The organism is Marinovum sp. E3 (assembly GCF_055755275.1).
Map to the genome: position 1 here is coordinate 232501 of NZ_CM146908.1, position 53038 is coordinate 285538.

Consider the following 53038-nt stretch of genomic DNA (forward strand, 5'->3'; position numbering starts at 1 on the left):
CGGGAGTACTAGATGGCAGACACACTGCGGATGCTAACGTCCGTAGTGGAGAGGGAAACAACCCTGACCTACAGCTAAGGCCCCCAATTCATGGCTAAGTGGGAAAGCAGGTGGGACGACCAAAACAACCAGGAGGTTGGCTTAGAAGCAGCCATCCTTTAAAGATAGCGTAACAGCTCACTGGTCTAAACAAGTTGTCCTGCGGCGAAGATGTAACGGGGCTCAAGCCATGAGCCGAAGCTTAGGATGCCGTAAGGCATGGTAGCAGAGCGTAGTGTGACATAGGACCTCTCCTCTTTAGCGATCCTCGGATCGCCTTGGAGGAACGGGTTCTTTCTGTGAAGCCGGCGCGTGAGCGATCCGGTGGAGAGATCACTAGCGAGAATGATGACATGAGTAGCGACAAAGAGTGTGAGAGACACTCTCGCCGAAAGTCCAAGGGTTCCTGCTTAAAGCTAATCTGAGCAGGGTAAGCCGGCCCCTAAGGCGAGGCAGAAATGCGTAGCCGATGGGAACCACGTTAATATTCGTGGGCCAGGAGGATGTGACGGATCAAGAGGGTAGTTCATTCTTATCGGATTGAATGGGCTGCTTATTGGTCCCTGGAAATAGCCCTCCATCAGACCGTACCCTAAACCGACACAGGTGGACTGGTAGAGAATACCAAGGCGCTTGAGAGAACGATGTTGAAGGAACTCGGCAAAATACCTCCGTAAGTTCGCGAGAAGGAGGCCCGGTTCCTAGGCAACTAGGGGCTGGGGGCACAAACCAGGGGGTGGCGACTGTTTACTAAAAACACAGGGCTCTGCGAAGTCGCAAGACGACGTATAGGGTCTGACGCCTGCCCGGTGCCTGAAGGTTAAAAGGAGAGGTGAGAGCCTTGAATTGAAGCCCAGGTAAACGGCGGCCGTAACTATAACGGTCCTAAGGTAGCGAAATTCCTTGTCGGGTAAGTTCCGACCTGCACGAATGGCGTAACGACTTCCCCGCTGTCTCCAACATCGACTCAGCGAAATTGAATTGCCTGTCAAGATGCAGGCTTCCCGCGGTTAGACGGAAAGACCCCGTGCACCTTTACTACAGCTTCGCACTGGCATCAGGACTGCAATGTGCAGGATAGGTGGTGGGCTTTGAAGCGCGAACGCCAGTTTGCGTGGAGCCTCCCTTGAGATACCACCCTTTGCATTCTTGATGTCTAACCGCGGTCCGTTATCCGGATCCGGGACCCTGCGTGGCGGGTAGTTTGACTGGGGCGGTCGCCTCCTAAAGAGTAACGGAGGCGCGCGATGGTTGGCTCAGACCGGTCGGAAATCGGTCGTTGAGTGCAATGGCAGAAGCCAGCCTGACTGCAAGTCTGACAAGACGAGCAGAGACGAAAGTCGGTCATAGTGATCCGGTGGTCCCGAGTGGAAGGGCCATCGCTCAACGGATAAAAGGTACGCCGGGGATAACAGGCTGATACTGCCCAAGAGTCCATATCGACGGCAGTGTTTGGCACCTCGATGTCGGCTCATCTCATCCTGGGGCTGGAGCAGGTCCCAAGGGTACGGCTGTTCGCCGTTTAAAGAGGTACGTGAGCTGGGTTTAGAACGTCGTGAGACAGTTCGGTCCCTATCTGCCGTGGGTGTAGGATACTTGAGAGGAGTTGCCCCTAGTACGAGAGGACCGGGGTGAACGATCCACTGGTGGACCTGTTGTTGCGCCAGCAGCAGTGCAGGGTAGCTATGATCGGACAGGATAACCGCTGAAGGCATCTAAGCGGGAAGCCCCCCTCAAAACAAGGTATCCCTGAGGACCGTGGTAGACCACCACGTCGATAGGCCGGAGATGTAAGTGCAGTAATGCATTCAGTTGACCGGTACTAATGGTCCGATAGGCTTGATTTGATCCAGTAACAGACAGATTTGTCAAACTGGTCACGATCAAAGCAAACTACACACACATATATCAGTAACTTGACTTGGAATTTGCCTCTGTCTTACGGCCTTGAACGCATAACGCGCTCAAGTAGCCGAATAGGCGGTAGCGCAAAATACCGGGGCTTTCCCGGTTTGGTGATCACAGCACGAGCAAAACACCCGGTCCCATCCCGAACCCGGCCGTTAAGTGCCGTCGCGCCAATGGTACTGCGTCTCAAGACGTGGGAGAGTAGGTCATCGCCAAACCTGATAAGCCCCGATAATACGTATCTCTCAAAACGATGAAACACCCAGGCCTCAAACAGCCGTCAGGCGCGAGGCCGCACCGGCCTCAAGCAACCGCAAGGCAGCAGGCCAACAAAAGTGTCGCGGGGTGGAGCAGCCCGGTAGCTCGTCAGGCTCATAACCTGAAGGTCAGAGGTTCAAATCCTCTCCCCGCAACCAAATCTACACACAAAAATATACCGCCAAAACAGACCAGCCCTCTCAGGACTGTACTTCCTGGTATGGCCGGAGAGGCCTTTCGTCGGCGCAAACGTCTTTCAAGACGGAGAGCGCGTGACCATTCGGAAAAACTGTTCCAACCATAGCCCTGGCTTATTTGCGCAAATTCTGCGTTCGGTGTTTCTTCGGCGACAATAATCGCTCAACAGGAGACCCGAACATGACATCCCCCTTCCCCCTGATCCGCACCGGCCTGCTGGCGGCCTGCCTTGCCGGGCTGGCGCCCGTCGCCGCCCTGGCTGCCGAAGTTTCGGTGCGTCTCGGCCACGTCCTGCCCGAGAGCCACAGCTGGCATGTCGCGGCCACCGGTTTTGCCGAGGAGGTCGACCAGCGGACCGACGGCAGGGTTGCCATCGAGGTCTTCCCTTCGGGCCAGCTCGGCAGCGAAAAGGAAGTGATCGAAGGCATGCAGTTCGGCTCGGTCCAGGCCGGTCTGATCGGTTCGGGGTCGTTCCAGGGGATCGAGCCGCGGATGGGCATCATCGAAATGCCCTATGCCTGGGGCGCGCGCGATCAGGCCTTTGCGGCGCTTGACGGCGAACTGGGCGCCGAACTGGCCGGCATGCTCGACGCCAAGGGCATCAAGGTGCTCGGCTGGTGGGAAAACGGCTTCCGCAACATCACCAACAACGTCCGTCCGATCGAGACCCCCGAGGATCTCGCCGGCCTGAAAATCCGCGTCACCCCGGACAAGGTGCGCCTCGCCACCTTTGAAGGCCTGGGCGCCGAGCCTGCGCCGCTGTCCTTCGGCGAGCTGTATTCCGCGCTGCAACAGGGGTTGTTCGACGCCCAGGAAAACCCGCTGGCGATCATCTTTTCGGCCTCCTTCTTCGAGGTGCAGAAATATGTCTCGCTCTCCGAGCACATCTGGGGCGCGGCGACGCTGACCATGTCGAACGCCACCTGGAACAAGATCGCGCCCGAGGATCAGGAGATCGTCATGGAGGCGGCCACGTCCTGGGGCCTGCAACAGCGCGACATGGTCGCCGCCGCCAACGATGAACTGATCGCCCAGCTGAAAGACAAGGGCATGCAGTTCAACGAAGTCGACAAGGCTGCGTTCATCGACGCCGTGGCGCCGATCTGGGAAAGCCAGAAGGATGTCTATGGCGAAGAGCTGCTGAGCGTGCTCGACCAGTACCGGAAATGAGCCTGCGGCCCGAAATAACAGAAGTTGCATCGGTCGAGCCGGTGCAACTTTACGACTTTTCGCAGAAAGTGCTGTTTTCTCCGGCGGCGCGCGGCGAGGGCTTTCTCAAGCTGACCGTGACCACCGGCCGGAAGGGCGCGAAATCCACCGCCCACAGCCATCCCCGCGACGAGGTGACGCTGACGCTGAAAGGCGAGGCGATCCTGCGCGCCGGGGGCGAAACCTACCACATGACCGAAGGCACCGCGGTGCGCCTGCCGCCCGGGCTCGACCACACGGTCGAGGTGATCTCGGATGAATGGGTGGTTGTGGCCGCCTATTGCGACGAATGCACGCTCTGCCGCGGCCCCGAAGGATTTCTGAACCCATGACATTGAAAGACGGGTCGCTGCGCGCGGCCGGAACCATCGACCGCGCCGCGCGCTGGTCCGGCGCGGCACTGGTGGCGGGGTTCGCCGCGATGGTCGTCTATGTGGTGATCTCGCGCTACCTGTTTTCCTCGACACCGCGCTGGGCCGAAGAGCTGCCGCGGCTGGCACTGGTCTGGCTGACCTTTGTCGGCGCGATCTCGGGCTTCGTGCGTGGCTCGCATTTTCGCGCCGGGCTGCTCGACCTGATCGCCTTGCCACCGCTTCTGCGCCGCGGGCTGGCGATTCTGGCCTGGCTGGCCAGCGCTGTCTTTCTCGGGGTGTTCATCTGGACCGGCGCCCGGCTGACCGGAATAACCTGGAGCCATCAGACCACCGCGCTCTCACTGCCGGTCGGCCTGTTTTACCTGTCACTGCCGGTCTGCTGCGGGCTCGCGCTGCTGGGTCTGATCCTGAAAGGGGGGCGGGAATGAGCCTTGCGCTTGCACTTCTGCTGATTGTCTTTGCTGTTCTGGTGCTGCTGGATGCGCCGATCGCCGTGGCGCTTGGCCTGTCATCGATGTTCTACCTGCTGATTGCCGATGCCGCGCCGATGATCGTCGTGGCGCAGCGCGCGGTGGCGGGGATCAACAGTTTCACCCTGCTGGCGATCCCGCTGTTCTTGCTGGCCGGGCTGCTGATGGTCCACGGCGGGCTGGCGCCCAGGATCATCGCCTTTTGCGCGGCGCTGATCGGGCGGCGCACCGGCGGGCTGGCGATGGTGATGATCATCGCCTGCATGATGTTCGGCTCGCTTTCGGGCTCGGGCGTGGCCGATGTGGTCGCCATTGGCACGATGATGCTGCCGGCGATGCGCGATCAGGGCTATGCGCCGGGGTTCTCGGCGTCGGCGCTGGGCTGCGCCGGTTCGCTCGGCACGGTGATTCCGCCGTCGATCGTGCTGATCGTCTATGGCACTGCCACCAACAGCTCGATCGGCCAGCTCTTTGTCGCCGCCATCATCCCCGGCATCCTGCTTGGCCTCGGGCTGATGCTGGTGGCCTGGTGGATTTCGCGCCGCAATGGCTGGCAGGGCGGCGAGCCCTTTTCCTGGGGAGAGTTGGGCCGCGCCGCCAAGGGCTCGATCCTGGCCATGCTGGCGCCGATCATCATTGTCGGCGGCATCCGGCTGGGCATCTTCACCCCGACCGAGGCCGCCGGCATCGGCGTGGCCTATGCGCTGTTCATCGGCGTCTTTGTCTACCGTGCACTGACGCTGGCAACGCTGATGCGGCTGTTGCGGGAAACCACCGAGATGACCGGCGTGATCCTGCTGGTCATCGCCTCGGCCTCGGTTTTCGGCTGGATCCTCGCCGCCGAGCAGGTGCCGCAGATGGCCGTCGCCGGCATCACCCAGGCGACCGAAAGCGGCACTGTCGCGCTCTTGCTCATGATGCTGGTGTTGCTGGTTCTCGGCACTTTCATGGAAAGCATCGCGATCATCCTGATCCTGGCGCCGGTTTTCCTGCCGATCCTGGCGCATTACGGCATCGATCCGGTCTATTTCGGCATCCTGCTGACCATCAACCTCGCCATCGGCGCCAATACGCCCCCGCTCGGCATCGACCTGATGGCGGCCTGCCGTGTCGGGGAAATCCCGCTCAGCGCCTCGTTCCGATATCTTGTCCCGTTCCTCGGCGTGATGGTCGGCGTGCTGCTGCTGCTGGTGCTGTTTCCCGTTCTGATTACCGATCTCCCGGCGATCCTGTTCTGATCCCCGGCTCCTGAAAGAAAGAAGGTTCCCATGCCATTGCTCCCCGATACCCGCGTCGACCTTGATCGTTTCTGGTCGACCATCGAAGCCTCTGGCGCGATCGGCAAAGGCCGGCCCGGCGGGTTGTCGCGGCTGACGCTCAGCGACGACGACCGCAGCATGCGCGACCTGTTCCGCCGCTGGTGCGAAGAGGCGGGGCTGGCGGTCGAGGTGGATGAGGCGGGCAATATCTTTGGCCGCCGTGACGGCAGTGACAACGATCTGCCGCCGATCCTGATCGGCAGCCACCTTGACACCCAGATCAACGGCGGCCGCTTCGACGGTATTGCCGGCGTGCTGGCCGGGCTCGAGGTGATCCGCAGCCTGAACGACGCCGGCCATGTCACCAAACGACCGATTGTCGTGGTCGATTGGACCAACGAGGAAGGCGCGCGGTTTTCGCCGCCGATGGTGGCCTCGGGCTGTTTCATCGGCAAATACGACATCGACTGGGTGCATGACCTGGTGGGCGACGATGGCGCGCGCTTCGGCGATGAACTGGAGCGGATCGGGTACAAGGGCGACCGCACCTGCAAGGCCGGCGAGATCGACGCCTATTTCGAGCTGCATATCGAGCAGGGGCCGATCCTCGATGCCGAAAACCGCCAGGTCGGCGTCGTCACCGGCGGCTATCCGGTGCGCGGCATGCGGGCATCGTTCAGGGGCCAGACCTCGCACACCGGGCCGACGCCGATGGACCTGCGCAAGAATGCGCTGGCGGCGGGCGCCCGCTGGCTGACGGCGGTGGACGATATCGGCTGGGATTTCGCGGTGCATGACGGCAAGGCCACCGCCGCGCGGCTGACCGCTTGGCCGAACAAGCCGGGCATTCTGTCGGACACCGCCGAAGCGGTCTGCGACGTGCGCCACCCCGACCCGATCACCACCCGCGCGATGGCGGAAAAGATGCGCCGGGCGCTGTTTGAATCGGCCGCCCGCTGCGGCTGCGACGCGGTGATCGAAGACGAATGGGAATGGGGCGGCGACATCTTTGACGCCGAGATGATCGACGGCGTGCGCAACGAGGCGATCCGCATGGGCTTCAACTGGCGCGACATTCAGAGCCAGGCGGGTCATGACGCCTATTTCCTGGCCACCCATTGCCCGACGGCCATGATCTTTACCCCCTGCAAGAACGGCATCACCCACAACAACGAAGAGCATTGCGAGCCCGAGGATTTCCTCGCCGGGCTGAACATCCTGATGCATGCGGTCGTCAACCGGGCCGACCGATGAGCGTGATGATCGGACATGACGCGCTCGAGGCCGGGCTGGGATGGCCCGAGCTGATCGCGCAACTGCGGGACTGGTATCGCAGCGATGCGGTGACCGCGCCTGACCGGCAAGTGCTCTCCATCGCCCAGCCCGACGGCAGCGAGGCCTCTTTGCTGATCATGCCGGCCTGGGTGCCGGGGGCGCGCATCGGCGTCAAGGTTGTCAGCTTCTTTCCCGCCAATGCCGCCAAGGGCCGGCCGACGATCAACGCCGGCTATCTGCTGTTCGATGGCGAGACCGGCCAGATGAAGGCGGCGCTTGACGGCGATGCGCTGACCGCCCGGCGCACCGCCGCCGCCTCGGCGCTGGCCGCCGGCTATCTGGCGCGCCGGGATGCGGCGCATCTGCTGGTGGTCGGCACCGGCCAGCTCTCGCGCGCGGTGGCCGAGGCGCATTGCACCACCCGCAGCTATGACCGCGTGTCGATCTGGGGGCGCAGCCGCGACAAGGCGGCGGCGGTGGCGGCAGAGCTGGCCCAGGCTGGCCTGCCGGCCGAGGTGGCCGAGGATCTGGAGGCGACCTGCCGGGCGGCGGATGTGATCAGCACGGTCACCGCTTCGACCCGGCCGATCATCCGGGGCGACTGGCTGAAACCGGGCAGCCACCTCGACCTGATCGGCGCCTTCAAGGGCGACATGCGCGAAAGCGACGATCGGGCGATCGCGCAGGCGCAGGTCTTTGTCGATCTGCGCGCCGGGGCGATGCTGGCCGGCGATCTGTCACAACCGCTGGACGCGGGGCGGATCGAGCCCGGGCATATCCGCGCCGACCTTGCCGAGCTGTGCCAGCAGCGGCATCCCGGCCGCAGCGATGCGGCGGCGCGCACGGTGTTCAAATCCGCCGGCATGGCGCTTCAGGATCTGGCGGCGGCCGATCTGGCAGCCGGTCAGGCCATGTCGGGATAAAGCGCCAGAAGCTCCTGCACGATGGCCACGAACTTCTGCTCTGATGGGGAAAGCTTCTCCATCGGAGCATGCACCAGATAGACATCCGCGCCGATCGGCTCGTCCGAGATCTTGAGCGGCCAGAGGTCGCCGCGCCGCACATCCTCGTCCGAGGTCATCAGCGGCAGCAGGCCAATGCCCAGCCCGGCCACGATCATCCGGCGGATTTCCTCGATATTGGTGCTCAGCCCGTTGATCCTGTTGCCCAGTCGCATGCCCTCGCGCAGCACCGTCATCGGCTCCAGCCCCATGCCCTCAGTGGCGCAGGCGAACGAGATGAAGGGCTCGCGCTGAAGATCGCGAAGATTGACCGAGTCCTGGCCGAACAGCGGATGTTCGGCGCCGCAGAACACGCTGAATTCCTCGCGAAACAGCCGGATCGAGGGCAGGTTGACCAGCGGCCGGGCCAGAAGGCAAAAGCCCAGGGTCGCGCGGTTCTGCTGGATCGAGCGGACAATCGACTGGCTGTTCTTCACCTCGCTCTGGAACACCACCGACGGGTGACGCTGGTGATAGAGCCGCAGCATCTCGTCGAGCATCGGCGAGATCAGGTTTGACACGATCAGATAGCGAACCCGCCCGCGCTCTTCCTCTTCGGCGTCACGCCCCAGAAGGTTGATCCGCTCGGCGCTGTGAAAGATGTCGCGGCATTCCTGAAAGATCTTGTCGCCCCGCGTCGTCAGCTCGAAGTGGCGGCTGTCACGGAACACTAGCTGACATTCGAGCTGGGTTTCGAGCTTTTGCAGCGCATTGCTGACCGAAGGCTGGCTGAGTCCCAGGCGTTGGGCGGCCTTGGTGATGCTTTGTTCCTTGGCAATCACATAGAACATGCGGAGCAGGTTCCAGTTCAGGTCCGATTGCTGATCCATGCGGGGTCTTAACTTTCAGTTCTGTTCAGGGCCGGAGTGCCTGTTCTTGAGGCAACCGTAACATAAGGCGACTCTATTAATGCCATTCTTTCCGGCTATGAAGCCAGCCTGTAAGGAATGTGCAGGGTCGGCTAAGCTTGCCGAAGTTTTAATCAGAAAGCGAGAAGCATGAGCATTACCCGTCTTCACCCCGGCCCCCGCATGAGTCAGGTCGTGATCCACAACGACACCGTCTATCTGGCCGGCCAGGTCGGCACCGCCGGCGCCGATGTCGCGACCCAGACCCGCGATTGCCTGGCGGCCATCGATACCCTGCTGGACGAGGCCGGCAGCAACAAATCCATGCTGTTGCAGGTCATTATCTGGTTGGCCGACATGGGCGATTTCCAGGAAATGAACGCGGTTTACGACGCCTGGATCGATCCGGCCAACCCGGCGGCGCGCGCCTGTGGCGAGGCCAAGCTGGCGACGCCGGAGTACAAGGTGGAGTTCATCGTCACCGCCGCGCTCTGAGCGGTGCGAAAGGGGGGTTATGGTTGCCATAACCCCCGACTATTTGACCCTGACCGTGCCTGTGCGTCTTCTCTACGGGCAACCCCAAAGGTCAGGACAGGGCATGACGGCACAAGACGATCTCTCGGATGTGGAAACCGCGACACTCGGGCACTTTCTCGAGTCGGGTTTCATGGCCCCCGCGCTTCAGGCGCTGCTGCCCGAGCGCCGTATCTTCGGCCCGGCGCTGACGGTGCGGATGCCCGGTGACGATGGCTCGATCCTGGTCGAGGCGCTGTCGCGTGCCGAACCGGGGCAGGTGATCGTCATCGACCGCTGCGGCGACCTGCGCCATGCCTGCTGGGGCGCGGTCACCACTTGCGCCGCCAAGGCGCGCGGCGTGGTCGGCACGGTGATCGACGGCTTTGTCACCGACCGCTCGGCGATCCTCGCCGAGGATTTTCCGGTCTGGTGCCGTGGCCGTTCGCCGGTCACCACCAAACCGCGCCGTTTGGGCGGCGCCGTCAATGTCACCATCAACTGCGGCGGCGTCGCTGTGCGCCCCGGCGAGCTGGTGCTCGCCGACGAGAGCGGCGTTGTGGTCATCCCGCCCGGTGAGTCCGAGGCCCATATCCGCCGCGCCCGCCAGATGCAGGCCGAGGAACGCCTGCTCCTGGCGCGGCTGCGCGCCGGGGAAACCCTTGCCGATATCACCCGCGCCGCCTGATCCCGCCAGAGACCGGAAAACCGGCCGGCCTTCCCCCTCCCCATCAGCCAACCAACAGAGAGAGACATGACTGACATCTTCAAGACATCCCTGACCGGACTGGCGGCGCTGGCCGCCTGTACCGCCCTGACGCTTGGCACGCCGGCCAGCGCCGACAAGGCCAGCAACACGCTGAACGTCGCCTTTGCCGCCGAGCCCGAGCCGCTCGACACCTACAAGATCGCCGGCCGCCAGGGCCTGATCCTGGCGCGGCACATCTACGACGGCCTGCTCTACAAGAACCTCGACACCGGCGAGATCGTGCCCGCGCTGGCCGAATCCTGGGAATTCACCGGTCCGCTGACCATGGAATTCACCCTGCGTCAGGGCGTCAAGTTCCACAATGGCGCCGATTTCACCGCCGATGACGTGGTGACGACGCTGAACACCGTGATCACCCCGGAATACGGCACCCGCTATTCGATCTCGGTCGACTGGATCGAAAGCGTCGAGAAGCTGGCCGATTACAAGGTGCGCATCAACATGTCCAAGCCCTTTGCCGGCGCGGTCGAGATGCTGGCCGATGCGCTGCCGATCTATCCGCATGACTTCTTTGGCGAAAACGGATCAAGCGGCATGGCGGCCACGCCCATCGGCACCGGCCCCTACAAGCTGGTCAGCCAGGAGCCGGGCATTCGCTATCAGCTCGAGCGGTTCGAGGACCATTACGCAGGCAGCCCCAAGGCCGGCGCCACCATCGACGCGATCACCGTGCGCACCATCCCCGAGATGAACACCCAATATGCCGAGCTGATGTCGGGCGATCTTGACTGGATCTGGCGGATTCCACCGGATCAGGCGGCGCGGCTCGAGGGCCGGGTGCAGATCATCAGCGCGCCGATCATGCGCATCGGCTATGTCGGCTTTGCCCCCGAGGCGCTGGCCGGCGACAGCCCGATCGCCGACAAGAAGGTGCGACAGGCGCTGATCCACGCCACCAACCGCGGCGCGATTGTCGAGGCATTCGCCGGCGGCGCGTCGAAAGTGCTCAATACCCCCTGCAACCCGGCGCAATTCGGCTGCGAACAGGATGTCGCCGCCTATGACTTCGACCCGGAAAAGGCCAAGGCGTTGCTGGCCGAAGCGGGCTATGCGGACGGCTTCGAGATGGAGATGGTCTTTGCCGCCATGCCGCGCCCGACCGCCGAGGCCGTGGCCGCCGACCTGGCCAATGTCGGGGTGAAGCTGGAGCTGAACGAGCAGCAATATTCCTCCGGCATCGGCAAGTGGCGGGCCCGCGAGCTGCCGGCGTTCTTTTCGAACTGGGGCAGCTACGGCATCGGCGACACCGCCTTTATCCTGTCGAATTTCTTTGGCGGCGGCGCGGATGATCTTGTGCAGGACGCGCAGCTGGCCGAATGGCTGACCGAGGCCGATACCGCTTCGGATCGCGCGGTGCGGGCCGAGAATTATGCGATGGCGGTCAAGAAGATCGCGGAAGAGGCCTATTGGATGCCGATGTACAACTTCAACGTCAATTATGGCCTGTCCAACGATCTGAACTTCACCCCGCACCCGGATGAGTTCGCCCGTTGGTGGATGGCAAGCTGGAAATAGGCTGACCTCACTAACGACCTGTGCCGGGCGGAGCGCTTCCCGCCGCCCGGCACGCCATGAACGGAAAGACCCCATGCTCAGCTTCCTCTCCCGGCGTCTCTTTGTCGCCTTTTGCGTCTGCGTCACGGTTTCGGCGCTCAGTTTCGCGCTGATGTTCCTCTCGGGCGATCCGGCGATCGCCATCGCCGGCGCCGGTGGCCGCGCCGAGGATGCCGAGGCGATCCGCATCGCCTATGGCTTCGACCGGCCGCTGATCGTGCAATATCTCGACTGGATCGGCAGCGCGGTGACCGGCGATCTGGGGCAGAGCATCTATTTCAATCTGCCGGTGACCGAGATCATCGGCAACCGCGTCGGGGTGACGCTGACGCTGGGATTCATCTCGTTCCTGGTCGCACTGGCGGTGGCGGTGCCACTGGGCATCGCCGCGGCACTGCGCCCCAATGGCTGGATCGACCGCATTGCGCTGATCATCGCCGTGTCGGGGCAGGCGATCCCCAGCTTCTGGCTCGGGCTGATGGCGATCGTGGTCTTTGGCGTCCGGTACGGCATGGTGCCGATCTCGGGTGCCGAAAGCTGGCAGGGTTTCATCCTGCCGGTCATCGTGCTGAGCTATTACGCCGTGCCGGAACTGATGCGGATCACCCGCTCCGGGATGATCGACGTGCTGGCCACCGATTACGTGCGGGCGGCGCGGGCCAAGGGGCTGCCGATGCATCTGGTGATCTCGCGCCACGCGCTGCGCAATGCAGTGCTGCCGTTGGTGTCGCTGGCGGCGGTTCAGCTCGGGCAGCTTCTGTCCGGCTCGATCGTGATCGAAAGCGTCTTTGCACTCAATGGGCTGGGACGGCTCGCCTGGGAATCGCTGTTGCGCAGCGATCTGCCGGTGGTGCAGGCGATCATTCTGGTGCTGTCGCTGCTCTATGTCCTGCTGACCACCTGCGCCGACATTCTGAACGCGGTGCTCGATCCGCGGCTGAGGGGAGCGACCTGAGATGACCGAAGCAACCATGGAAACCACGCGCCCCTCGGCCTGGCGCAAGATGCTCGGCAACACCGGGGTGATGATCGGCGGCACGCTGCTGGCGGTGATTGTCGCGATTGCGGTGTTGGCCCCGGTTCTGGCGCCGCATGACCCGCTGGCGCAGGATCTGACCCGCCGCCTGCTGCCGCCGTTCTGGCATGACCGCGCGGTGCCCGAGCACATCCTCGGCACCGATCACCTGGGCCGCGATTACCTGTCGCGGATGATCCATGGCGCCCGGGTGTCGCTGGGTGTCGGGCTGGGCGTGATCCTTGTGTCGGGCGCCATCGGCATCACCCTGGGGTTGCTGGCCGGCTATTTCGGCGGCTGGATCGACATGGTGATTAGTTTTGCCATCACCACCCGGCTCTCTCTGCCCATCGTGCTGGTGGCGCTGGCGGCGGTGGCGCTGGGCGGGGCCTCGCTGACCACCCTGATCACGGTGCTGGGCCTGCTGCTCTGGGACCGCTTCGCCGTGGTGACGCGGGCGGCGGCGCAGGGCCTGCGGCATCAGGAGTTCATCATGGGCCTGCGCGCTATCGGCGCCTGCCGCGCGCGCATCCTGTTTCTCGAGATCCTGCCCAACATGCGGGCCACGATCCTGGTCGTGGTCTCGCTCGAGGTGGCCAATGTGATCCTGCTCGAAGCGGCGCTGTCCTTTCTCGGACTGGGGGTGCGGCCGCCAACGCCGTCCTGGGGACTGATGATCGCCGAGGGCCGCGACAATATCCTGTTCGACCCCTGGCTGATCGCGCTGCCGGGCTCGGCGCTCTGCCTGCTGGTGCTGGCGGTCAACCTGTTTGGTGACGGGCTGCGCGACATCACGGGGCCGGCACGGAAATGACTGACATGATGCTCGATATCCGCGACCTTCGGGTCTCCCTTCCGACCGAGCGGGGCCTGCTGAACGCCGTGCGCGGCGTCGATCTGCAAATCGCGCGGGGTCAGACGCTCTGTCTTGTCGGGGAATCCGGCTGCGGCAAATCGCTGACCGCCACGTCGATCATGGGGCTTCTGACGCGTCAGGCGCAGATCACCACCGACCGGTTCGAAATGGCCGGGCAGGATCTGACCCGCAAACCGGCCGCCGGGCTGGCCCGGATGCGCGGCCGCGACGTGGCGATGATCTTTCAGGATCCGACCAGCGCGCTGAACCCGACGCTGACCGTCGGGCGGCAGTTGACCGAAGGGGTGATGCGCAGCGAAAAGCTGAGCCGCAGGGCGGCCGAGGCCCGCGCCGTAGAGATGCTCGAGCGGGTGGGCATTTCCAATCCCGCGGCGCGGCTGGCGCAATATCCGCACGGCTTTTCCGGCGGCCAGCGCCAGCGCATCATGATCGCCTCGGCGCTGATGGGCCGCCCGAAACTGCTGATCGCGGATGAGCCGACCACCGCGCTCGACGTCACCATCCAGGCCCAGATCCTTCAGTTACTAGGCGAGTTGCAGGCCGATCTCGGGCTGTCGATCCTGCTGATCACCCATGATCTCGGGGTGGTGGCGGCCATCGCCGATGATGTGGCGGTGATGTATGCCGGGCGGATCGTCGAACGCGCCCCGGCCCGCGATCTCTTTGTCCGTCCGCGCCATCCCTACACCCGCGGTCTGCTGGCCGCGATCCCGGTGCCGGGGGTCACGCCGCGCGGCAGCGCCTTGCCGGCGATCCCGGGGCGGGTTCCCGGGCTGATCGGCACGCTGCGGGGCTGCGCCTTCCGCGACCGCTGCGCCCAGGCGGCGCCGGATTGCGCGGCCGATCCGGTGCCGCGCCACGGGATCGGTGCGGGCCGCTTTGTCGAATGTGTCAACCCCGAGGAGGCCAGCACATGACCGCCCCGATGATCCGCCTGCACAACATCCGCAAGGCCTATCGCCTGCGGCGCGGCATGTTCGCCCCGGTCGAAGAGCTGGTGGCGGTCAACGATCTGTCGCTTGAGGTGGCCGAAGGCGAGACCCTGGGGCTGGTCGGCGAATCCGGCTGCGGCAAGAGCACGGCGGTCAGCATCATGCTGGGCCTGCAATCGCCCGACAGCGGCGCGGTCGAGATCGCCGGGCAGAAGATCGGCGCCATGCCGGTGGCCGAACGCGTCCGTCTGATCCAGCCGGTGTTTCAGAATCCTAACGCCTCGCTTAACCCGGTCAAGCGCATCCAGAGCCTGATCGGCCAGCCGCTGCGACTGCACGGTGGCGGCAACGAAGCGGCCGAGGTGGCGCGGATGTTCGATCTCGTCGGCCTGCCGTCGCGGCTGGCCGATTCCTATCCCTCGGAATTGTCGGGTGGCCAGCGCCAGCGGGTGGCCATCGCCCGCGCGCTGATCCTGAATCCGCGAGTTCTGATCTGTGACGAGCCGACCTCGGCGCTGGATGTCTCGGTCCAGGCGCAGATCATCAACCTCTTGCTGTCGCTCAAGCAGGAGCTGGGCCTGACCATGGTCTTTGTCAGTCACAACCTCGCCGTGGTCGAGCATCTGGCCGACCGGGTGGCCGTCATGTACCTCGGGCAGAAGATCGAAGAGGCCGCCACCGACGCCCTGTTCGACCGGCCACGGCATCCCTATTCGCGGGCCTTGCTGGCGGCGACGTTGCTGCCCGATCCCGCGCTTGGCATGCCCGAGCAGAAGCTTGGCGCCGCGGCGGCGGACCCCTTTGCGGCGCAGCGGGGCTGCCTCTTCGCGCCGCGCTGTCCCGAGGTGCAGAGCAGCTGCGCCGGCACGCCACAGCACCTGCGGCAGCTGGCCGAAAGCGCGGTGCGCTGCGACCAGGCGGTCTGACGGCCGCTGGGGTCAGGCGGCATCCGCCGCGATGCGCTGGATTGCCCGGAAGCCTTCGAAGCGGGGATGGCCGTCGTGCAGCGTGGGGCCGGTGCCGGCGCGGGCATGGGCCACGCGGAACTGCGGGCTGCGGGTCCAGGCGGTGAAATGCGCCTCGGACTGCCAGAGCGTATGCGAGGCATAGAGAATCCTGCCCGCCTCTTCGGGGCCTTTCAGCATGTGGAATTCGACGAAACCCTCCATCTCATGCAGCCTGCTGTCGCGGCTCAGCCAGAGCTCTTCGAAATCGGCGGCGTTTTCCAGCGGCACGGTAAAGCGGTTCATGGCAAGGAACATCTGTGGTCTCCTGTTTAGGGTCAGGATTCATAACCAATAGATGACAATAGCTGCGAGGGCTATGGCAGAGAGGAATACCTTTGGACAGCGGTCATAGCGGGTCGCGACGCGCCTCCAGTCCTTGAGCCTTCCGAACATGATCTCGATGCGGTTGCGCCGCTTGTATCGGCGCTTGTCGTATTTGACCGGGGTCTTGCGTTGCTTTCGACCTGGGATGCAGGCGCGTATCCCTTTGTCTTTCAACGCTTCCCGGAACCAGTCGGCATCGTAGCCGCGATCCCCGAGCAGCCAATTGACTTTTGGAAGGCCGCTGAGCAATGCCCGCGCGCCGATGTAATCGCTGACCTGACCGGCGGTGACGAACAGGTCGAGCGGGCGCCCCTGACTGTCGCAGATGGCGTGCAGTTTGGTGTTCATGCCGCCCTTGGTGCGACCGATCAGGCGACCACGCCCCCTTTTTTCACGCCCAGGCTGGACGCCGTGCGATGTGCCTTCAGGTAGGTCGCATCGATCATCACTGTATTCTTCTCGCCGTGCAGGGCGGCCAGACCCGCCATCATCCGCGCGAAGATGCCTTTCTCGCTCCAACGCTTCCATCGGCTGTAGAGCGTCTTGTGCGGGCCGTAGGCGGCAGGAGCGTCACGCCAGCGCAAGCCATTACGATTGATAAAGATTATGCCGCTCAACACACGCTTGTCGTCAACGCGCGGCTTTCCGTGCGATTTCGGAAAGAAGGGCTTCAGACGCGCCATCTGCGCGTCGGTCAGCCAGAAAAGATCGCTCATGTCACAGCTCCGTTTTAAGAGCCGTGAATCACGCGGTGCGGCCGAAATCAATGCATCCTGAGCCTAAGTCATTCGGCGGCAAGCGTCGCGAGGTGCGGCAGGACAAAGGGCGTGCCCGGCGGGGGAATCTGCCCGACATTCAGGGCACAGCCATAGGCGCGGTTCAGGATGTCGCTGGTCATGACGTCGCCGGGCGTGCCCTGGGCATGACAGGCGCCGGCGGCCAGCAGGATCACCTTGTCGGCGCAGATGGCGGTCAGATTGAGGTCATGCATGACGGCAACCACGCCGCCGCCGGCGCTGGCAAAGTCGCGGGCGATGCGCATGACCTGAAGTTGATGGGCGATGTCGAGGGAGGACACCGGTTCATCGAGAAACAGCCAGCGCGGCACCCCGTCCGCCACCGGCTCCCAGACCTGGGCGAGCACGCGGGCGAGTTGCACCCGCTGCTGTTCGCCGCCCGAAAGCTCCTGGTAGCTCCGGTCGGCATAGGCGCCGAGATCGACCCGGCCCAGCGCCGCCCGAATGCGTTCTGATTGCGCGCCCGAGGTGCCGCGATGCAGACCGATCTGCACCACTTCGGCCACGGTGAAGGGAAAGGCCAGGGTGCTGGCCTGCGGCAACACCCCCCTGAGGGCGGCGAGCTCTCGCGGGGAGAGCCGGGCGATGTCCTGCCCGCCGAGAGCGATGCGCCCGGCAAACGGCAGATCGCCGGTGATCGCCCGCAGGCAGGTGGTCTTGCCCGAGCCGTTCGGGCCGACGATGCAGGTGATCTGGCCAGGGCGGGCGGTCAGGGTCAGCCCGTCGAGGATGGTTTTGCCTCCGAGGGAGACGCGGAGATTTTGCACGTCGAGCATGTCAGAGGTCCACCACGCCGCGTTGCCGCAGCAGGATCCAGAGGAAGACCGGCGCGCCGAGCACGGCAGTGACGATACCGATCGGCAATTCGGCCGGCGTGATGATCACTCGCGCGATCATGTCGGCGCCGACCAGCAGCGCCGCGCCCAGCAGCGCCGAGTTCAGCAGCAGCGCCCGGTGGTCCGGTCCGGTGGCCAGCCGCAGCAGATGCGGCACCACGATGCCGACAAAGCCGATCCCGCCAGAGATGGCGACGGCGGCGCCGCTGGCGGCGGCGACGCAGAGGATGGCGGCGTTCTTCATCCGCTGCACCGGAATGCCGATGTGATGCGCCGTGGCCTCGCCAAGCGCCAGGCCGTTCAACCCGCGCCCCAGGCAGAGCGCCCCGGCGATGGCGGTCAGGATGATCGGCGCAGCGGCTGTCAGCTTGGCCCAGTTGGCGCCGGCGAGCGAGCCCATGTTCCAGAAGGTGAGGTCGCGCAGCTGCTGGTCGTCGGCCTTGTAGATCAGCACGCCGGCCAGCGCCCCGGCCAGGGCGGTCAGGGCGATCCCGGCGAGCAACATGGTGGCGACCGAGGTGCGCCCGGCGCGGGTCGAGACGCGGTAGAGCAGGATCGTGGTGGCCCAGCTTGCGACAAAGGCGGCGCAGGGCACCAGATAGGCGCCGGTCAGCGCGCGCAGCGCTGCGGGCAGCAGGCCGCCCAGAACGATCGCCAGAATCGCGCCCAGCATGCCGCCGGCGGTGACGCCGACAATGCCGGGATCGGCCAGCGGATTGCGGAACAGCCCCTGCATGACGGCGCCGGAAGTGGCCAGCGCCGCTCCCACCAGAAGCCCCATCGCCAGCCGTGGCAGGCGAATGTCCAAGAGCACGACGGATTCGGTGCGGCTCAGCGCATCGCCGCGCAGGCCCTTGGCCAGCACATCGCCCAGCGAGAGGCCGGTCGCCCCCACGGTCAGGCTTGCCAGTGAGACCAGAACCACCAGCAGGGCCAGCAGCAGATGCAGTCGCCGCGCCCGGTCCAGTCGGCGGGGCGGGCGGGTGCCGGGCAGAACGTCGGACAGCGCCACCATTGTGTCAGCCTCCGTAGAGCAGGGTGTTGAGCTCGGTCACCGCCTCGGCCGTGCGCGGGCCGAAGCCGAGCAGTTTCAGCCCGTCGATCTTGATCAGAGTCCGGGTGTCGGCGGCAGGGGTGATCGCCAGCGCCGGCAGCGAGAACAGCACATCGGCGGTGGTGCCATGATCGCCGCCGCGTTCCATCATCAGGATCACGTCGGGCGCGGCCACCGCCGCGGCCTCGTCGGTAAGTTGCTTGTAGCCGTCAAACCCTTCGGCGGCATTCACGCCGCCGGCCAGTCGGATCACCGCATCGGCGCCGGTTTCGGCGCCGCCAACCGTCAGCTTGCCTCCTGCGGCGCTGAGCACGAAGAGCACCCTCTTGCGCGGGTCAGGATTTGCGTCGGCCCGGGCCTTGGCGGCCGCCAGCGCCGTGGTGACCTCCTGCGCCAGTGTCTCGGCCTTGCCGGGCACCCCGAGCGCGTCGCCTATGGTGTGGATCTTGGCGGCGATGGCGGCGCCATCGAATCCGCCGGTAACCTCGACAAAATCGATGTCGGCGGCGCGCAACACATCGAGGGTCTCGGGCGGGCCGGCGCCCTCGGCCGAGAGGATCAGCGACGGCCCGACCGACAGCACGGCTTCCGGCGACAGGGCGCGCATATAGCCCACGTCGGGCAGGGCGCGCGCCGCTTCGGGCCAGGTCGAGGTGCTGTCGCGTGCCAGCAACCGGTGGCCCTGGTCCAGCGCATAGACGATTTCGGTCATGTCGCCGCCGATCGCCAGCACCCCGGCCGGCGGCAGGGGCTCGGCGGCCGGCTGATCTGCGCTGGCCGACCCGGACGCGAAGACACCGGAGGCCGCCACCCAGAGCGCCATCACGGCGCCAAAGCTCTGCCGTTTCATTCTGCCGCCTCCGTGGCCCGCGTTTCCAGCCCGGCGACGATCTCGCGCCACTGCGGGCGGCTGTCATTGGTCTCTTTCGACACCGGGAACGCCTGAAAGATCACTGTGCCCTCGGCATCGAAGGCCTCGACCGACAGTGCCGTGCCGCGCCGGGTGGGTTTCTCGACCGCATAGACCTCGGCGATGTGATCGCGGCGCAGGTGCATGTCGAAGCCGGGATCGAGGATGTTCAGCCAGGGGCCGGTTTCCTGAAGCCGTTTGACCGGGCCACTGTGAATCTGGATGCATCCGCGATTTCCGACAAAGAACATGAAGTCGATGCCACTGTCGCGCAGTCCTGTGAACATCTCGTCCACCGCGCCGGGGGGCAGGGGCCGCACAAAGGGGTTGCCCGGCATGCGATAGGCGCCAAGCCGGTTCATCTTGAGCTTGGCGCAGAGCCGCAGGAACTGATGCGTGTCGGTCAGCCGGGCCCATTCCTCGAACAGGATCTCGCGTTTCTCGGGCCGGGTCTTCGGCGCTTCGGCCGGTTTGCGGGCGGCCACCTCCAGCGCGTCGGATTGCGCCTCCAGCGCCAGCGCGGCCTTGATCCTCTCCCAGGCCGCCAGATCGGATGCCGGGCGCAGATGGATCTTGTGCACCGCCTCGCCGGCCGCGTCGAACACCTGCAACGACCGCCGTGTCCCGCCCGCCGTCTGTTTCTCGACCGCAAAGGCGCTCACCCACCAGGCGGGAAAGATCCGCAGGTCGATCTCTTCGGCCAGCACCATCGCCGCATGTTCGCCAGACCGGTAGTTGCTGTAACAGCCCACCTTTTCATGCACGCAAGAGGCATTGCGCGTCAGCGCCATAACCTCGCCCAAGGCCTCGGCGGCGGGGATCAGCCGGTCGGGGTGGGCGGCGATCCTGGTGGCGCCGTGGCCGACCCGAGCGGCAACAAGCTGGGCCTCGGCAATGCCCAGCCTCTCGGCCAGATCCCGTTCTCGCATCTTGGAATTTTCGGCAATGGCCGCGCGGATTTCGGCCGCGCCCGGCGTCTCTTGAGCCATCAGGTCCCTCACTTCGTGTCGACAAGGTTGCAACGCGTGGCTGGGCGCTCGGGAGAGATCGCTGGCGGGCATCTTTTTCTTGACTGTTTTAGTAGGTTAACTTAACTGCCGCAACCATGTTTTGCGCCGCCGCCCCGTGGCCGCTGCGCCCGCCAGCTCCCACGCCAGCGCCTCATCCCGAAAACACCTCACTACATAAAGGGGACAGTCATGTTCATGACTCCGCTTCGCAGCTCGACCGCGCTGGTCACACTGCTTTCTCTGGCCGCGCCCGTCGCGGCGCAGGCCCAGGACACCCCCGGCGCCGGGTTCCTCGGAACGCTGTTTCTGACCTTCGGCAAACGCGACATCGCCGTCGGCTCGGCGGTGGCGCAGACCGTCGTCGATCAGGACGAGATCGAGGACCGACAGGCAGGCACCATCGCGCAACTGATCGATTCCGTACCCGGCGTGACCCTGGTCAACGGCAACACGCCGCAGGGCTCGGGCATCAACATCCGCGGCTTCGGCGCCAACAACACCTATGGCACCGATCAGAAGGTGGCGATCCAGATCGACGGCACTTCGGTCGGTTCGGAAGAGCTGTATCGCATCGGCACCCAGCTCTTTACCGATCCGCTGCTCTATCGCGAGGCCACCGTCCTGCGCGGCACCATCGGCAGTTTCGCCTATGGCTCCGGCATCGTCGGCGGCGTGGTCAAGCTGGACACCAAGAACGCCTCGGATTTCACCGGCGGCGAACATGGGCTCGCGGTCGGGCAGACGGCGGAATACAGTTCCAACGGTGAAGGTGTCAGCAGCTCGACCACGCTGGCTTGGCAGCCGAACGATCAGGCCGAATTCCTGCTCAACTTCTCCTATCGCAGCTATGACGACTATCTCGACGGTGATGGCGACGTGGTTGGCAATACCGCCTTCACCACCCCGTCCGGGCTGGCCAAGGCCCGGTTCACCTTTGGCGAGATGGGCGATCAGAGCCTGACCTTTTCGGTCTCGCGCACCGTGGCGGATGACAAGGACGTGCCGTATGATCAGTTTGCCACCACCGGCGGCAGTTTCGGCAATGTCGACCGGCTGACCGATACCACCCAGGCCAGCGTGGAATATGGCTACAATCCGCTGGGCAATGACCTCGTCGATTTCACCGCCAACCTGTCTTATGCCGATCAGAAGATCGAATATGACTATGTGCCGGGGTCTTCGCCACTGGAAGGCACGCCGAGCTTCCCTTTCCTTGTGGGCACGGTGAATGCCGATCAGCGGTATGAGACGACCAAGCTGAAACTGGCCAATACCGCGCGGTTCGGCACCGGCGGGATCGGCCACAGCCTGGAAACCGGCGTCGAGGTGCAGGAACGCCGGCGCAAGGACAATGAGGCCGCAAGCGCACCGGGCGGCACCGATGACCGTCTGGCGGTCTTTGCGATCGACGAGATGCGTCTCGGCCGATTTACCGTCACTCCGGCGCTGCGGTTCGAGAGCGCGCGGGTCACCCCCGCCAATGACAGTTTCGACAGCTACGAGAATGATGCGCTCATGGGCGGTCTGGCGCTGGCCTATGAATTCGACAACGGCTTTGCTGTCTTTGGCAGCGCGGCCTATACCGAAGGCCTGCCGATCATCGACGATCTTGGCGACACCGCGGCCGCCATCGACAAGATGACCACCAGCGAAAAGTCAGAGACCTACGAGCTTGGTGCCTCTTTCGGCGGCGCCGATGTCTTTGCCGCGGGTGATACGCTGGCGATGCGGGGCAATCTCTACCGGACCGAGCTCTGGGACATCACCAGCTACGCCTCGCTCGAGCGGGTCAATGTCCAGGGCTTCGAGCTCGAGGCCTCGTACGGGCTGCAAAACGGGCTGTATGTCGATCTCAATGCGCATGTCGGCCATGGCGAAGAGACCGACACCGCCGGTGATACCGAGCGCTGGCGCATCCAGGCCGCCGACACCGTCAACCTGACGGTGGGCAAGCGTTGGAATGACCGCCTGGATCTGAGCTGGGAAGTGGTGCATGGCACCGACCGCCGCGATTCCACCGTCGAGGCGCTGCCCGATGCCACGGTGCACAACCTGCGTGCCACTTTCCGGCCAGAGCAGGGGGTGTTCCAGGAGACCGAGTTTCGGGTCGGGCTGGAGAATGCCTTCGATCTCGACTACGTCGGCCATCTTTCGTCGCCCGAGCGAAAGGCCCCGGGCCGAACCTTCAAGTTCGGCGTGACCAAGGTGTTCTGACACCGCTCGGGCCCGGCGCCCTGCCGCATTTTCCTGATTGTTTCAGTCGGATTTCGGGTTGCAGCCGCGCCGCGCAATCCGTTAACACCGCTGCACACCCGCGAAGCCAAGCCGACCCGCCAGCCACGCGATTGCACCCAGAACAGGAGCGATCCATGCGCATGACCCTTTTCGGCGGCCTCATCGGTGCCGCGCTTGCCGTGCCGGCGCTGGCCGGCGATGTTACTGTCGAGACCGCCACCGGCCCGGCCCCCGTGCCCAGCCACCCCGAAACCATCGCCGTTTTCGACATTGCCGCCGTCGACACGCTTGTCGCGCTGGGCCAGGAGATCGACGGCCTGCCCGACAAGGTCTTTCTCGACCATCTCAAGCCCGCCGCCGAGAGCGCCGAGGTGGTCGGCACCTTGTTCGAACCGGATTACGAAGCGCTGGCGGTGATGCAGCCTGACCTGATCGTCGCCGGCGGCCGCTCCTCCGCGCAGGTCGAAAACCTGGCGCAGATCGCGCCGACCATCGACATGACGATTTGGGGCGACGACCTGCTCGAACAGGTCGGTGCCCGGATCGCCGCCTATGGCACGATATTCGGCGTCGAAGACCGCGCCGCCAGGCTGACCGAGACGCTCGAAGCCCGGCTGCAAGAGGCCCGCGCAGCGGTGGACGGCAAGGGATCGGCGCTGATTCTGCTGACCAACGGCGGCAAGATCTCGGCTTATGGCGCCGGCGGCCGCTTTGGTTGGCTGCACAGCGCGCTCGACCTGCCGGAAGCGGCCGAGAACGTCGAGGCCGAAACTCATGGCGAAGCGGTCTCGTTCGAATTCGTCGCCGACATCGACCCCGAATGGATTCTGGTGATCGACCGGGGCGCCGCGATCGGCGCCGAAGGCGAAGCGGCGGCGGCCACGCTCGACAATCCGCTGATTGCCCGCACCAGGGCGGCGCAGGACGGCCAAATCGTCCATCTCGACGCCGCCTCGCTTTACATCGCCTCGGGCGGTGCCGGTGCGGTGATGCAGGTGCTGGACGAAGTCATTGCGGCCTTCGGCCGCGCGGACAGCTGATCCTTGCGCCGGATTTGGCCTCTGGCATGGGCCGTGCTGGCCGGGTTGAGCCTGCTCAGCCTGATGATCGGCGCGGCCTCGCTGTCCGACGGGGACGGGGGCTGGCTGTTGATGGTCAGCCGCATTCCGCGCACGGCGGCGGCGCTTCTGGCCGGCGCCGGGCTGGCTCTGGCCGGCGTGGTGGTGCAGCAGGTGGTGCAGAACCGCCTGGTGGAACCGGCGCTGACCGGCACGCCGGAGGCGGCGATGCTGGGGCTGCTGGCGGTGACGCTGATCGCCCCGGGCATGGCAGTGGCCGGCAAGATGCTGATCGCTGCCGGGGCCGCGTTGGCCGGCATGGCCGGGTTCATCGCCCTGGCCGAACGGGTGCCGCGGGCCGATCCGATGATGCTGCCCATCGTCGGCATGATCTATGGCGGCATCCTGGGGGCCATTGTGGTCTGGGCGGCCTGGATGACCGACCTGATGCAATACCTCGGCACCTGGCAACTGGGCGAATTCTCGGGCGTGATGATCGGGCGCTATGAATGGCTCTGGGCGGTGGCGCTGCTGGCGGGGCTGCTGTACGCGGTGGCCGACCGGATCACCATCCTGGGGCTGGGCGAGGCACAGGCGCGCTCTCTGGGGCTGAATTACACCCAGACCCGGGGGCTGGGGCTGGTGATCGTCTCGACCCTGACGGCGCTGGTGCTGGTGACGGTCGGCGCCTTTCCCTTTGTCGGGCTGGTGGCGCCGAACCTGGTGTCGCGCTGGCGCGGCGACAACCTGCGCACCAACCTGCCGCTGATCGCGCTGGGCGGCGGCGGGCTCGTTCTGGCGGCGGATGTCATCGGCCGGGTGATCCGCTATCCCTTCGAAATCCCCGCCGCCACGGTCTTTGGCGTCTTTGGCGCCGGGGTATTCCTTTGGCTGCTCTACGCCGCCCCGAGGCGCGCCCATGGCTGAGCGACATCTGCCGCTGCTCGCTTTGGCGCTCTGCGCGCTTAGCGCGGCCTTCCTGGGGTGGCATCTGCGCGCGCCTTTCGGGTTCATCCTGGAATTGCGCGCCACCAAGCTGGCGGCGCTGATCTGTGTCGGCGCGGCCACTGGTGCCGCAACGGTCCTGTTTCAGACCGTGGCGATGAACCGTCTGCTGACGCCGGGGATTGTCGGCTTCGATGCGCTTTTCGTGCTGCTTCAGACGCTTCTGGTGGTCGCCCTCGGCGGCGTCGGCGCGGCGCAGATCCCGGGGGCCTGGCGATTTGTCCTCGAGGCGGTGTTCCTGATGGCCGCGGCGGCGGCGCTCTTTGGCCTGCTGTTGCGCCGGGATGCCTCGGATGTGACGCGGATGATCCTGACCGGCGTGGTGCTCGGCGTGCTGCTGCGCGGGCTGGCCTCGATGGTGCAACGGATGATGGACCCGTCGGAATTCTCGGTGGTGCAACAGGCGATGTTCGCCAGCTTCGGCCGGGTCGACGGCGGACAGCTGGCCGCCGCCACCGGGCTGCTGGCGGCGGCTCTGCTGGCGGCGTTGCGACTGGCGCCGGCGCTGGATGTGGCCGGGCTGGGGCGCGCCGCGGCACGCGCGCTCGGGCTCGACCATGACCGGGTGGTGCTGGTTTCGCTGATGTTGGTGGCGGCGATGATCTCGGTCTCGACCGCGCTGGTCGGGCCGATCACCTTTCTCGGGTTGCTGGCCGCCAGCCTCGCCCGGCACCTGACCGACAGCCATCGCCACGCCGTGCTGATCCCGGCGGCGGCGCTGATCGGGGCGCTGATCCTGGTGACCGGGCAATTCCTCTTCGAACGGCTCATGGGCAGCCAGTCGGCGCTGGCGGTGGTGGTCGAATTTTTTGGCGGGCTGCTGTTTCTCGGGCTCGTGCTGCGCAGGGGGCGCCAATGATCGAGGTTGACGGGCTGAATTATGAGGTGGCTGGCACCGCCATCCTGCACCAGGTTGGCCTGGCGCTGGAACCCGGCGGCATCACCGCGCTGATCGGGCCGAACGGGGCGGGAAAATCCTCGCTGCTGCATTGCATGGCGGGGCTGAACCGGCCCGTGGCAGGGCGGGTGCGGATCGACGGGCTCGACCCGTTCACCGCCCCGGGAGAAGAGCGGGCGCGGGCGGTGGCGCTGTTGCAGCAATCGCCGGTGGTGGTCAGCCGGTTGAAGGTGCGCGATCTGGTGGCCTTTGGCCGCTGGCCGCATCACCGCGGCCGCTCCGGCGCGCGCGATGCCGCGCTGGTCGAGGCGGCGCTGGCGGCGTTTTCCTTGCAGGGTCTCGCCGAACGCCCCTTGGAAACTCTCTCCGGCGGCCAGCGCCAGCGCGCCTTCATCGCCATGACCTATGCCCAGGACACGCCCTGGATGCTGCTTGACGAGCCGCTGAATGCGCTCGACCCGCGCCATGCCCGCGACCTGATGGCGCGGCTCCACGGGCTGACGCGCGCCAGCGGGCGCAGCATCGTGATCGTGCTCCATGACATCAACGCCGCCGCCGGGTGGGCCGACCGGATTGTCGCGATGAAGGACGGCCGGGTGGTGGCGCATGACGCAAGCGCCGCGCTGCTCACCTCGCAGACGCTGGCGGATGTGTTCGACACGCCCTTCGAGGTGCTGTCGCACAGGGGGCGCGCGGTGGTTGTGGCGCGTTAGGCCGCCCCCTCAGCGCCCCTGTATCCTGATCGAAAAGCTCCGCCGCGCGCCTGCGGGCGGCCGGGGAAAGGGGGCGGCATTGCGCACCACCGCCAGCGCCGCGCGGTCGAAAGCCGCCGTGCCCGAGCTGCGCGCGATCGAGATCGCCGACAAAGCGCCGCCCGGGGAAATCGAAAAGGCCACCACCGCCGCGCCCCGGGCCCGCCCCTCGGGCCGGCCGGCGCGCGCGATCCGGCGCATCACCAGGCCCGGGTAAGTGCTGGCGGCCGCCGTACCGGCGCTCTGCGCCGCGCCGCCACTGCCGCTGGACCGGGCGCGGGCGGTCGCGGTGCCGGCGTTGGTGCCGGCGCGGGTCTCCTGCCTGGCTCCGGCCGGCGCGGACTTGGCCTGTCTGGGTGCCGGTTGGGCTTGGGATTTGCGCGCTTGAGAGGTCGGCTCGGGCCGGGCCGTCCGGTGTCTTTGCTCGAACGCGGCGCTGCGCTGCGCCGGCCGGGGCGAACGGGCGAGCGTTGCGGTGTCGGGCGTCTCGCCGCTTACGACTTCGCGGGGGCGGGTTGGGGCTAGGCCGGGCGCCGGCGCCGCCTTGAGCGGGGAAATGCCCGGCACCTGCGGCGCGGGCAGGACATCGGGGCGCTCTGCCGTCACGGGCGCAACCTCTGGCGCCGCGTGCGCCATCGTATCCCGCGCCGTCTGGGCCGAGAGCGCCCCGGCGGCCATATCGGCAAAGGCATTGCCCAGGCGCACCTCGGCGGCACCGCCGCTGCCTTCGGTCATGGTCTCATCGGGGGCGGCCAGCGCCAAGGCGATGGCGGCATGGGCGAGGCCCGCAAACGACAGCGCCGCGAGCTTGGCCGTGCGTGACGACGCGATCATGACGCCAGACCCCGTTCGGTGACCAGCACCACCCGCGCTGCCCCGGCGGCGCGCAGCGCGCGGCCGATGCGCAGCAGATCGGTGGCTGGCAGGTCGCGGTCCGGCACAAGGCGCACCAGCGCCCGGCTCTCGGGCGGTTGCGCGTCAAAGAATGCCTCGGGCGAGGCGGTCTCGGCCCCGCGCCAGGTGAGCCGGCCATCGGCATGGATCACCAGCGCGTCGGCCGGGGCGGTGCCGGCAAGATCGGCGGTGCGCACCAGCGTCAACTGCTTGTCCAGCGGCCGCGCCAGGGTGCCGGCGACGAGAAAGAAGATCAGCATGAGAAAGACGATGTTGATCAGTGCAATGGTCGGTTCGCCTTTGTTGCGTGGGCGCGGTTTGCGGATCATGACGTCTCCAGTACCGTGACAGTGAGGCCCGGCACCTGGCGCAGGGTGGCCAGAAGGTCGGACAGGCGCTGCGCCGTTACCGCGCCGGTCAGGGCCACGATGACCGGCAATGCGCCATCGGCCCGCTGCTGCGCCTTCAACGCGGCGGGCAGGCCGACCAAGGTACGCTCGGCCCCATTCAGGCTGAGCCGCTCCGGCGACAGCCGCAGGAACACTGGTCGGCTGGTGTTGTCGGCCCCGCCGCCGGTGCCGCCGGCAGCCAGCTCGAGTTCGGCAAAGCGGGTGAATGTCGAGGACAGCATGAAGAACAGCAGCAACAGGAAGATCACGTCGATCAGCGAGGTCATCGACAGCCTGCGCCGCCGCCGGAGCCTACGCATGGGCAGGCGCGACCCGGGTTTCGGGGGCGAGGATGCTGTGCAGCGCCTGTTGCGCAAAGACCCGCTCGCGGTCCATCCGCGATTCGAACCAGCTCAGGATCAGCGCCGTCGGCATTGCCACCGCCAGCCCCACCGCTGTGGTCAGCAGCGCCACCCAGATGCCACCGGCAAGGATCGACGGATCGACCTGCGCGCCGGCCTCTTGCAGCGCCTGAAAGGCCGAGATCATCCCCAGAACGGTGCCGAACAACCCCAGAAGCGGCGCCAGCTGCGCCACGCTGTCGAGCAGGCGAAAGCCGCTTTCGAGCCGGGCGAAACGTGCCTCTGCCTCGGCCTCCAGCCGGTGCGGATCGGATTGTTCCGAGAGCGCCATGTCGATCACCGGCCGCAGATAGCTGCGCGACCGCCCGAGATGGTCCCGCGCCGCGCCACGCTCGCCCGCGTCCCAGGCGGCGACCGCCAGTTTCAGGGCGCGGTGGCTGCCCACCCGGGCGGCGGCGAACTGCCAGAGCTTGTAGAGCACGACGGCGCAGACCAGCACCGACAGCGCCGCCAGCAGCAGAACCACCGGGCCGCCGAGCTCGGCGATCCGCGTGACGGCCTGTTGCAGCGCGGCGATCATCCCAGCACCTCGACGTCGGCGCGGCTGCGCAGTTCGAGCCCCTCGCTACAGGCCGTCGGGCTCAGCCCGTCGCCGGAGCAGGTTTCGGCGCCGTTGAACAGAACCTGGCCCAGCGCCGCGCAGTCCAGATCGGGCACCACGAATTGCCGCACCCTTGGCCGGGCCGCCGGAAGTTCGCCGAAATCGAACAGGGTCAGCCGCTCGACCCGACCCTGATCGTCGAACAGCACCGCTTCGAACACCGCCTGGCGGATGTCGCCGGCGTGGCCGTTCTGGATCAGAAAGCTCATCCGGCAGGCGGCATCGACCGGCGCCACGGCATTGAGCTCGATGGTGACATGGGCGCCCAGATCGGCTTCGGCTTCGGCGGCGGCCGGCCCGGCGAGCGGGACGAGGGCGGCCCAGACAGCCAGGGCGCGCGGTACAAGGCGGATCATGGCCTTCGCTCCTGAGATTGTTTCACTTGGAACGTCTGGCTCGGGCGCCCGGCACCGGTGGCTGACTTGGCCGGTGTGGTACCAGCTTGCGCCGCGCTCGGCAATACCAGACTAAAACACTATGGTTTGGCCGCCGTGGGCCGCAGCGCGGCAAAACACCGGCCGCCTGGCTCAGGGAAGGTGGAAGACCTCTTCCATCGGTGCCCACCATTCACCCTCTGACCGGCTGTCGAGCGGGCTTTGCATCGGGCCGCAGATCTTCCACCAATCGCGGGTGACAGGATCGGCGGCGATGGCGGCGGAATCGGCTTCGAAATCAGTGCCGGTATACTCCCAATAGCTGAACATCAGCATTTCCGGCTCGCGCAGGAAGATCGAGTAATTGGTGATGTTGGACTGCCGCAACCGTGCCAGCACATCCGGCCAGACCTCGGCATGAAGGCGTTTGTACTCCGCTGTGTGCTCCGGCTTCAGTCCGATGACCTGTCCCATGCGTTTCATTGAATTTCTCCCTCTTGATCAAGCGCGTAGATGCGGCGCGCGGTATCGCCGAACAGCGCCTCGCGTTCGGCCAAGGTCAGCTCTGCCGCCATTTCCTGCGCCGCCGCGTGCCATTTGGCATAGGTGCCGGCCAGCTCCAGCACCGGCCAGTCGCTGCCCCACATCACCCGCTCGGGCCCGAAACAGGCGAACACATGATCGAACACCGGGCGCAACCTTGGAGCGGACCAGCCGGGACCGAATTCATTGGCCAACCCCGAGAGCTTGCAGCTGACCTGCGGATGGCGGGCAAGGGCCTGAATGCCGGCGCGCCAGTTGTCGCCGGGATCGCTGCCGGCAAAGCGCGGCTTGGCGCAATGATCGATGATCAGCGGCAGCTCCGGCAGGGCGCGGGCGAGCCTGTCGATCACCGCAAGGTGGCGCGGCGTGATCAGCGCGTCCATGCGCAGCCCGGCTTCGGCCACCTGGCGCAACCCGGTCAGCACGTCATCACGCAGAATCCAGTCGGTTTCGGGGATGTCCTGAAGCATCGGCCGGATGCCCCGCAGCCGCGGATGCGCCAGGCGGTCGATCTGGCGCGGCACATCCCCGGTCAGATCGAGCCATCCGACCACGCCGCGGATCAGCGGCGTCGTGTCGGAGAGCGACAGCAGGAATTCGGTCTCTTCCAGCGTCGGGGCGGCCTGAACGGCCACCGTTCCGGTCACCCCGGCGGCCTGGGCCAGCGGCGCGAGATCGGGCGGCAGGAGGTCGCGGCGGATCGCGGCCACGCTGTCATCCATCCACGAATAGTCGCCGCGCGCGATGCGCCAGAAATGCTGGTGGGCGTCAATGGTCACGGAATTTCCTTGCATGCTGCATTGTTCTAAATAATAACAAACCAAATCGGGAGACTCGTCAATGGCAATTCCAACCGTCCTGCAATTCGGCACCAGCCGCTTTCTTCAGGCGCATGCCGATCTGTTCCTTGCCGAGGCCATGCCAGAGGCGCGCCCCGTCGTGGTGGTGCAATCGAGCGGCGATCCGGCGCGCGCCGGGCGGGTCGCGGCGCTGGCACAGGGCTATGACGTCAGGATCCGCGGCTTGCAGGACGGCAAGCCATTGGACGAAACCCGGCGGGTCACCTCGGTGGCGCGCGGCCTGTCGCTCGGCCCGGATCTGGACGAAGTGGCGCGCCTGGTGGCGGGGGATGTGGAAATGATCCTGTCGAACACCGCCGATGCGGGTTTTGCGCCGCAACCGGCCGATGCGGGGGCGCGGTTCGACATGGCGATGTCGTATCCCGCCAAGCTGGCGCATCTGTTGCGCGGCCGGTTCGAGGCTGGCGGCGCACCGGTGCAGATCATGCCGACCGAGCTGGTGCGCAACAATGGCAGGGTCCTGCGCGATCTCGTGCTGGCCGCCGCCGGCGCCATGCCGGCGGGCTATCGCGACTGGCTGCGTGACGAGGTCGTCTGGGTCAATTCGCTGGTCGACCGCATCGTTTCCGAGCCGCTGCATCCGGCGGGGGCGGTTGCCGAACCCTATGCGCTCTGGGCGATCGAGGGGCAGCCGCGCCTGCGGCTGCCCTGCACCCATCCGGCGATACGGGAGGTGCCCGATCTGGGGCCGATCGAGCGCCGCAAGCTCTTCGTGCTCAACCTCGGGCACAGCTGGATCGTGGCCGACTGGCTGGCGCGCGGGCGGGCCGGTGCCACCCATGTGCGCGACGTGATGGCGGATGCCGATTGGGCCGGGCGTTTGCGCGACCTTTATGCGCAGGAGGTGCTGCCCGGCTTTGCCGCGGCGGGGGAGGGCGAGGGCGTGGCCGAATATGTGGCGACCACGCTGGAGCGCTTTGCCAACCCCTATCTCGATCACTGTCTCGAAGACATCGCCCAGAACCATGCCGAGAAGCTCGCGCGTCGGATCGGCGCCTTTCTCGATTGGGCTGAGGCCAACGGCGACACTGGCGCCAAACCGCAGCTGCGCGCTGCCCTGGAGGGGAAATGACCATGAAGACACGACGCATCGGCACCACGGATCTTTCGGTCACCGAGGTCGCTTTCGGCTGCGCCAGTATCGGCAATCTCTATCGCGAAACCAGCGAAGCCGAGGCCGAAGCGGTGTTGTCGCGCGCTTGGGAGGCGGGCATCCGCTATTTCGACACCGCGCCGCATTACGGCCGCGGCCTGTCCGAGATGCGTCTGGGGCGGTTCCTGAAATCCCGCCCCGAGGCTGTCGTGTCCACCAAGGTCGGGCGCATCCTGTCGCCCGCCGGATCGACGATTGCCGAGGCCGACGGCTATGTGAGCCCGGCCCAGAACGACGTGCGCTACGATTACTCCGGCGACGGGCTCGAAGAGAGCTTCGAGCAGAGTTGCGAACGGCTCGGGCGCACGGAGATAGATATTCTCTATGTGCATGATATCGGGGAATATACCCATGGCGCCGAAGGTAATCGCCCGCACCGCGAGGCGTTTCTTGACACCGGCTATGCGCGGCTCGTTCGGCTTCGCGAGCAAGGGCGGATCAAGGCCTTTGGCCTTGGCGTCAATGAATGCGAGGTCTGCCTCGACCTGATGCGCAATGCCGGGCCGATCGACGTGATCCTGCTGGCCGGCCGGCTGACGCTGCTGGACCGATCCGCCGAGGCAGAGCTGGTGCCCGCCTGCACAGCGGCGGGGACAAGCCTGGTGCTCGGCGGTATCTTCAATTCCGGCATTCTGGCGACCGGCCCGGTCGAAGGCGCGACCTATGATTACGGCCCGGCCCCCGAAGAGGTGCTGAACCAAGTGGCCGAGTTGCAGGCCAGGTCCGAGGCGCTGGGCGTGCCGCTGGCGACGGCGGCGTTGCATTTCGCCATGCAGCATCCGGCGGCGGCTTCGGTGCTGCTTGGCACCGCGAAACCGGCCTCGCTGACCCGCAATCTCGACGCGCTTGCGACACCAACGCCGCGCGGCCTGCAAGCGCTCTTTGGCTGAGCGCGCTCAGCCCAGGTCGTGGTGTCGCAGCGAGGACAGCAAGGTTGTCTTCGAGGTCCGCAGGTGGCGCAGGGCGGCGTCGCGCGCGGCCTCGGCATCGCGGGCCTCGAGCGCGTCGATGATCGCCAGGTGCTCATCGATGGCGGCGGCATTGCGGTGTTTCTCTTCGGTCTTGTCCCACATGTAATGGTAGTGAAAAATCAGCGAGATCACCTTTTGGAACTCGGCGATAAAGCGATTTCTGACCACTGAATTGATGGTCTGGTGAAACCGTTCGTCAAGCTTGGAGAATTCGTGGAAATCGCGGTCGATGGCCTGTTTCAGGGCGAGGTGGTCGGCGCGCAGCTGCGCCAGCCTGGCCCAGACCGGATGGTCCACCGGCGCCTCGACGACCTGGCTCACGGCGTTCTGTTCCAGCACCGAGCGGAAGTCTGACAGCTCGATGGCGAAATCCTTGGTAAAGCCCAGCAGCATCCAGCCGCCCTGCGGCCGGCGCGAGACCAGGCCAAAGCGGCTGAGCCCGGCAAGAAATTCCTTGAGATCGTATTGTGGCACCTCGAAGGTGCGCGACAGTTCCGCCACCGACAGCGGCGTATTCGCCGGCACGTCAAAGCGCAGCACCCAATCGAGAAAGCGCTGTTCGAGATCGCTGGGGTCGGCCGCGGCCTCGGGCACCGCGATCCGGTCTTCGGCGCGGGGCTGGCGCAGCAGATGTTTGTCGCGGCCCTGCCAGGAAATCAGGCCGAGCTCTTCCAGCCGCGTCAGGCAGCGCCGGATCACCGTGCGGCTGACGCCGGCAATCTCGGCCAGACGGGTTTCCGAGGGAATCGGCGCCTTGGGCGGCAGGGTCTCGCAATAGGTGAGGATCCGGTTGTAGGCCTCCCGATACCTGGTGTCGCTGCGCGCCATGTCACTGCCTTTCCTCGCGTCCGCCCCGGGGCGGTTCTTGTATTTGTACGATATTATAAAAAACAGTTGACGGAATCAAGAGAGGCTTGTTTATGTACTAAATAATTAAATGCAAGACAGCGAGAAGGGGAGGCGCATGTCTGACGCAACCAAACCCGCGGATCGGCGCGCTGCGACGCCGCTGGCGGCCCTGATGCCGGATGCGGCCAAGATCCACCGGCTCTCGGCGGTTCTGACGCTGCTGCTTCTGGTGGCCGGGTTTTCGCTGGCCAGCCAGGCATTCTTTTCGGTCAACAACGGGCTGACCATCCTGTTGCAGACCTCTGTCATCGGCCTGCTTGGCATCGGCATGACCATGGTGATCATCACCGGCGGCATCGACCTCTCGGTCGGCTCGGTTCTGGCGCTCTCCGGGGTCGGCACGGCGATGGCGATCAAGGCCGGGCTGCCGGTGGCGCCGGCGATGGCCCTTGGCGTTCTGATCGGCGCCGGCTGTGGCGCGGTCAACGGTCTGGTTGTCACCCGGATGAAGATCCCGCCGTTCGTGGCGACGCTGGGCATGATGCTGATGGCGCGGGGTCTGGCCCTGCAACTGACCGGCGCGGCGCCGATTTCCCAGCTTGGCGAGGCCTTTGGCCGGCTGGGCAACGGGGCGCTCTTTCGCATGGTCGAGATGCAGTCCAACGGGTTTCCCAAGGTGATCTTTCCCGGCATTCCCTATCCGGCGATCCTGCTGCTGCTGGTGGCAATGGGCGCGGCCTACATGTTGCGGCGCCGCCGCATCGGCCGCCACATCTATGCCACCGGTTCCAACGAAGAGGCGGCGCGGCTTTCCGGCGTGCGCGTCGATCAGACCAAACTCTATGCCTATGTGATGTCGGGCGCGCTGGCCGGGCTGGCGGGCAATGTGCTGATGTCGCGTCTGGTCACGGCGCAGCCCAGCGAAGGCGTGATGTACGAGCTTGACGCCATCGCCGCGGCGGTGATCGGCGGCGCCTCGCTCTCGGGCGGTGTCGGTACCGTCTCGGGCACGATGATCGGCGCCTTCATCATCGGCATCCTGCGCAACGGGCTGAACATGGCCGGCGTCTCGGCCTTCATCCAGCAGATCGTCATCGGTGCGGTGGTGATCGGCGCGGTCTGGATCGACCAGATGCGCAACCGGCGCTGACAGAGGTTCTGTCCGGTGCCGGCCATGGCCGGACCGGGCGTCCAATAAGACCAAGACCCAAAATCTCAACTGAGGAGGAATGAGATGAAGACCTACAAGCTTGGAATGCTGGCGTCGGTGATGGCGCTTTCGGCCGGGATGGCCACGGCCGGCGAGATCGCGGTGATCGTCAAGACCACCAGCTCGAACTTCTGGCAGAACGTCAACAAGGGCGCGGAAGCCGCGATCGCGGCCCAGTCCGAACACAGCTTCAGCTTTGATGGCCCGGCCACCGAAAGCGCCGTCGCCGATCAGGTCAACCTCGTCGAGAACGCGATCAATCGCGGCGTTTCCGGCATCGTGCTGGCACCGTCCGACCCCGAAGCGCTGGCTCCGGTGGTCAAGCGTGCCTATGAGAGCGGCATTCCGGTGGTGATCATCGACAGCGCCCTGACCGACGGCGCGAAAGGCACCTATCAGGCGTTCCTGTCCACCGACAATTGCGCCGCCGGCGAAGAGGTGGCCAAGCGGATGATCGACGAGGCCGGCACCGAGGGCAAGGTTGCCGTGATGTCCTATGTCGCCGGTGTCGGATCGGAAATCGGCCGCGTCGGCTGTTTCTCGGACTATCTGACCGCCAATTCGGATCTGGAAATCGTCGGCCCTTATTATTCGCAGAGCCAGATGGCGCAGGCGCTGAACCAGACCACCGATATCCTTGCCTCAAACCCCGATCTTGTCGGCATCTTCGGCGCCAACGAGCCCACCGCCGTGGGCATGGGCCGCGCCATCATGCAGGCGGGCAAGGCCGGTCAGCTGGTCGCGCTGGGCTTTGACGGCAACGAAGACCTGCAACAGTTCGTCCGCGAGGGGCTGATGGAGGCGACGGCGGTTCAGGGCTCTTTCGCGATGGGCGAAAAGGGCGTGAACGCGATCATCGACATCCTCGGCGGTGAAAAGGTCGAGCCCTTCATCAACACCGGTGTGGTGCTGGTGGATCAGGAGAACATCGACTCCGACCAGGCGAAAAACGTGCTCTACTGAGCCGAAATCGCGGCGGGCGCGCCAGGTTGCGCGCCCGTCGATCAGACAGCAGCAGACCCCCGGCAGAAAGGCGCCCCATGTCACAGCCCCCCCTCGTAGAGATGATCGGTATCGAGAAGCACTTCGGTGGCGTCCGGGCCGTCGATCACGTCTCGCTTGATCTGTTTCCCGGCGAGGTGGTCGGCGTGCTGGGCCACAACGGCGCCGGCAAATCCTGCCTGATGCGCATCCTGGCCGGCGCGATGATCCCCAATGCCGGCGAAATCCGCGTCAACGGCAGCCCGGTGAGCTTTGCCGATCCCAACGACGCCCGCGAAGCCGGAATCGAGACGATCTATCAGACGCTGGCGCTGGCCGATCACCTGGATGCGCCGTCGAACCTGTTTCTCGGCCGCGAGCTCAAGACCCGTTTAGGCAATCTCGACGATGCCCGCATGCTGGCGGAATCGCGCAAGGTGCTGGCCCGGCTCAACCCGAATTTCAAGAACCTGCAAGACCCGGTCTCGTCGCTTTCGGGCGGCCAGCGGCAGGTGATCGCCATTGCCCGGGCGATCTATTTCGACACCCGTGTTCTGATCATGGACGAGCCCACCGCCGCGCTCGGCCCGTCGGAGACCGCGATGGTCGCCAATCTGATCCGGCAATTGCAGTCCGAGGGCATCGGCATCCTGCTGGTCAGCCACGACATGCACGATGTCTTTGACCTCTGCGACCGGGTGGTGGTGATGAACAAGGGCCGGCTAGTCGGCGCCCACCGCATCGACGAGGTGACCAAGGACGATGTGCTCAGCCTGATCGTCAAGGGCGAACTGCCGGCCGACTGGACGGCGCGCAATCTGGAGGCGGCGCAATGAAGGACGTGATGCAAGAGACAATGGCCTGCGGCACCTGTGTCGAGCCGGGCACTTTCGCGCTGCAAGAACGTGCCAAGCCGCGCGAGGCGCCAGAAGGTCACCGACTGGTGGATATCGCCGCCATCGGCATCTGCGGCACCGATTACCACATCTTCGAGGGCAAACACCCGTTTCTGAACTACCCGCGCGTGATCGGCCACGAGCTCTCCGGGCATCTGGCCGACGGGCCGGACGCCGGCAGGCTGGTGGTGGTGAATCCCTATCTGTCCTGCGGCACCTGCCGGGCCTGCCGACGTGGCAAACCCAATTGTTGCAGCGATATCGCGGTGCTAGGGGTGCACGCCGATGGCGGCATGTGCGCCCGGATCGTTGTGCCGGAACAGAACCTCTATCCCGCCGAAGGGCTGACACCGGAGCAGGCGGCGATGGTCGAGTTCCTTGCCATCGGTGCCCATGCGGTGGCGCGCTCAGGGTGCGGGGCGGGCGACCGGGTGATGGTGACCGGCGCGGGGCCGATCGGGCTTGGCACCGCGCTTTTTGCCCGGATCGCGGGGGCCGAGGTGCATCTGATGGATCTGAGCGCCCAGCGGCTTGCCAAGGCCGCCGATCTCTTCGGCTTTGCCGACACCCATCAGCCGGGCGAGGATATCCTGTCGGGCGATCTGGCCGAGGGGTTCGATCTGGTGTTCGACGCCACCGGCAATGCCAAGGCGATCGAGGCGGGCTTTCCACTGGTGGCGCATGGCGGCAGCACCGTGCTGGTCAGCGTGGTCAAGGAAAGCATCACCTTCGCCGACGCCGAGTTTCACAAGCGCGAATCCCGCATCATCGGAAGCCGCAATGCGCTGAAAGAGGATTTCGACCGGGTGATGGCGGCGATCCGCAGCGGCGCGGTGCCGACCGAGGCCATCGCCTCGGCCATCGTGCCGCTCAAGGATCTGCCCGCGCGGTTCGCGAAGCTCGCGCATGACCATGATCACCTGATAAAGGTCATCGTGACGCCGTGAAGGATACAGAAATGACCGACCAGCCCTTTGCGCTTTGTCTGCACGCCGGCGACAACGTTCTTGTCGCCCTGCGCGCCGTGCCGGCGGGCACCCGGTTGCCCGGCGATGTGACCGCGCAAGAGGCGGTTCCGGCGGGCCACAAGATCGCGCTGCGCGACCTGCGGCGCGGCGAGAATATCCTGAAATACGGCCAGATCATCGGCGCGGCGAGCGCTGACATTTCCGCTGGCGCGCATGTTCATGTGCACAACCTCGGCATGGGGGCGCACAAACAGGATCACGCCTTCGGCACCGCCGCGCAGCCCCTGCCGAAAGCGGAGGCGGCGGCCGAATTCCAGGGCTTTCACCGCCCCTCCGGCCGGGTCGGCACACGCAATTACATCGGCATCCTCACCTCGGTGAACTGCGCCGGTTCGGTGGCGCGGTTCATTGCCGAAGGCGCGGCCGCGGCGGACATTCTGGCCGAATTCCCCAATGTCGACGGCATCGTGCCCATCGTGCATGGCACCGGCTGCGGCATGGCCGGCAAGGGCGAGGGCTATGAGACGCTGTTCCGCACCCTTGCGGGCTATGGCCACAGCGCCAATTTCGGCGCCATCCTGATGATCGGGCTGGGCTGCGAGGTCATGCAGATCCCCGATCTGATCGACCGCAAGGCGCTCAAAGACAGCGCGCGGTTCCGCTACATGACGATCCAGCAACAGGGCGGCACCCGCGCCACCGTCGACAAGGGCGTGGCGATCCTGCGCGAGCTGGCGGCCGAGGCCGACAAGGCCCGCCGCGCCCCGGCCCCGGCCCGCCACCTGGTTCTGGGCATGCAATGCGGCGGCTCGGACGGCTATTCCGGCATCACCGCCAATCCGGCGCTGGGCGTGGCCTCGGATCTTCTGGTGCGCCATGGCGGCACCTCGATCCTGTCGGAAACTTCCGAGATCTACGGCGCCGAACACCTGCTGACCCGCCGCGCCGTGGATGCGCCGACCGGCCGCAAGCTGATCGACCTGATCGACTGGTGGGAAGATTACACCGCCCGCAACTTTGGCGAGATGGACAACAACCCCTCGCCCGGCAACAAGCGCGGCGGGCTGACCACCATTCTCGAGAAATCGCTGGGCGCGGTGGCCAAGGGCGGAAGCGCGCCGCTCTCGGGTGTGTACAAATACGCCGAACCGATCGATCAGCCCGGCTTCGTCTTCATGGACAGCCCCGGATATGATCCCTGTTCGGTCACCGGGCAGATCGCTTCGGGCGCCAATCTGGTCGCCTTTACCACAGGCCGCGGCAGCGTCTCGGGCTATCAGCCGGTGCCGGCGATCAAGATCGCCTCGAATCCCGATCTCTGGCGGCGGATGGAGCCAGACATGGACGTGAACTGCGGTGACATCCTCTCCGGCACCAGCCTCGAGGCTAAGGGGCAGGAGATTTTCGATCTGCTGCTTCAGGTGGCCTCCGGCAGCCAGACCAAGAGCGAGGCGCAGGGCTTTGGCGCGGTGGAATTCGTGCCCTGGCAAATCGGCGCCGTGATGTGACGGCGCGCAAGGGAGACAAGATATGACAAGCGATCTGACAGGCCAGCGCGTGCTGGTGACGGCCGCCGCCCAGGGCATCGGCCGCGCCACCGCCCAAGCCTTTGCCCGCGCCGGCGCGCGGGTGCTGGCCACCGATATCAACGCGCCCGGCCTAGCCGGGCTCGATGGCTGCGAGACCGCGCGGCTCGACGTTCTGGATGCGGAATGCGTCGCCGAGGTCTGCGCCCGGGCCGGAGCGGTCGATGTGCTGTTCAACGCCGCCGGCGTGGTGCACAGCGGCACGGTGCTGGACTGTTCCGAGGCCGAGCTCGACTTTGCCTATGACCTCAACGTCAAATCGATGGTGCGGATGGTGCAGGCGGTGCTGCCGGGCATGCTCGAGCGCAAGTCGGGCACGATCCTCAACGTCTCGTCGGTGGCCTCGTCGGTCCAGGGCGTGCCCAACCGTTTTGTCTATTCCACCACCAAGGCGGCGGTGCTCGGCCTGACCAAGGCGATTGCCGCCGATCACGTGGCGCAGGGCATCCGCTGCAATGCGATCTGCCCCGGCACGGTGCAATCGCCGTCGCTCGACGACCGGCTTGCGGCGGGCGGCGACTACGAGGCCGCCCGCGCCGCCTTTGTCGCGCGGCAGCCGATGGGGCGCATCGCCGCGCCGGAAGAGATCGCCGATCTTGCGGTCTACCTGGCCGGCGCCACGTTCACCACCGGCCAGGCCTGTTGCATCGACGGCGGCTGGACCCTCTGATTTTCCTCAAGAAAGACGACAAATGAAACTGCTTCGCCATGGCGCTCCGGGCGCCGAAAAACCCGGCCTGATGCACAGCGACGGCACCATCCGCGACCTCAGCGGCCTGATCGACGATCTCGCCGGCGCGGCGCTGTCGCCCGAGAGCCTGGCCAGGCTTGCCGCAGTCGATGCCGGCGGGCTGCCCGAAGTCGCGGGCAATCCCCGGCTCGGGCCGCCGGTGGCGGGCACCGGAAAATTCATCTGCATCGGGCTGAACTATGCCGATCACGCCGCCGAAAGCGGCATGGAGGTGCCGCCCGAGCCGGTGATCTTCATGAAGGCGACCTCGGCGATCTGCGGCCCGAACGACCCGATCATCCTTCCGCGTGGCTCGGAAAAGACCGACTGGGAGGTCGAGCTTGCGGTGATCATCGGCAAGGCAGCGAAATATGTCAGCGAGGCCGAGGCGCTGGACCATGTGGCCGGCTACGCAATCACCAACGACGTTTCGGAACGGGCCTTCCAGGCCGAACGCGCCGGTCAGTGGACCAAGGGCAAGAGCTGCGACAACTTCGGCCAGATCGGCCCCTGGCTGGTCACCCGGGACGAGGTCTCCGATCCGCAGAACCTCGCCATGTGGCTCACCGTGAACGGTGAGACGATGCAGGACGGCTCCTCCAAAACGATGGTCTATGGCGTCGCGCATCTTGTGCATTATCTCAGCCAGTTCATGACGTTGCACCCCGGCGACGTGATCTCGACCGGCACCCCGCCGGGCGTCGGGCTGGGGATGAAGCCGCCGCGCTACCTCAAGGCCGGCGACGTGGTGGAGCTTGGCATCGCCGGGCTGGGCCAGCAGCGCCAGGACGTGATCGCCGACTGAGCCCGCCGAGGGGGACGGCACCGCCCCCCTCGATCCGGCCCGTCGCCTTGACCGGCTCCCGCCCGCCCGGCGCCGGCATCCGCTTTGTGGCTTTGCACCTGCCTCGTTATGCTCTAAGGCGACGGTCCGGGCCCCCCCGGACCGACACCCGACGCGCCCGGCTTCCGAGCCGGCGGCTGCGTGTCATGCTGCTTCCAGACGCTTGACCCGGCGGCGGATGCGGTCACACTCCGGCCGGGGTGCCACAGAGTCAGGCCATACAGGCAGGAGCGCAATGACCGTACCAACGACCCGCATGCAGGACCACCAGGCCTTTCTCGGGGGAAACCACGACTTTCAGGCCGATATCGAGCTGATTGCCGGCAGCGAAACCGTGAGCGTCATTCTCGAAACCGTGCGCCTGGCGACCGGCATGCGCTTTGCCGCCGTCTCGCGGGTGACCGCGGATCGCTGGGTCGCCTGCCGCACCTCCGACGATATCTCGTTCAATCTGGCCAGCGGTGATGAGATCGCCATCGGCAGCACCTTTTGCCAGACCGCGCGCGACACCGGCGAACCGGTGGTCTTTGACGACGTCAACACCGACGAGGCCTTCGTGGATCATCCGATTGCCCGGCAATTCAATATCGTGAGTTATGTCTCGATCCCGATCTACCGCGACGATGGCAGCTTCTTCGGCACGCTCTGCGGCATCGACATCGTGCCGCGCCGGGTCAAGCGGCCCAGAGTGCAGGCGATGTTCCGGATGTTCGCCGATCTCATCGGCCGCAGCCTCGATACCGAAATGCGGCTCGAGGCGCAGGAACAGCTGGTCGAACATGAACGCCGACTGGCCGCCGCGCGCGAGGAATTCGTCGCCATCCTCGGCCATGACCTGCGCAATCCGGTGACCGCCTTTGGCGCCGGCCTGCGGCAGCTGCGCGGCGAGGCCCTCTCGGACCGGGCGGAACAGACCGTCGCGCTGATGCGGGCGGCGGTGCTGCGGATGGAAGATCTTATCGGCAACATGCTGATCCACGCCAAACAGCGGCTCGGCGGCGGGATTTCGGTCTCGGTGGTCGCGGATGCGCCGATCCGCCAGGCGATCAGCCAGGTGGTGGAAGAGGTGCGCATCGCCCATCCCGCGCATGAGGTGAGCCTCGATCTCGAGATCGACCGTCCGGTGAGCTGCGATGCGCCGCGGGTGGCGCAGGCGGTGTCGAACCTGCTGGCGAATGCGGTGCAGCACGGGCGCGAGGGTGGCCCGATCCGGGTTGCGGCCTTCTGCGACGATGCGGGCATGACCATCGCGGTCACCAACGCCGGCCCGGCGGTCTCGGACGATTTCGCCCAGAAACTATTCGAGCCCTTCCGCCGCGCTGCCGGGTCCGGCGGCGATGGTCTCGGACTTGGGCTCTACATAGCTTCGGCCATCGCCACGGCGCATAACGGCCATCTCGAGGTCAAGAGCGGCGAAGGAGAGGTCACCTTCTCCTTTCGTCTGCCGCTCTTCGCCTGAGCGTCAGCCACCGGCTGATCACGTATTCCGATTGAAAATACCGCGGACCGGAGGGTCGCCCCCGGTCCGCGGCCGGCGATCCGCGGCGGTCAGCCCCGGACCATGCCGACAATGTCATAGGCCCGCTCGAGGATCGGCGCCGCGATGGCCCGCGCACGGCCGGCGCCATGCGCCAGGATACGGTCGATCTCGCCGACATCGCCCATCAGCCGCGACATCTCGGTCGAGATCGGCGAGAGCTTGGCCACCGCCAGATCGGCCAGCATCGGCTTGAACTCCGAGAATTGCCGCCCGCCGGCCTCGGCCAGCACCTCTGCCACCGTCTGGTTGTTCAGCGCGGCATAGATATTGACGAGGTTGCGCGCCTCGGGCCGGTCCTCGAGCCCCTCGGCCTCCGAGGGCAGCGCCTCGGGATCGGTCTTGGCCTTGCGGATCTTCTTGGCGATCATGTCGGCATCATCGGTCAGGTTGATCCGCGAGGCGTCCGAGGGATCGCTTTTTGACATCTTCTTCGACCCGTCGCGCAGCGACATCACCCGCGTCGCGGTGCCCTCGATCACCGGTTCGGTGATCGGAAAGAAATCGACGCCGAAATCGTTGTTGAACTTGATCGCAATGTCGCGGGTCAGCTCGATATGCTGCTTCTGGTCTTCGCCCACCGGCACATGGGTCGCGTGATAGGTCAGGATATCGGCCGCCATCAGCGCCGGATAGGCGAACAGGCCCAGCGAGGCATTTTCCTGGTTCTTGCCGGCCTTGTCCTTCCATTGCGTCATGCGCTTCATCCAGCCCATGCGTGCCACGCAGTTGAAGATCCAGGCAAGCTCGGCATGGGCCGAGACCTGGGACTGGTTGAACAGCACCGACTTGTCGGGGTCGACGCCCGAGGCGATGAAGCCCGCCGCCAGCTCGCGGGTGGCGCGGCGCAGGTCGGCCGGATCCTGCCAGACGGTGATCGCATGCATGTCGACCATGCAGAAGATCGATTGAACGCCGCTGTCCTGGCTGTCGGCAAAGCGCTTGAGCGCGCCGAGATAATTGCCGAGATGCAGGTTGCCCGAGGGCTGGATGCCCGAAAAGACGCGCGGGGTGAAGGCAGATGGGGTTTGGACGCCCTCTGTCATGGGATTTCTCCGTCTGGATTTTCGATCGTTCAGCGCTTACCCATGGCATCCGAGGCCGTCAAGCCGAAGGCCCGGAGCCACAGCAGGAGCGCCCATGTCCGATCCGTTCAACCATCCGCCGGTCAACCCGTTGCCGCCGGCCATCACCGGGCTGTTCCTGGTGATCGCCGGGATCGAGCTGGCCTTTCAGGCCGGCACCCAGGGCTTTGTCGGTGGGCCGCAGGCGGTGGGCTGGCGGCTGAACGCGATGCAGAACTTCGCCTTTTCCGGCGATATCTTCGACTGGATGCTGGCCAATGGCATCTACCCGCCCGAGCAGCTTCTGCGCTTTGTCAGCTATCCCTTCATCCAGGCCAATTTCACCCATGCGCTGTTTGTCGGCGTGATGCTGCTGGCGCTGGGCAAATGGGTCGGCGAGGTGATGGGTGGGGCGCGGGTGATCGCGCTGTTTTTCTTTGCCTCGGTGGTCGGGGCGGCAGCCTATGGCCTGCTGCTCGACGATCCGGTGCCGTTGATCGGCGGCTTTCCGGGTGTCTACGGCATTATCGGTGGCTTTACCCTGCTGCTCTGGCGGCGACTGGGCGAAGAGGGCGCGCCGCAGGCGCGGGCGTTTTTCCTGATCGGCGCGCTGCTGCTCATCCGGCTGGTGTTCGGCCTGCTTTACGGCACCGATGCCACCTGGGCGGCCGATTTCGCGGGCTTTGCCGCAGGTTTTCTGCTGGCCGGGGTGCTGGCGCCGGGCGGCTGGCGCGCCGTTCTGGCGCGGATCCGGCGATAGGGCTCAGACCTCGGGCGTGGCCGATGTGTTCTTGGGCGACGGCGCCGCCGCGACTTCGCCCGGAACCTCCCCTTCGAAGACGTCGAGCATGACCAGCAGGATCGCCAGCATCGGGATCGCCACGATGGCTCCGATCGGCCCCCAGAGCCAGAGCCAGACCACCAGAGAGACAAAGATCAGCAGCGGGTTTATCGCGATGTTCTTGCCGACCAGCGCCGGCGTGACGAACTGCGCCTCGATCAGGTTGAACAGCAGATAGAGCACCGGCGGCAGGATCACCATGATGCCGTCGAAGGCCAGCAGCCCGGCGAGGCTGAGTCCGAGAACCATCCCGATCGGACCGATATAGAGGATGTAGTTCAGCATTGCCGCCGCCAGCCCCCAGATCACCGGGCCAGGCAGGCCGATCAGCGCCAGCGCGCTGCCAACCGCCGCGCCAAGGCCGAAATTGATCGTGGTGATCGTCAGGAAATAGCGCGAGACGACGCGTTCGGCGCGGGTGAGGCGGCGCATGATCTCGGGCGTTTCCGCCGAAGAGCCGATCTTGCGCGACATGTAGACATAGATGTTCTTGCGGGTGAACAAAAAGAAGAACAGCGCCCCGACAAAGATCAGGAATTGCGCCAGGAACACCGGCGCCAGCAGGATGGCGCTGGTCAGATTGGGCATCACCGGGTCACCTTCGGCGTCGGTCTGGCCGTTGCCGTCACCGCCGAGGGCCTGTTCGACCTCGCGGTTGACGTCCTCGAGGCCGCGGATCAGCCCGCGGAGCTCCTCGATGAAGCTGCGCAGTTCGAGCCGGATGCGCGGCACCTCTTCGGCGACGCGCCAGACCACGGGTTCCACCAGGATAACAAGCAACCCGATGCCGCAGACCCCCGCAAACAGCACCAAGGCCGAGGCCAGCCCGCTTGACAGCCCGAGCTTTTCAAGCCCGTCGGTCACCGGCGCCAGCATGACGCCGGTAATTGTCGCGAGCGTCAGCGGCGCAAAAATGTCTGCCCCCGCCTTGAGCGTCGCGAACACAAGGATCGCGGCGATGACGATGACGGCGGACCGCAGGATCGGGTCGGGATTTTTGTATCGATGAGCCACAGGTCAGCAACCCTGTGAACCCGGGCCGGGTTCCCGCCAGTGGGCGATATTGTTGCCGGGCTTGCGGGTCTGCGTCGCTGCCGCGACGGGCGCGGTCGCGGCCGATGTCAGATCAGCGGGCGGGTGATCTGCTCGCGGTCGGGTTCGAGCTGCGCCAGTTCGCAGAGCGCGTCGTATTTCCGGACCGTCAGCATCCCGTTCTGCCAGGACGCCAGGCCACGTTCGCGCAGGCGGGTGAGCATCTTGTTGGTATGCACTAGCGACAGCCCCAGCGCATCGGCGAGATCATGTTGTTTGTAGGGCAGGGGCAGCCGGTTTTTTCGGACGAGGCCCTGCGCACTGCCCCGGTCGTAAAGCCGGACAAAGGCCCGCGCGATGCGCTCGAGGCCATTCATCCGGCCAATGACCGCCAGGCTCTCGCCCAGGAGATGCTCTTCGACCGCGGCGACCCAGGTCAGGTCAAAGGCCCGGTCCGGGTGGTCCGCGAACAAAGACCACAACGCCTTGCGGTCAAAGACGCAGAGCCGCATCTGTGTCGTCGCCTCGACCGAATGCTGCATTTCGGACATCACGCCCGCCTGCAAGCCAAGGAAATCTCCGGGGAAAACGAAATTGATCACCTGACGTTCGCCGCCCGACAACGTCTTGTAGCGCAGGCCCATGCCTTCGAGCACGGTAAACAGCTGCGGGCTGTTCGACCCTTCCATCATCAACGTCGCGCCGCCCTCGATGGCCAGCTCGCCGGATTTGAACTCCTGCATGAAGGCCAGTTCTTTCTCGGTCAGAGGATCGAAAATCGGCCACTTTCGCAGCGGGCAGCTTCGGCAAGGCGTGGTCATGGCAAGAAACCTTGTCTTGGTATGTCATATTTTAATGCAAGGGTTGGGCGAAGGAATCAATATGCTTTCATGAGCAGAGGGGAATCGATGAAAGACAGCGTTGAGCCAAGCGGCCTCGCGCACCAGGATGCCGCGCCGGTGATCCTGGTTCTCGAGCGGGATCCGCTCATTGCAGAGGATATCATCGGATCGCTTGGCGCTGTGTGTGATTGCCGGGTTGTTCATGCCAGCCAGCTGGAGGAGTTTTTGGCCAAGCTGGTGGAAGAAGCCCATGTTCTGGCTGCCTTTCTTGAGATGCGCTTGTCCAAGGTGGTGGAAAGTGGTCTTGACCAGACCCTTGCCCAAAAGGGAGCCGGCATTGTTCTGACCGTAGGGGAGGACGATCAGAAACAGGCGCAGGAGAAGGGCTGGGGCATGTTGGTCCGGCCCTTCTCCGATCAGATGATCGGCGAGGCATTGCGCTCGGTCGTGCAGCCGGAGGCCGGTCAGGTCAGCATTCCCTGAGCCTGCATCGGATGAAAGGGCGCAGCCTGTGAGCACCGCTCTCGCGGTCGGTGACGATATCCAAGAGCATCGTCGCCAGCATGTTCGTGACCGGATGCGGCAATTCTTCGAGCAACATCGGACCGGGTCCGGTCTTTTTCGTCCTGGGCGAGCGCGCGATTTTCTGTGTCCGTCCGAACACCGTGCGCGTGCGGAAATTCGGCGCAGGGGGCTGTGACTGGGAACTTGCCGGGCCGTCAGGCGTTGGTCCGGGAACCCGAGAGGTGGGCCTGCGGACCAAAAGCATCGCCTGCCTTCCACATCACCGAGACCAGCGGAGACGGAAGATGAGCTCACCCGACACCAACCTGAAAAAACAAAAACGCCGCCACAGGGGGCCGCTGATCGGCATGGCCGTCGTGGCGGTCTTTGCCATCGGCCTGATCCTGTTCTGGATCGGCGAGGTCTTTGTCACCGCACCCGGCCCCGAGAGCGAGCCGGCGGAGGCCGCCACCGAGCAGGTTTCGCCGACCGAGCTTGAGACAGGCACCGTCGACGTGCCGCCCGAGGCCCCGGTCGAAGAGGTCGCCCCCGGCGATACCGACGTCGAAGTCGAACAATAAGCCTGACGGGCCCCCGCCGCGAACCGGCGGGGGCTTTGCCTACAAGGTCCAGGCCGCCCAGGAAATCGTGCCCAGCACCAGAACCGCCAAGATCGGCCAGAGGATGCGGTGCCAGGGAAAGGCTGCCTGGTCCGCCTGCGGCGTGTCCAGCACTGCCCGGGCAGTGTCTTGGCCCGGCTTTTGCGCCACCACCTTCGGGGCTGCCGGGCGTCTGCTGTCCAGATAGATCACATTTTGGAGGTGCGGCGCGCCGGCCGGGTCTTTCTGCGGCTGTCCCATGGGCTGGCATTCCTTCGCATGACGGCGCCGTTCACTGAGTCGTGAACACCGCCGCGACCATAAAGTTCCCGAAATTCGACAGTCTGGAAGTAAATGATTTTTCGGCAGATTTTCACATCCGCCGGGAACTCGCCTGTAACGCCGGCGTTTACATTTCAGTACGCAAAGCGAACAGGAGGACATTATGAACTGGGACCAAATCGAAGGCAATTGGAAGCAATTCAAAGGTCAGGCTCAAGCCAAATGGGGTGACCTCACCGACGACGAATTGCAGCGCGCCAAGGGCAACCGGCAGGAGATGGCCGGCATCATCCAGGAGAAATACGGCAAGACCCGCGAAGAAGCCGAGCGGGAAGTCGATGCCTGGGCCAGTACGCTCTGAGGCCGCGGAATGTCGATGACAGACAAGGTGCGCGCAGATGCGCGCACCGCCCTGTTCGACGTGTTGAGCGACACCGGCACCGGCATGCTCGGCGTCAAGAATGCCGATCCGCACATGCAGCCGATGACCCATCACGCCGACCGTGACACGGCCGAGCTTTGGTTCATCACTTCTTCCGACACCGATCTGGTGCGGGCCATGGGGCGGGGCGCCGAGGCGCACTACTGCCTGACCAAGGGAGACGGCACGTTTTACGCCTGCCTGTCCGGCCGGTTCGAACCCAGCGTCGACACCGCCAGGCTGGATGATGTCTGGACTGCTGCGGCCGCCGCTTGGTTCGATGCGGGGCGCGACGGGTTCGACGTGAGGCTTCTGCGCCTCGCGCTCAGGGACGCCGCGATCTGGACCGCAACCGACAGCGCCGTGACCTTCGGGCTCGAAATCGCCCGGGCTAGGTTCGACGCCGACAAAAAACCCGATCTCGGCGCTCGCCGGATCGTCACCTTCGCGGACGCATAACGCCTCGGGCCCATGCCACCGCACGCGGCCCGGCCGCCGGTCTCCAGAAGTGTCGGACCCGCACAGAAACCGGGAGCCCACATCATGACCCAGACCGACAAGACCCAAGACAACCCCGATCCACAAGCATCGCCGCCGATGGCGGACAGCGCCTCCGACGTGTCGCTCGGGCGCGGTGAATTCGCGCGCGGCCCGCGATGGGCGCTGGTGGCCATTGGCGTCGCCAGCATCATCGCCGGGATCGCGGCGATCCTGTTGCCGTTCTTCGCCTCGCTCGCGGCCGTCCTGACCGTTGGCTGGTGCCTGGTTTTTTCCGGGGCGGTCGGCCTTTTCGCCGCGTTCCGCCGGCACGAGACCTGGGAAATGGCCAGCACCTTTGCGCTCTCGGTTCTCGCCATCGGCGTCGGCATCCTGATGATCCTTCAGCCCTTTGTCGGCATTGTCGCGCTGGCCACGCTGATCATCGCCTGGCTGGGTGCCAGCGGGGTGCTGCGGCTCTGGTACGGTCTCAAGCGCCGCCGCGAACCCGGCGCCATCTGGATGATGCTCTCGGGGCTTGCCGCCTTTGCCGTGGCCCTGCTTCTGTGGTTCGGTTTCCCGTTTAACGCGATCTGGCTGCCCGGCGTGGTGCTGGGATTCGACCTCATGCTCTGGGGCGCGCTGCTGATCGTGCTGTCGCGCAAGCCGGCAAGGGCCAGCGGCGCCGACCGCGGCGGCACGACGGAACAAAGCTCATGAAACCGTGTTGAGACGTGAGACGGCCGTGAGGCCAGGCAACCAAGGGAGGCAGCCATGCATGCCATTATTTATCTCGTCGGACTGATCGTCATCGTGCTTGCGATCGTGAATTTTGTTCTGTGACCCCTGCCGAAAGGATTTATCATGAGTACCCAAAACTTTGACGGCACAACCACAACGCGCAAAAGCGACCCGGAAACGGCCCGGACCGAGACCGACGCCCTGCGCAAGGATGCGCAAGAGACCGCCCGCGACATGAGCGAAACCGTCGTCGGCGAGGCCCATGCCCGGGCCGATGCCGCCAAGGAGGGCGTGGCCGATGAAATCTCGTCCGTGTCCCGGGCGCTGCGCAAGGCCTCGGACGAGCTGCGCGACGGCTCGGCGCAAGAGCGCACCTTCGGCGCCGCCGCCTCCTCGATGGCCGATTTCGCCGACACCGTGCGCGACAAGGATCTCGGCCAGATGGTGGATGATCTGGGCGATTTCGCCCGGCGCAATCCGGTGGCCTTTCTCGGTGGTGCGGCGCTTCTGGGCTTTGCCGGCGTGCGCATGGCCAAGGCATCGCGCCGTGCCCGGCTGAGCGACGAGGCCAGCGGGCGCGCCGGCGATGGCCAGCCCTCTTATGGCGGCGGCCAGGGCGTGGCCTCGGCCAGCGCCCACCCCAGCATGACACGCACCGGGAAAGGAGAGACATCATGACCAAGTCACCGAATGAAAGCACCTCCAGCCTGCTCGGCGATGCAATGGCCCATGTCAGCGCCCTGGTGCGCGGCGAGGTCGATCTGGCCCGCGCCGAGATCGACCAGAACCTGCGCCGGGCGGGCACCGCCATCGGCTTGCTGGTGGCCGCGCTTGTGGTGGCGCTGACCGCGCTCAACGTGCTTGTCGGCGCCATTGTCGCCGGGCTGGCCGAAGCCGGGATGGATCCTGGATGGGCCGCCTTTGCCGTGGGCGTCGTTCTGGTGATCGTCGCCTATGGCTTCGTCCAGAAGGGCCTGAATGATCTGAAACTGAGCAGCATCGCTCCGAGCCGCGCCGCGGCCAACGTGCAGCGCGATGTCGAAGCCGTCAAAGGAGCCGCAAATGCCAAATGACACCCGCACCCCCGATCAGATCGAACGAGACATCGAACGCGAGCGTTCCGATCTGGCCAGTACCGTCGATGCCCTGCAAGACAAGTTTTCGCCCGAGGCGGTGATTTCCGAGATCGCCAATGGCGTCCGGCGTCATGGTGGCGAGTTCGGCGATGCCGTCGGCCGCTCGGCCAAGCAGAATCCGCTGGCGTTGGCCGTTACCGGCGTTGGCTTGGCCTGGCTGATCTTTGGCCGGTCGCACGACGACCCGGCCGAGGACGTCCGCCGCAACGGTGTCACCCATCACAGCAGCAATCATGACCGTCGCGTGCCTGGCTACGCCGCCGGGCCGATGCGCGAATTCGCCGGGCGCGACCGCTATGCCGGGGCCGGATATAGCACCACGACCGAGCGCGAAGCGCGTTACGGCTCGACCTATGCCGGCTATCCCGAATGGGCGCGTCACGATCTCGACGAGGGTTGGGACGACGAGGATGATGACCGTTCGCTGACCGACCGCGCCACCGACACCGCCAGCGCCGCCGGCGAGACCGTTCGCGACGGCGCCGCCAGCGTCGCCTCGGGCGCAAGCTCCACCGCCGAGGCCGTGGGCTCGGGCGCCAGCGCCGCAGGGTCTGCCGTGGCCGGGGGCGCGCGCAGCGCCGCCGATGGCGTCAGCCGCGCCGCACGCGGCACCGCCGACCGTGTGGGCCGCGCCCGCGAGCGGCTTGCCCGTGGCACCGAAGACCTGAGCGACGCCGCCCGCGAGCGGATCGTCACCGCCCGGGCGCGCGCGCTCGACATGGCGCACAAGGCCGATGAAGCGGCGCGGCGCAACTATGCCCGCGGCCGCGACGCCACGGCGGATTTCGTCGAGGAGCAGCCGCTGGTGGCCGGTGCCATCGCGCTGGCCGTCGGCGCCGCGTTGGCCGGCGCCCTGCCGCGCACCAAGCGCGAGGACGAGCTGGTGGGGCAGACCCGCGACGAGCTTTTCGACGAGGCCGAGCGCATTTTCCGGGAAGAGCGCGACAAGGCCGAGCGTGTCGCCCGCGCCGCAATGTCCGAGGCCGAAAGCATCGCCGAAGAGAAACGCGATGCCGCCGACAATGCCGCGCCGGGCGACAAAACCGCTGTCGAGGCCGCGGCCGACGAGATGCGCGACGCCGGTCAACGGGTTGCCGATGCCGCCAGAGACAAGGCGGGCGAAGAAAACCTCGGCAAGCCGAAAGGCTGAGCGATGTCGGATATTCCCGGCCGCCATGCCACCCGGCCGCGCGACATTCCGTTGCGCGGCTGGAAAATGATCTTTCTGCGCGCTTGGCGCAAGATGAACGAGGACCACGTCGGCCTGATCGCGGCCGGCGTGGCCTTTTACGGTCTGCTGGCGCTGTTTCCTGCGATCACCGCTCTGATGGCGATTTCCGGCCTGCTCTTCGATCCGCAGCAATTCACCGGCGAACTCGAGACCGTGACGGCCTTTATGCCGGAAACCGTGGCCGAGATCGTGCTCGGCCAGGCCATCGAGGTGGCCGGAAGCCAGGAAGGCGGCCTCGGTCTTGCCGCGCTGTTCGGGATCGGCGTCGCGCTCTATTCCGCGTCGAAAGGCGTGGCGAGCCTGATCGAAGGCATGAACGTGGCCTACAACCAGCCCGAGACCCGGGGCATCGTCAGCCTCACGCTGATCAAGCTGGCGCTGACGCTGGGGCTTCTGGTCGGGCTGATCGCGGGCTTGGGCGCGGCGCTCGTCCTGCCCGGCATTCTTTCCATTCTGGCGCTGGGGCCACTGACCGAGATGCTGATCGGCCTGACCCGCTGGGTGATCCTGCTGGCAATGACGATCGGCGGCATTCTTGTTGTCTATCGCACCGCGCCCGATCGGGCGCCGGCGCAATGGATCTGGCTCTGGCCCGGCGCGGTGCTGGCCTGCGTCACCTGGATTGCGGCGTCGTTCGGCTTTTCGGTCTATGTCGAGAACTTCGGCAGCTACAACGAAAGCTTTGGAGCCCTCGCCGGGGTGATCGTGCTGCTGATGTGGCTGTGGATCTCGGCCTATGTCCTGCTGGTCGGCGCCGAGGTCAATGCCGAGGCCGAGGCCCAGGTCCGGCCCGACAGCACCACCGGCCCCGGCATGCCGCTTGGTATGCGTGGCGCGGTCAAGGCCGACGAACTGGCCGGCGGAACCGAACCGAAGGCGCGCGACGCCTGACAGCCTTTGCTATGCGCGATGCGAAGCCGCCGGGGTGTGCCACACCCCGGCGGTTTTGTTTCCGATGTCGGCTAAGATGCCCCCGGCGGCCCTGCCGCAATAGAAAAAGCCCGCCGTGGGGCGGGCTTTTCCGAACCGGGTGAACGGTTTGCTCAACCTTCGTAGTCGGGCATTGCCTTGAGCTCTTCCTCGGTCATCGAGATATAGACGCGGATGTCACCGCCGCCTTCGGTACGCAGGATGTCGATCTGCGACAGTTCCAGCTGCACCGGCTTTTCGCCAATGCCGAGGAAGCCGCCAACATCAACGATCACCGAGCTCACTTCGCCGCTGTCGGACAGGATGATTTCCGAAACTTCGCCGATGTGATCGTCGGTGCTGTCATAGGCCGGCGCCCCGGTCAGGTTCTCGGAGGTCAGCTCTTCCAGCGGTGCCGTGGCATAGCCTTCGCGCTCGATCAGCCCCGCACCATAGCTCAGAGGTCCGCCGGCGGGATCAACCGGCTCGGCGCCATCTTGGAGGTCGGTGGTCACCTCGGCGTCGGTTTCGGTGGCGACCGTCGCGGGCTGTTCGCCCTCGGCGGCGTCCATCGCGCCGTCAACTTCGGTCTCGACTGCGTCCATGGCACCTTCCATGGCTTCGCCGGTCTCCTCCATCGCGCCTTCAACTGCGGCGCCAGTCTCTTCCATCGCGCCTTCGACCGCGGCGCCGGTCTCTTCCATGGCGGTATCCGCGTCCATCATGGCATCGCCCATTCCGCCCGTATAGGCCGGCGCCTCTTCAA

General features: G+C 65.7%; 58 protein-coding genes, 1 tRNA gene and 2 rRNA genes (2 of these 61 running past the window's edge). 41 read left to right on the top strand and 20 right to left on the bottom strand.

Translation table 11 applies throughout. The features are described from left to right. The 9 genes from AC0J5K_RS01080 to lhpI form a co-directional block, all read left to right on the top strand. Nucleotides 1-1886 (top strand): 23S ribosomal RNA (locus AC0J5K_RS01080); it begins 1542 nt to the left of the window's first position. A 164-nt stretch (nucleotides 1887-2050) separates the two neighbouring features. After that, nucleotides 2051-2165, top strand: a 5S ribosomal RNA gene (gene rrf / locus AC0J5K_RS01085). A 121-nt stretch (nucleotides 2166-2286) separates the two neighbouring features. Beyond that, nucleotides 2287-2363, top strand: a tRNA-Met gene (locus tag AC0J5K_RS01090). Nucleotides 2364-2583: 220 nt separating this feature from the next. Then, on the top strand, nucleotides 2584-3573 hold the full coding sequence (locus tag AC0J5K_RS01095) for a TRAP transporter substrate-binding protein (RefSeq protein WP_274565894.1): 990 nt from the start codon (nucleotides 2584-2586) through the stop codon (nucleotides 3571-3573). Continuing rightward, nucleotides 3570-3944 carry a cupin domain-containing protein gene (locus tag AC0J5K_RS01100; protein WP_244526494.1) on the top strand — a complete coding sequence of 125 codons (375 nt, stop codon included), beginning with the start codon at nucleotides 3570-3572 and terminating at the stop codon, nucleotides 3942-3944. The genes AC0J5K_RS01095 and AC0J5K_RS01100 overlap by 4 nt, the downstream gene beginning before the upstream one ends. Further along, on the top strand, nucleotides 3941-4414 hold the full coding sequence (locus AC0J5K_RS01105) for a TRAP transporter small permease (RefSeq protein ID WP_074836819.1): 474 nt from the start codon (nucleotides 3941-3943) through the stop codon (nucleotides 4412-4414). The genes AC0J5K_RS01100 and AC0J5K_RS01105 overlap by 4 nt, the downstream gene beginning before the upstream one ends. Beyond that, nucleotides 4411-5694 carry a TRAP transporter large permease gene (locus AC0J5K_RS01110; protein ID WP_274565893.1) on the top strand — a complete coding sequence of 428 codons (1284 nt, stop codon included), beginning with the start codon at nucleotides 4411-4413 and terminating at the stop codon, nucleotides 5692-5694. The genes AC0J5K_RS01105 and AC0J5K_RS01110 overlap by 4 nt, the downstream gene beginning before the upstream one ends. A 30-nt stretch (nucleotides 5695-5724) precedes the next feature. Further along, on the top strand, nucleotides 5725-6969 hold the full coding sequence (locus AC0J5K_RS01115; RefSeq protein ID WP_048529200.1) for a Zn-dependent hydrolase: 1245 nt from the start codon (nucleotides 5725-5727) through the stop codon (nucleotides 6967-6969). Continuing rightward, nucleotides 6966-7913 (top strand): bifunctional Delta(1)-pyrroline-2-carboxylate/Delta(1)-piperideine-2-carboxylate reductase, encoded by a 948-nt coding sequence (gene lhpI, locus AC0J5K_RS01120; RefSeq protein ID WP_274565892.1) that lies wholly within the window; start codon nucleotides 6966-6968, stop codon nucleotides 7911-7913. The genes AC0J5K_RS01115 and lhpI overlap by 4 nt, the downstream gene beginning before the upstream one ends. On the opposite strand, the gene AC0J5K_RS01125 is transcribed toward lhpI, so the two are convergent. Further along, nucleotides 7895-8821 carry a LysR family transcriptional regulator gene (locus AC0J5K_RS01125; protein WP_074836825.1) on the bottom strand — a complete coding sequence of 309 codons (927 nt, stop codon included), beginning with the start codon at nucleotides 8819-8821 and terminating at the stop codon, nucleotides 7895-7897. The two genes, lhpI and AC0J5K_RS01125, sit on opposite strands and share 19 nt — an antisense overlap. Nucleotides 8822-8989: 168 nt before the next feature. Between AC0J5K_RS01125 and AC0J5K_RS01130 the strand changes: the two genes are divergently transcribed. From AC0J5K_RS01130 to AC0J5K_RS01160, 7 genes are all read left to right on the top strand, one after another. After that, complete coding sequence (locus AC0J5K_RS01130; protein ID WP_274565891.1) at nucleotides 8990-9334, top strand: RidA family protein; 345 nt, start codon at nucleotides 8990-8992, stop codon at nucleotides 9332-9334. Nucleotides 9335-9437: 103 nt separating this feature from the next. Beyond that, nucleotides 9438-10040: an RraA family protein gene (locus tag AC0J5K_RS01135; protein WP_074836827.1), complete on the top strand. Its 603-nt coding sequence runs from the start codon at nucleotides 9438-9440 to the stop codon at nucleotides 10038-10040. Nucleotides 10041-10106: 66 nt separating this feature from the next. Next, the gene (locus AC0J5K_RS01140; protein WP_074836829.1) at nucleotides 10107-11636 is read left to right on the top strand and encodes an ABC transporter substrate-binding protein; all 1530 of its coding nucleotides are present in this window, start codon (nucleotides 10107-10109) and stop codon (nucleotides 11634-11636) included. Between the two features lie 73 nt (nucleotides 11637-11709). After that, complete coding sequence (locus tag AC0J5K_RS01145; RefSeq protein WP_274565890.1) at nucleotides 11710-12630, top strand: ABC transporter permease; 921 nt, start codon at nucleotides 11710-11712, stop codon at nucleotides 12628-12630. Nucleotide 12631: 1 nt separating this feature from the next. Continuing rightward, a complete protein-coding gene (locus AC0J5K_RS01150; RefSeq protein WP_274565889.1) occupies nucleotides 12632-13504 on the top strand; it encodes an ABC transporter permease in 873 nt (290 codons plus the stop codon). 5 nt (nucleotides 13505-13509) lie between these two features. Next, nucleotides 13510-14484: an ABC transporter ATP-binding protein gene (locus AC0J5K_RS01155; RefSeq protein WP_083416037.1), complete on the top strand. Its 975-nt coding sequence runs from the start codon at nucleotides 13510-13512 to the stop codon at nucleotides 14482-14484. Then, the gene (locus AC0J5K_RS01160) at nucleotides 14481-15425 is read left to right on the top strand and encodes an oligopeptide/dipeptide ABC transporter ATP-binding protein (RefSeq protein ID WP_274565888.1); all 945 of its coding nucleotides are present in this window, start codon (nucleotides 14481-14483) and stop codon (nucleotides 15423-15425) included. Before AC0J5K_RS01155 ends, AC0J5K_RS01160 begins: the two co-directional genes overlap by 4 nt. Before the next feature lie 12 nt (nucleotides 15426-15437). Here the strand turns inward: AC0J5K_RS01160 and hmuQ are convergent, their stop codons facing one another. From hmuQ to AC0J5K_RS01190, 6 genes are all read right to left on the bottom strand, one after another. Beyond that, nucleotides 15438-15761, bottom strand: coding sequence for a heme-degrading protein HmuQ (hmuQ, locus tag AC0J5K_RS01165; protein ID WP_274565886.1), 324 nt, complete (start codon nucleotides 15759-15761; stop codon nucleotides 15438-15440). A 27-nt stretch (nucleotides 15762-15788) separates the two neighbouring features. Continuing rightward, a protein-coding gene (locus tag AC0J5K_RS01170) for an IS5 family transposase (protein WP_420398465.1) occupies nucleotides 15789-16546 on the bottom strand; the annotation gives its coding sequence in 2 pieces (ribosomal slippage) (nucleotides 15789-16210 and nucleotides 16210-16546; 759 coding nt in all). Between the two features lie 68 nt (nucleotides 16547-16614). Continuing rightward, nucleotides 16615-17403 (bottom strand): heme ABC transporter ATP-binding protein, encoded by a 789-nt coding sequence (locus AC0J5K_RS01175; protein WP_274565885.1) that lies wholly within the window; start codon nucleotides 17401-17403, stop codon nucleotides 16615-16617. Nucleotide 17404: 1 nt separating this feature from the next. Continuing rightward, nucleotides 17405-18478, bottom strand: coding sequence for a FecCD family ABC transporter permease (locus AC0J5K_RS01180; RefSeq protein WP_074836840.1), 1074 nt, complete (start codon nucleotides 18476-18478; stop codon nucleotides 17405-17407). Between the two features lie 4 nt (nucleotides 18479-18482). Next, nucleotides 18483-19367, bottom strand: a complete 885-nt coding sequence (locus AC0J5K_RS01185; RefSeq protein ID WP_274565884.1) for a heme/hemin ABC transporter substrate-binding protein — start codon at nucleotides 19365-19367, stop codon at nucleotides 18483-18485. Continuing rightward, on the bottom strand, nucleotides 19364-20416 hold the full coding sequence (locus AC0J5K_RS01190) for a hemin-degrading factor (RefSeq protein ID WP_274565883.1): 1053 nt from the start codon (nucleotides 20414-20416) through the stop codon (nucleotides 19364-19366). The genes AC0J5K_RS01185 and AC0J5K_RS01190 overlap by 4 nt, the downstream gene beginning before the upstream one ends. A 216-nt stretch (nucleotides 20417-20632) precedes the next feature. Between AC0J5K_RS01190 and AC0J5K_RS01195 the strand changes: the two genes are divergently transcribed. The 5 genes from AC0J5K_RS01195 to AC0J5K_RS01215 all read left to right on the top strand — a co-directional run bounded on the left by AC0J5K_RS01195 (nucleotide 20633) and on the right by AC0J5K_RS01215 (nucleotide 26346). After that, nucleotides 20633-22651 carry a TonB-dependent receptor plug domain-containing protein gene (locus AC0J5K_RS01195; protein WP_338020379.1) on the top strand — a complete coding sequence of 673 codons (2019 nt, stop codon included), beginning with the start codon at nucleotides 20633-20635 and terminating at the stop codon, nucleotides 22649-22651. Nucleotides 22652-22806: 155 nt separating this feature from the next. Beyond that, on the top strand, nucleotides 22807-23712 hold the full coding sequence (locus AC0J5K_RS01200; RefSeq protein WP_274565881.1) for a siderophore ABC transporter substrate-binding protein: 906 nt from the start codon (nucleotides 22807-22809) through the stop codon (nucleotides 23710-23712). A gap of 63 nt (nucleotides 23713-23775) precedes the next feature. After that, nucleotides 23776-24657: an iron chelate uptake ABC transporter family permease subunit gene (locus AC0J5K_RS01205; protein WP_244526500.1), complete on the top strand. Its 882-nt coding sequence runs from the start codon at nucleotides 23776-23778 to the stop codon at nucleotides 24655-24657. Further along, nucleotides 24650-25594, top strand: a complete 945-nt coding sequence (locus AC0J5K_RS01210; protein ID WP_274565880.1) for an iron chelate uptake ABC transporter family permease subunit — start codon at nucleotides 24650-24652, stop codon at nucleotides 25592-25594. The genes AC0J5K_RS01205 and AC0J5K_RS01210 overlap by 8 nt, the downstream gene beginning before the upstream one ends. Beyond that, on the top strand, nucleotides 25591-26346 hold the full coding sequence (locus tag AC0J5K_RS01215; RefSeq protein WP_274565879.1) for an ATP-binding cassette domain-containing protein: 756 nt from the start codon (nucleotides 25591-25593) through the stop codon (nucleotides 26344-26346). The genes AC0J5K_RS01210 and AC0J5K_RS01215 overlap by 4 nt, the downstream gene beginning before the upstream one ends. A 9-nt stretch (nucleotides 26347-26355) precedes the next feature. Here AC0J5K_RS01215 and AC0J5K_RS01220 read toward each other — a convergent pair whose 3' ends face one another. The 7 genes from AC0J5K_RS01220 to AC0J5K_RS01250 form a co-directional block, all read right to left on the bottom strand. Further along, nucleotides 26356-27219, bottom strand: coding sequence for an energy transducer TonB family protein (locus tag AC0J5K_RS01220; protein WP_274565878.1), 864 nt, complete (start codon nucleotides 27217-27219; stop codon nucleotides 26356-26358). Beyond that, on the bottom strand, nucleotides 27216-27608 hold the full coding sequence (locus AC0J5K_RS01225) for an ExbD/TolR family protein (protein ID WP_074836853.1): 393 nt from the start codon (nucleotides 27606-27608) through the stop codon (nucleotides 27216-27218). Before AC0J5K_RS01225 ends, AC0J5K_RS01220 begins: the two co-directional genes overlap by 4 nt. Then, nucleotides 27605-27955 (bottom strand): biopolymer transporter ExbD, encoded by a 351-nt coding sequence (locus AC0J5K_RS01230; RefSeq protein ID WP_083416039.1) that lies wholly within the window; start codon nucleotides 27953-27955, stop codon nucleotides 27605-27607. The genes AC0J5K_RS01225 and AC0J5K_RS01230 overlap by 4 nt, the downstream gene beginning before the upstream one ends. Nucleotides 27956-27980: 25 nt before the next feature. Further along, nucleotides 27981-28610, bottom strand: a complete 630-nt coding sequence (locus AC0J5K_RS01235; protein WP_274565877.1) for a MotA/TolQ/ExbB proton channel family protein — start codon at nucleotides 28608-28610, stop codon at nucleotides 27981-27983. After that, nucleotides 28607-29047: a hypothetical protein gene (locus tag AC0J5K_RS01240; protein ID WP_274565876.1), complete on the bottom strand. Its 441-nt coding sequence runs from the start codon at nucleotides 29045-29047 to the stop codon at nucleotides 28607-28609. The genes AC0J5K_RS01235 and AC0J5K_RS01240 overlap by 4 nt, the downstream gene beginning before the upstream one ends. A gap of 171 nt (nucleotides 29048-29218) precedes the next feature. Beyond that, nucleotides 29219-29548 (bottom strand): L-rhamnose mutarotase, encoded by a 330-nt coding sequence (locus AC0J5K_RS01245; protein ID WP_074836860.1) that lies wholly within the window; start codon nucleotides 29546-29548, stop codon nucleotides 29219-29221. Next, entirely contained in the window at nucleotides 29545-30387 is an 843-nt protein-coding gene (locus AC0J5K_RS01250; protein ID WP_274565875.1) for an amidohydrolase family protein, read from the bottom strand. The genes AC0J5K_RS01245 and AC0J5K_RS01250 overlap by 4 nt, the downstream gene beginning before the upstream one ends. 61 nt (nucleotides 30388-30448) lie before the next feature. Between AC0J5K_RS01250 and AC0J5K_RS01255 the strand changes: the two genes are divergently transcribed. Both AC0J5K_RS01255 and AC0J5K_RS01260 read left to right on the top strand, forming a co-directional pair. Next, nucleotides 30449-31540, top strand: coding sequence for a mannitol dehydrogenase family protein (locus tag AC0J5K_RS01255; RefSeq protein ID WP_274565874.1), 1092 nt, complete (start codon nucleotides 30449-30451; stop codon nucleotides 31538-31540). Nucleotides 31541-31542: 2 nt separating this feature from the next. Further along, the gene (locus tag AC0J5K_RS01260) at nucleotides 31543-32511 is read left to right on the top strand and encodes an aldo/keto reductase (protein WP_274565873.1); all 969 of its coding nucleotides are present in this window, start codon (nucleotides 31543-31545) and stop codon (nucleotides 32509-32511) included. A gap of 6 nt (nucleotides 32512-32517) precedes the next feature. Here the strand turns inward: AC0J5K_RS01260 and AC0J5K_RS01265 are convergent, their stop codons facing one another. Next, on the bottom strand, nucleotides 32518-33420 hold the full coding sequence (locus AC0J5K_RS01265) for a GntR family transcriptional regulator (RefSeq protein WP_274565872.1): 903 nt from the start codon (nucleotides 33418-33420) through the stop codon (nucleotides 32518-32520). A gap of 136 nt (nucleotides 33421-33556) precedes the next feature. Here AC0J5K_RS01265 and AC0J5K_RS01270 point away from each other — a divergent pair, with 136 nt between their 5' ends. The 8 genes from AC0J5K_RS01270 (at nucleotide 33557) to AC0J5K_RS01305 (ending at nucleotide 42115) form a co-directional block, all read left to right on the top strand. Next, nucleotides 33557-34591 (top strand): ABC transporter permease, encoded by a 1035-nt coding sequence (locus AC0J5K_RS01270; protein WP_211568872.1) that lies wholly within the window; start codon nucleotides 33557-33559, stop codon nucleotides 34589-34591. An 84-nt stretch (nucleotides 34592-34675) separates the two neighbouring features. Beyond that, the gene (locus AC0J5K_RS01275) at nucleotides 34676-35614 is read left to right on the top strand and encodes an ABC transporter substrate-binding protein (RefSeq protein ID WP_048529259.1); all 939 of its coding nucleotides are present in this window, start codon (nucleotides 34676-34678) and stop codon (nucleotides 35612-35614) included. 77 nt (nucleotides 35615-35691) lie between these two features. After that, nucleotides 35692-36468 (top strand): ATP-binding cassette domain-containing protein, encoded by a 777-nt coding sequence (locus AC0J5K_RS01280; protein WP_074836870.1) that lies wholly within the window; start codon nucleotides 35692-35694, stop codon nucleotides 36466-36468. Beyond that, nucleotides 36465-37475, top strand: a complete 1011-nt coding sequence (locus AC0J5K_RS01285; RefSeq protein WP_274565871.1) for a zinc-binding alcohol dehydrogenase family protein — start codon at nucleotides 36465-36467, stop codon at nucleotides 37473-37475. Before AC0J5K_RS01280 ends, AC0J5K_RS01285 begins: the two co-directional genes overlap by 4 nt. An 11-nt stretch (nucleotides 37476-37486) precedes the next feature. Beyond that, nucleotides 37487-39004 carry a UxaA family hydrolase gene (locus AC0J5K_RS01290; protein ID WP_274565870.1) on the top strand — a complete coding sequence of 506 codons (1518 nt, stop codon included), beginning with the start codon at nucleotides 37487-37489 and terminating at the stop codon, nucleotides 39002-39004. A 22-nt stretch (nucleotides 39005-39026) separates the two neighbouring features. Then, nucleotides 39027-39752, top strand: a complete 726-nt coding sequence (locus AC0J5K_RS01295; protein WP_074836874.1) for an SDR family oxidoreductase — start codon at nucleotides 39027-39029, stop codon at nucleotides 39750-39752. A 22-nt stretch (nucleotides 39753-39774) separates the two neighbouring features. Further along, on the top strand, nucleotides 39775-40617 hold the full coding sequence (locus AC0J5K_RS01300; RefSeq protein WP_074836876.1) for a fumarylacetoacetate hydrolase family protein: 843 nt from the start codon (nucleotides 39775-39777) through the stop codon (nucleotides 40615-40617). Nucleotides 40618-40891: 274 nt separating this feature from the next. Then, nucleotides 40892-42115, top strand: coding sequence for a GAF domain-containing sensor histidine kinase (locus AC0J5K_RS01305; RefSeq protein ID WP_048529271.1), 1224 nt, complete (start codon nucleotides 40892-40894; stop codon nucleotides 42113-42115). 89 nt (nucleotides 42116-42204) lie between these two features. Here AC0J5K_RS01305 and trpS read toward each other — a convergent pair whose 3' ends face one another. After that, nucleotides 42205-43239 carry a tryptophan--tRNA ligase gene (trpS, locus tag AC0J5K_RS01310; RefSeq protein WP_048529275.1) on the bottom strand — a complete coding sequence of 345 codons (1035 nt, stop codon included), beginning with the start codon at nucleotides 43237-43239 and terminating at the stop codon, nucleotides 42205-42207. A gap of 94 nt (nucleotides 43240-43333) precedes the next feature. On the opposite strand from trpS, the gene AC0J5K_RS01315 reads away from it, so the two are divergent. Next, nucleotides 43334-44017, top strand: a complete 684-nt coding sequence (locus tag AC0J5K_RS01315; protein ID WP_074836880.1) for a rhomboid family intramembrane serine protease — start codon at nucleotides 43334-43336, stop codon at nucleotides 44015-44017. A 3-nt stretch (nucleotides 44018-44020) separates the two neighbouring features. Here AC0J5K_RS01315 and AC0J5K_RS01320 read toward each other — a convergent pair whose 3' ends face one another. Both AC0J5K_RS01320 and AC0J5K_RS01325 read right to left on the bottom strand, forming a co-directional pair. Then, a complete protein-coding gene (locus tag AC0J5K_RS01320; protein WP_274565868.1) occupies nucleotides 44021-45112 on the bottom strand; it encodes an AI-2E family transporter in 1092 nt (363 codons plus the stop codon). A gap of 107 nt (nucleotides 45113-45219) precedes the next feature. Continuing rightward, a complete protein-coding gene (locus AC0J5K_RS01325) occupies nucleotides 45220-45951 on the bottom strand; it encodes a Crp/Fnr family transcriptional regulator (protein WP_048529280.1) in 732 nt (243 codons plus the stop codon). Nucleotides 45952-46038: 87 nt separating this feature from the next. On the opposite strand from AC0J5K_RS01325, the gene AC0J5K_RS01330 reads away from it, so the two are divergent. Both AC0J5K_RS01330 and AC0J5K_RS01335 read left to right on the top strand, forming a co-directional pair. Next, on the top strand, nucleotides 46039-46455 hold the full coding sequence (locus AC0J5K_RS01330) for a response regulator (RefSeq protein WP_274565867.1): 417 nt from the start codon (nucleotides 46039-46041) through the stop codon (nucleotides 46453-46455). Between the two features lie 326 nt (nucleotides 46456-46781). After that, nucleotides 46782-47057, top strand: a complete 276-nt coding sequence (locus AC0J5K_RS01335; protein WP_048529285.1) for a hypothetical protein — start codon at nucleotides 46782-46784, stop codon at nucleotides 47055-47057. A gap of 39 nt (nucleotides 47058-47096) precedes the next feature. Here AC0J5K_RS01335 and AC0J5K_RS01340 read toward each other — a convergent pair whose 3' ends face one another. After that, on the bottom strand, nucleotides 47097-47336 hold the full coding sequence (locus AC0J5K_RS01340) for a hypothetical protein (RefSeq protein WP_074836883.1): 240 nt from the start codon (nucleotides 47334-47336) through the stop codon (nucleotides 47097-47099). A 184-nt stretch (nucleotides 47337-47520) separates the two neighbouring features. Here AC0J5K_RS01340 and AC0J5K_RS01345 point away from each other — a divergent pair, with 184 nt between their 5' ends. From AC0J5K_RS01345 to AC0J5K_RS01375, 7 genes are all read left to right on the top strand, one after another. Then, nucleotides 47521-47718: a CsbD family protein gene (locus AC0J5K_RS01345; RefSeq protein ID WP_048529290.1), complete on the top strand. Its 198-nt coding sequence runs from the start codon at nucleotides 47521-47523 to the stop codon at nucleotides 47716-47718. Nucleotides 47719-47727: 9 nt separating this feature from the next. Then, complete coding sequence (locus AC0J5K_RS01350; protein ID WP_074836885.1) at nucleotides 47728-48237, top strand: pyridoxamine 5'-phosphate oxidase family protein; 510 nt, start codon at nucleotides 47728-47730, stop codon at nucleotides 48235-48237. A gap of 84 nt (nucleotides 48238-48321) precedes the next feature. Then, nucleotides 48322-48975, top strand: a complete 654-nt coding sequence (locus AC0J5K_RS01355; protein WP_074836887.1) for an HdeD family acid-resistance protein — start codon at nucleotides 48322-48324, stop codon at nucleotides 48973-48975. Nucleotides 48976-49119: 144 nt separating this feature from the next. Further along, entirely contained in the window at nucleotides 49120-49674 is a 555-nt protein-coding gene (locus AC0J5K_RS01360) for an ATP synthase subunit B family protein (RefSeq protein WP_274565866.1), read from the top strand. After that, a complete protein-coding gene (locus AC0J5K_RS01365) occupies nucleotides 49671-50069 on the top strand; it encodes a phage holin family protein (RefSeq protein ID WP_274565865.1) in 399 nt (132 codons plus the stop codon). Before AC0J5K_RS01360 ends, AC0J5K_RS01365 begins: the two co-directional genes overlap by 4 nt. After that, nucleotides 50059-51282 (top strand): DUF3618 domain-containing protein, encoded by a 1224-nt coding sequence (locus AC0J5K_RS01370; protein ID WP_274565864.1) that lies wholly within the window; start codon nucleotides 50059-50061, stop codon nucleotides 51280-51282. Before AC0J5K_RS01365 ends, AC0J5K_RS01370 begins: the two co-directional genes overlap by 11 nt. Before the next feature lie 3 nt (nucleotides 51283-51285). Beyond that, entirely contained in the window at nucleotides 51286-52254 is a 969-nt protein-coding gene (locus AC0J5K_RS01375) for a YihY/virulence factor BrkB family protein (protein WP_074836892.1), read from the top strand. A gap of 152 nt (nucleotides 52255-52406) precedes the next feature. Here AC0J5K_RS01375 and AC0J5K_RS01380 read toward each other — a convergent pair whose 3' ends face one another. Continuing rightward, on the bottom strand, nucleotides 52407-53038 hold the 3' portion of the coding sequence (locus AC0J5K_RS01380; protein ID WP_274565863.1) for a PRC-barrel domain-containing protein. The gene runs 391 nt beyond the window's last position; 632 of the gene's 1023 nt are visible here — the last part of the coding sequence; its start codon lies beyond the right edge, outside the window; its stop codon occupies nucleotides 52407-52409.

Excerpts from the sequence above, each read along its gene's own strand:
- lhpI (WP_274565892.1), top strand. The coding sequence starts at position 6,966 with ATGAGCGTGATGATCGGACATGACGCGCTCGAGGCCGGGCTGGGATGG.
- AC0J5K_RS01115 (WP_048529200.1), top strand. The coding sequence starts at position 5,725 with ATGCCATTGCTCCCCGATACCCGCGTCGACCTTGATCGTTTCTGGTCG.
- AC0J5K_RS01280 (WP_074836870.1), top strand. The coding sequence starts at position 35,692 with ATGTCACAGCCCCCCCTCGTAGAGATGATCGGTATCGAGAAGCACTTC.
- AC0J5K_RS01185 (WP_274565884.1), bottom strand. The coding sequence starts at position 19,367 with ATGAAACGGCAGAGCTTTGGCGCCGTGATGGCGCTCTGGGTGGCGGCC.
- AC0J5K_RS01225 (WP_074836853.1), bottom strand. The coding sequence starts at position 27,608 with ATGATCCGCAAACCGCGCCCACGCAACAAAGGCGAACCGACCATTGCA.
- AC0J5K_RS01245 (WP_074836860.1), bottom strand. The coding sequence starts at position 29,548 with ATGAAACGCATGGGACAGGTCATCGGACTGAAGCCGGAGCACACAGCG.
- AC0J5K_RS01345 (WP_048529290.1), top strand. The coding sequence starts at position 47,521 with ATGAACTGGGACCAAATCGAAGGCAATTGGAAGCAATTCAAAGGTCAG.
- AC0J5K_RS01160 (WP_274565888.1), top strand. The coding sequence starts at position 14,481 with ATGACCGCCCCGATGATCCGCCTGCACAACATCCGCAAGGCCTATCGC.
- AC0J5K_RS01340 (WP_074836883.1), bottom strand. The coding sequence starts at position 47,336 with ATGGGACAGCCGCAGAAAGACCCGGCCGGCGCGCCGCACCTCCAAAAT.
- AC0J5K_RS01195 (WP_338020379.1), top strand. The coding sequence starts at position 20,633 with ATGACTCCGCTTCGCAGCTCGACCGCGCTGGTCACACTGCTTTCTCTG.
- AC0J5K_RS01215 (WP_274565879.1), top strand. The coding sequence starts at position 25,591 with ATGATCGAGGTTGACGGGCTGAATTATGAGGTGGCTGGCACCGCCATC.
- AC0J5K_RS01275 (WP_048529259.1), top strand. The coding sequence starts at position 34,676 with ATGAAGACCTACAAGCTTGGAATGCTGGCGTCGGTGATGGCGCTTTCG.
- AC0J5K_RS01300 (WP_074836876.1), top strand. The coding sequence starts at position 39,775 with ATGAAACTGCTTCGCCATGGCGCTCCGGGCGCCGAAAAACCCGGCCTG.
- AC0J5K_RS01240 (WP_274565876.1), bottom strand. The coding sequence starts at position 29,047 with ATGATCCGCCTTGTACCGCGCGCCCTGGCTGTCTGGGCCGCCCTCGTC.
- AC0J5K_RS01365 (WP_274565865.1), top strand. The coding sequence starts at position 49,671 with ATGACCAAGTCACCGAATGAAAGCACCTCCAGCCTGCTCGGCGATGCA.
- AC0J5K_RS01130 (WP_274565891.1), top strand. The coding sequence starts at position 8,990 with ATGAGCATTACCCGTCTTCACCCCGGCCCCCGCATGAGTCAGGTCGTG.
- AC0J5K_RS01190 (WP_274565883.1), bottom strand. The coding sequence starts at position 20,416 with ATGGCTCAAGAGACGCCGGGCGCGGCCGAAATCCGCGCGGCCATTGCC.
- AC0J5K_RS01295 (WP_074836874.1), top strand. The coding sequence starts at position 39,027 with ATGACAAGCGATCTGACAGGCCAGCGCGTGCTGGTGACGGCCGCCGCC.
- AC0J5K_RS01095 (WP_274565894.1), top strand. The coding sequence starts at position 2,584 with ATGACATCCCCCTTCCCCCTGATCCGCACCGGCCTGCTGGCGGCCTGC.
- AC0J5K_RS01180 (WP_074836840.1), bottom strand. The coding sequence starts at position 18,478 with ATGGTGGCGCTGTCCGACGTTCTGCCCGGCACCCGCCCGCCCCGCCGA.
- AC0J5K_RS01150 (WP_274565889.1), top strand. The coding sequence starts at position 12,632 with ATGACCGAAGCAACCATGGAAACCACGCGCCCCTCGGCCTGGCGCAAG.
- AC0J5K_RS01325 (WP_048529280.1), bottom strand. The coding sequence starts at position 45,951 with ATGACCACGCCTTGCCGAAGCTGCCCGCTGCGAAAGTGGCCGATTTTC.
- AC0J5K_RS01110 (WP_274565893.1), top strand. The coding sequence starts at position 4,411 with ATGAGCCTTGCGCTTGCACTTCTGCTGATTGTCTTTGCTGTTCTGGTG.
- AC0J5K_RS01270 (WP_211568872.1), top strand. The coding sequence starts at position 33,557 with ATGTCTGACGCAACCAAACCCGCGGATCGGCGCGCTGCGACGCCGCTG.
- AC0J5K_RS01265 (WP_274565872.1), bottom strand. The coding sequence starts at position 33,420 with ATGGCGCGCAGCGACACCAGGTATCGGGAGGCCTACAACCGGATCCTC.
- AC0J5K_RS01220 (WP_274565878.1), bottom strand. The coding sequence starts at position 27,219 with ATGATCGCGTCGTCACGCACGGCCAAGCTCGCGGCGCTGTCGTTTGCG.
- AC0J5K_RS01210 (WP_274565880.1), top strand. The coding sequence starts at position 24,650 with ATGGCTGAGCGACATCTGCCGCTGCTCGCTTTGGCGCTCTGCGCGCTT.
- AC0J5K_RS01200 (WP_274565881.1), top strand. The coding sequence starts at position 22,807 with ATGCGCATGACCCTTTTCGGCGGCCTCATCGGTGCCGCGCTTGCCGTG.
- AC0J5K_RS01145 (WP_274565890.1), top strand. The coding sequence starts at position 11,710 with ATGCTCAGCTTCCTCTCCCGGCGTCTCTTTGTCGCCTTTTGCGTCTGC.
- AC0J5K_RS01285 (WP_274565871.1), top strand. The coding sequence starts at position 36,465 with ATGAAGGACGTGATGCAAGAGACAATGGCCTGCGGCACCTGTGTCGAG.
- AC0J5K_RS01235 (WP_274565877.1), bottom strand. The coding sequence starts at position 28,610 with ATGATCGCCGCGCTGCAACAGGCCGTCACGCGGATCGCCGAGCTCGGC.
- AC0J5K_RS01155 (WP_083416037.1), top strand. The coding sequence starts at position 13,510 with ATGATGCTCGATATCCGCGACCTTCGGGTCTCCCTTCCGACCGAGCGG.
- AC0J5K_RS01305 (WP_048529271.1), top strand. The coding sequence starts at position 40,892 with ATGACCGTACCAACGACCCGCATGCAGGACCACCAGGCCTTTCTCGGG.
- AC0J5K_RS01140 (WP_074836829.1), top strand. The coding sequence starts at position 10,107 with ATGACTGACATCTTCAAGACATCCCTGACCGGACTGGCGGCGCTGGCC.
- AC0J5K_RS01100 (WP_244526494.1), top strand. The coding sequence starts at position 3,570 with ATGAGCCTGCGGCCCGAAATAACAGAAGTTGCATCGGTCGAGCCGGTG.
- AC0J5K_RS01315 (WP_074836880.1), top strand. The coding sequence starts at position 43,334 with ATGTCCGATCCGTTCAACCATCCGCCGGTCAACCCGTTGCCGCCGGCC.
- trpS (WP_048529275.1), bottom strand. The coding sequence starts at position 43,239 with ATGACAGAGGGCGTCCAAACCCCATCTGCCTTCACCCCGCGCGTCTTT.
- AC0J5K_RS01125 (WP_074836825.1), bottom strand. The coding sequence starts at position 8,821 with ATGGATCAGCAATCGGACCTGAACTGGAACCTGCTCCGCATGTTCTAT.
- AC0J5K_RS01290 (WP_274565870.1), top strand. The coding sequence starts at position 37,487 with ATGACCGACCAGCCCTTTGCGCTTTGTCTGCACGCCGGCGACAACGTT.
- AC0J5K_RS01330 (WP_274565867.1), top strand. The coding sequence starts at position 46,039 with ATGAAAGACAGCGTTGAGCCAAGCGGCCTCGCGCACCAGGATGCCGCG.
- AC0J5K_RS01350 (WP_074836885.1), top strand. The coding sequence starts at position 47,728 with ATGTCGATGACAGACAAGGTGCGCGCAGATGCGCGCACCGCCCTGTTC.
- AC0J5K_RS01230 (WP_083416039.1), bottom strand. The coding sequence starts at position 27,955 with ATGACCTCGCTGATCGACGTGATCTTCCTGTTGCTGCTGTTCTTCATG.
- AC0J5K_RS01175 (WP_274565885.1), bottom strand. The coding sequence starts at position 17,403 with ATGCTCGACGTGCAAAATCTCCGCGTCTCCCTCGGAGGCAAAACCATC.
- AC0J5K_RS01135 (WP_074836827.1), top strand. The coding sequence starts at position 9,438 with ATGACGGCACAAGACGATCTCTCGGATGTGGAAACCGCGACACTCGGG.
- AC0J5K_RS01375 (WP_074836892.1), top strand. The coding sequence starts at position 51,286 with ATGTCGGATATTCCCGGCCGCCATGCCACCCGGCCGCGCGACATTCCG.
- AC0J5K_RS01205 (WP_244526500.1), top strand. The coding sequence starts at position 23,776 with ATGATCGGCGCGGCCTCGCTGTCCGACGGGGACGGGGGCTGGCTGTTG.
- AC0J5K_RS01335 (WP_048529285.1), top strand. The coding sequence starts at position 46,782 with ATGAGCTCACCCGACACCAACCTGAAAAAACAAAAACGCCGCCACAGG.
- AC0J5K_RS01255 (WP_274565874.1), top strand. The coding sequence starts at position 30,449 with ATGGCAATTCCAACCGTCCTGCAATTCGGCACCAGCCGCTTTCTTCAG.
- AC0J5K_RS01260 (WP_274565873.1), top strand. The coding sequence starts at position 31,543 with ATGAAGACACGACGCATCGGCACCACGGATCTTTCGGTCACCGAGGTC.
- AC0J5K_RS01355 (WP_074836887.1), top strand. The coding sequence starts at position 48,322 with ATGACCCAGACCGACAAGACCCAAGACAACCCCGATCCACAAGCATCG.
- AC0J5K_RS01105 (WP_074836819.1), top strand. The coding sequence starts at position 3,941 with ATGACATTGAAAGACGGGTCGCTGCGCGCGGCCGGAACCATCGACCGC.
- hmuQ (WP_274565886.1), bottom strand. The coding sequence starts at position 15,761 with ATGTTCCTTGCCATGAACCGCTTTACCGTGCCGCTGGAAAACGCCGCC.
- AC0J5K_RS01370 (WP_274565864.1), top strand. The coding sequence starts at position 50,059 with ATGCCAAATGACACCCGCACCCCCGATCAGATCGAACGAGACATCGAA.
- AC0J5K_RS01360 (WP_274565866.1), top strand. The coding sequence starts at position 49,120 with ATGAGTACCCAAAACTTTGACGGCACAACCACAACGCGCAAAAGCGAC.